This is a genomic window from Micrococcus sp. NPDC078436, assembly GCF_040702705.1.
In the GTDB taxonomy this organism is placed as follows: domain Bacteria; phylum Actinomycetota; class Actinomycetes; order Actinomycetales; family Micrococcaceae; genus Micrococcus.
In genome coordinates this window covers 115,344-173,014 of the sequence record NZ_JBFBLX010000002.1, presented here as the reverse complement: position 1 = coordinate 173,014, position 57,671 = coordinate 115,344, and the positions used below count along the sequence as shown (strand labels likewise).

At 73.9% G+C, this 57,671-nt stretch carries 46 protein-coding genes (2 of these 46 cut by a window edge); 29 read left to right on the top strand and 17 right to left on the bottom strand.

Features of this window, described 5'->3' with window-relative positions; translation table 11 throughout:
• The 19 genes from AB0302_RS02385 to nrdR all read left to right on the top strand — a co-directional run.
• Positions 1–481: the 3' portion of a penicillin-binding protein 2 gene (locus AB0302_RS02385; protein WP_366370413.1), read on the top strand. 1,343 nt of this gene lie to the left of the window's left edge; only the last 481 of its 1,824 coding nucleotides appear in the window; the start codon falls outside the window, past its left edge; the stop codon is at positions 479–481.
• A gap of 38 nt (positions 482–519) precedes the next feature.
• The gene (locus AB0302_RS02380; RefSeq protein WP_366370412.1) at positions 520–2,262 is read left to right on the top strand and encodes a UDP-N-acetylmuramoyl-L-alanyl-D-glutamate--2,6-diaminopimelate ligase; all 1,743 of its coding nucleotides are present in this window, start codon (positions 520–522) and stop codon (positions 2,260–2,262) included.
• Complete coding sequence (murF, locus tag AB0302_RS02375) at positions 2,259–3,782, top strand: UDP-N-acetylmuramoyl-tripeptide--D-alanyl-D-alanine ligase (protein WP_366370411.1); 1,524 nt, start codon at positions 2,259–2,261, stop codon at positions 3,780–3,782. Before AB0302_RS02380 ends, murF begins: the two co-directional genes overlap by 4 nt.
• Positions 3,779–4,906 carry a phospho-N-acetylmuramoyl-pentapeptide-transferase gene (gene mraY, locus AB0302_RS02370; RefSeq protein WP_298711296.1) on the top strand — a complete coding sequence of 376 codons (1,128 nt, stop codon included), beginning with the start codon at positions 3,779–3,781 and terminating at the stop codon, positions 4,904–4,906. The genes murF and mraY overlap by 4 nt, the downstream gene beginning before the upstream one ends.
• A 14-nt stretch (positions 4,907–4,920) precedes the next feature.
• Positions 4,921–6,501, top strand: coding sequence for a UDP-N-acetylmuramoyl-L-alanine--D-glutamate ligase (gene murD, locus AB0302_RS02365; protein WP_366370441.1), 1,581 nt, complete (start codon positions 4,921–4,923; stop codon positions 6,499–6,501).
• 32 nt (positions 6,502–6,533) lie between these two features.
• Complete coding sequence (gene ftsW, locus AB0302_RS02360; RefSeq protein WP_366370410.1) at positions 6,534–7,928, top strand: putative lipid II flippase FtsW; 1,395 nt, start codon at positions 6,534–6,536, stop codon at positions 7,926–7,928.
• The gene (gene murG, locus AB0302_RS02355) at positions 7,928–9,061 is read left to right on the top strand and encodes an undecaprenyldiphospho-muramoylpentapeptide beta-N-acetylglucosaminyltransferase (RefSeq protein WP_298711290.1); all 1,134 of its coding nucleotides are present in this window, start codon (positions 7,928–7,930) and stop codon (positions 9,059–9,061) included. Before ftsW ends, murG begins: the two co-directional genes overlap by 1 nt.
• The gene (gene murC, locus AB0302_RS02350) at positions 9,058–10,542 is read left to right on the top strand and encodes a UDP-N-acetylmuramate--L-alanine ligase (protein ID WP_366370409.1); all 1,485 of its coding nucleotides are present in this window, start codon (positions 9,058–9,060) and stop codon (positions 10,540–10,542) included. The genes murG and murC overlap by 4 nt, the downstream gene beginning before the upstream one ends.
• Positions 10,543–10,571: 29 nt before the next feature.
• Entirely contained in the window at positions 10,572–11,321 is a 750-nt protein-coding gene (locus AB0302_RS02345) for an FtsQ-type POTRA domain-containing protein (RefSeq protein ID WP_319076125.1), read from the top strand.
• Positions 11,322–11,632: 311 nt separating this feature from the next.
• Complete coding sequence (gene ftsZ, locus AB0302_RS02340; protein WP_298711282.1) at positions 11,633–12,892, top strand: cell division protein FtsZ; 1,260 nt, start codon at positions 11,633–11,635, stop codon at positions 12,890–12,892.
• Positions 12,889–13,719, top strand: a complete 831-nt coding sequence (locus AB0302_RS02335; RefSeq protein WP_366370408.1) for a polyphenol oxidase family protein — start codon at positions 12,889–12,891, stop codon at positions 13,717–13,719. Before ftsZ ends, AB0302_RS02335 begins: the two co-directional genes overlap by 4 nt.
• A gap of 49 nt (positions 13,720–13,768) precedes the next feature.
• Positions 13,769–14,548 (top strand): YggS family pyridoxal phosphate-dependent enzyme, encoded by a 780-nt coding sequence (locus AB0302_RS02330; RefSeq protein WP_366370440.1) that lies wholly within the window; start codon positions 13,769–13,771, stop codon positions 14,546–14,548.
• A 111-nt stretch (positions 14,549–14,659) separates the two neighbouring features.
• A complete protein-coding gene (sepF, locus tag AB0302_RS02325) occupies positions 14,660–15,280 on the top strand; it encodes a cell division protein SepF (RefSeq protein WP_366370407.1) in 621 nt (206 codons plus the stop codon).
• A 7-nt stretch (positions 15,281–15,287) separates the two neighbouring features.
• Complete coding sequence (locus AB0302_RS02320; protein WP_366370439.1) at positions 15,288–15,578, top strand: YggT family protein; 291 nt, start codon at positions 15,288–15,290, stop codon at positions 15,576–15,578.
• Between the two features lie 125 nt (positions 15,579–15,703).
• Positions 15,704–16,333, top strand: a complete 630-nt coding sequence (locus tag AB0302_RS02315) for a DivIVA domain-containing protein (protein ID WP_298711271.1) — start codon at positions 15,704–15,706, stop codon at positions 16,331–16,333.
• Positions 16,334–16,407: 74 nt separating this feature from the next.
• Positions 16,408–16,866, top strand: coding sequence for a signal peptidase II (gene lspA, locus AB0302_RS02310; protein ID WP_366370438.1), 459 nt, complete (start codon positions 16,408–16,410; stop codon positions 16,864–16,866).
• Between the two features lie 5 nt (positions 16,867–16,871).
• A complete protein-coding gene (locus tag AB0302_RS02305; RefSeq protein ID WP_298711268.1) occupies positions 16,872–17,849 on the top strand; it encodes an RluA family pseudouridine synthase in 978 nt (325 codons plus the stop codon).
• A 121-nt stretch (positions 17,850–17,970) separates the two neighbouring features.
• On the top strand, positions 17,971–21,573 hold the full coding sequence (gene dnaE / locus AB0302_RS02300) for a DNA polymerase III subunit alpha (RefSeq protein WP_366370406.1): 3,603 nt from the start codon (positions 17,971–17,973) through the stop codon (positions 21,571–21,573).
• Positions 21,574–21,640: 67 nt separating this feature from the next.
• Positions 21,641–22,135 carry a transcriptional regulator NrdR gene (gene nrdR, locus AB0302_RS02295; protein WP_298711262.1) on the top strand — a complete coding sequence of 165 codons (495 nt, stop codon included), beginning with the start codon at positions 21,641–21,643 and terminating at the stop codon, positions 22,133–22,135.
• A 132-nt stretch (positions 22,136–22,267) separates the two neighbouring features.
• Here nrdR and ppgK read toward each other — a convergent pair whose 3' ends face one another.
• Positions 22,268–23,077: a polyphosphate--glucose phosphotransferase gene (gene ppgK, locus AB0302_RS02290; protein WP_366370437.1), complete on the bottom strand. Its 810-nt coding sequence runs from the start codon at positions 23,075–23,077 to the stop codon at positions 22,268–22,270.
• 74 nt (positions 23,078–23,151) lie between these two features.
• Positions 23,152–24,096: a type I methionyl aminopeptidase gene (map, locus tag AB0302_RS02285; protein ID WP_319076134.1), complete on the bottom strand. Its 945-nt coding sequence runs from the start codon at positions 24,094–24,096 to the stop codon at positions 23,152–23,154.
• Between the two features lie 36 nt (positions 24,097–24,132).
• On the opposite strand from map, the gene AB0302_RS02280 reads away from it, so the two are divergent.
• A complete protein-coding gene (locus AB0302_RS02280; protein WP_248115681.1) occupies positions 24,133–24,357 on the top strand; it encodes an SPOR domain-containing protein in 225 nt (74 codons plus the stop codon).
• Positions 24,358–24,417: 60 nt separating this feature from the next.
• Here AB0302_RS02280 and panB read toward each other — a convergent pair whose 3' ends face one another.
• Positions 24,418–25,302 (bottom strand): 3-methyl-2-oxobutanoate hydroxymethyltransferase, encoded by an 885-nt coding sequence (panB, locus tag AB0302_RS02275; protein ID WP_319076137.1) that lies wholly within the window; start codon positions 25,300–25,302, stop codon positions 24,418–24,420.
• A 39-nt stretch (positions 25,303–25,341) separates the two neighbouring features.
• Here panB and glnA (AB0302_RS02270) point away from each other — a divergent pair, with 39 nt between their 5' ends.
• Together glnA (AB0302_RS02270) and AB0302_RS02265 are read left to right on the top strand one after the other, a co-directional pair.
• Complete coding sequence (glnA, locus tag AB0302_RS02270; protein ID WP_319076139.1) at positions 25,342–26,682, top strand: type I glutamate--ammonia ligase; 1,341 nt, start codon at positions 25,342–25,344, stop codon at positions 26,680–26,682.
• Positions 26,683–26,690: 8 nt separating this feature from the next.
• Positions 26,691–29,780, top strand: a complete 3,090-nt coding sequence (locus AB0302_RS02265; RefSeq protein ID WP_366370405.1) for a bifunctional [glutamine synthetase] adenylyltransferase/[glutamine synthetase]-adenylyl-L-tyrosine phosphorylase — start codon at positions 26,691–26,693, stop codon at positions 29,778–29,780.
• Positions 29,781–29,795: 15 nt separating this feature from the next.
• Here AB0302_RS02265 and AB0302_RS02260 read toward each other — a convergent pair whose 3' ends face one another.
• Both AB0302_RS02260 and glnA (AB0302_RS02255) read right to left on the bottom strand, forming a co-directional pair.
• Complete coding sequence (locus AB0302_RS02260) at positions 29,796–30,800, bottom strand: LLM class flavin-dependent oxidoreductase (RefSeq protein ID WP_319076143.1); 1,005 nt, start codon at positions 30,798–30,800, stop codon at positions 29,796–29,798.
• A gap of 207 nt (positions 30,801–31,007) precedes the next feature.
• Entirely contained in the window at positions 31,008–32,432 is a 1,425-nt protein-coding gene (gene glnA / locus AB0302_RS02255) for a type I glutamate--ammonia ligase (protein WP_366370404.1), read from the bottom strand.
• 158 nt (positions 32,433–32,590) lie between these two features.
• Between glnA (AB0302_RS02255) and AB0302_RS02250 the strand changes: the two genes are divergently transcribed.
• On the top strand, positions 32,591–33,106 hold the full coding sequence (locus AB0302_RS02250; protein WP_366370403.1) for an RDD family protein: 516 nt from the start codon (positions 32,591–32,593) through the stop codon (positions 33,104–33,106).
• 85 nt (positions 33,107–33,191) lie between these two features.
• On the opposite strand, the gene AB0302_RS02245 is transcribed toward AB0302_RS02250, so the two are convergent.
• From AB0302_RS02245 to lipB, 3 genes are read right to left on the bottom strand one after another with little or no spacing between them, the layout of a single operon-like run.
• Entirely contained in the window at positions 33,192–33,998 is an 807-nt protein-coding gene (locus AB0302_RS02245; protein ID WP_248115674.1) for a DUF4191 domain-containing protein, read from the bottom strand.
• Positions 33,999–34,025: 27 nt separating this feature from the next.
• The gene (lipA, locus tag AB0302_RS02240) at positions 34,026–35,033 is read right to left on the bottom strand and encodes a lipoyl synthase (protein WP_319076146.1); all 1,008 of its coding nucleotides are present in this window, start codon (positions 35,031–35,033) and stop codon (positions 34,026–34,028) included.
• Positions 35,030–35,731: a lipoyl(octanoyl) transferase LipB gene (lipB, locus tag AB0302_RS02235; protein ID WP_366370402.1), complete on the bottom strand. Its 702-nt coding sequence runs from the start codon at positions 35,729–35,731 to the stop codon at positions 35,030–35,032. The genes lipA and lipB overlap by 4 nt, the downstream gene beginning before the upstream one ends.
• Before the next feature lie 176 nt (positions 35,732–35,907).
• On the opposite strand from lipB, the gene AB0302_RS02230 reads away from it, so the two are divergent.
• A complete protein-coding gene (locus tag AB0302_RS02230; protein ID WP_366370401.1) occupies positions 35,908–37,638 on the top strand; it encodes a serine/threonine-protein kinase in 1,731 nt (576 codons plus the stop codon).
• Between the two features lie 86 nt (positions 37,639–37,724).
• Here the strand turns inward: AB0302_RS02230 and AB0302_RS02225 are convergent, their stop codons facing one another.
• The 4 genes from AB0302_RS02225 to AB0302_RS02210 all read right to left on the bottom strand — a co-directional run bounded on the left by AB0302_RS02225 (position 37,725) and on the right by AB0302_RS02210 (position 43,089).
• Positions 37,725–38,075 carry a hypothetical protein gene (locus AB0302_RS02225; protein WP_248115670.1) on the bottom strand — a complete coding sequence of 117 codons (351 nt, stop codon included), beginning with the start codon at positions 38,073–38,075 and terminating at the stop codon, positions 37,725–37,727.
• Between the two features lie 10 nt (positions 38,076–38,085).
• Entirely contained in the window at positions 38,086–39,948 is a 1,863-nt protein-coding gene (gene sucB, locus AB0302_RS02220) for a 2-oxoglutarate dehydrogenase, E2 component, dihydrolipoamide succinyltransferase (RefSeq protein ID WP_366370400.1), read from the bottom strand.
• A 108-nt stretch (positions 39,949–40,056) separates the two neighbouring features.
• Positions 40,057–41,436, bottom strand: coding sequence for a dihydrolipoyl dehydrogenase (gene lpdA / locus AB0302_RS02215; protein ID WP_319076153.1), 1,380 nt, complete (start codon positions 41,434–41,436; stop codon positions 40,057–40,059).
• A gap of 117 nt (positions 41,437–41,553) precedes the next feature.
• Positions 41,554–43,089, bottom strand: a complete 1,536-nt coding sequence (locus AB0302_RS02210; RefSeq protein ID WP_319076155.1) for a leucyl aminopeptidase — start codon at positions 43,087–43,089, stop codon at positions 41,554–41,556.
• Positions 43,090–43,332: 243 nt separating this feature from the next.
• Between AB0302_RS02210 and AB0302_RS02205 the strand changes: the two genes are divergently transcribed.
• The 3 genes from AB0302_RS02205 (at position 43,333) to AB0302_RS02195 (ending at position 47,282) form a co-directional block, all read left to right on the top strand.
• The gene (locus AB0302_RS02205; protein ID WP_366370399.1) at positions 43,333–44,322 is read left to right on the top strand and encodes a PAC2 family protein; all 990 of its coding nucleotides are present in this window, start codon (positions 43,333–43,335) and stop codon (positions 44,320–44,322) included.
• Positions 44,323–44,359: 37 nt separating this feature from the next.
• The gene (locus AB0302_RS02200; RefSeq protein WP_366370398.1) at positions 44,360–45,424 is read left to right on the top strand and encodes a DUF4192 family protein; all 1,065 of its coding nucleotides are present in this window, start codon (positions 44,360–44,362) and stop codon (positions 45,422–45,424) included.
• A gap of 208 nt (positions 45,425–45,632) precedes the next feature.
• Positions 45,633–47,282 (top strand): RNA polymerase sigma factor, encoded by a 1,650-nt coding sequence (locus AB0302_RS02195; RefSeq protein WP_366370397.1) that lies wholly within the window; start codon positions 45,633–45,635, stop codon positions 47,280–47,282.
• A gap of 118 nt (positions 47,283–47,400) precedes the next feature.
• Here the strand turns inward: AB0302_RS02195 and AB0302_RS02190 are convergent, their stop codons facing one another.
• On the bottom strand, positions 47,401–47,601 hold the full coding sequence (locus tag AB0302_RS02190) for a hypothetical protein (protein ID WP_366370396.1): 201 nt from the start codon (positions 47,599–47,601) through the stop codon (positions 47,401–47,403).
• Positions 47,602–47,882: 281 nt separating this feature from the next.
• Between AB0302_RS02190 and AB0302_RS02185 the strand changes: the two genes are divergently transcribed.
• The gene (locus AB0302_RS02185; protein WP_366370395.1) at positions 47,883–49,979 is read left to right on the top strand and encodes a DNA topoisomerase IV subunit B; all 2,097 of its coding nucleotides are present in this window, start codon (positions 47,883–47,885) and stop codon (positions 49,977–49,979) included.
• 80 nt (positions 49,980–50,059) lie between these two features.
• Positions 50,060–50,488, top strand: a complete 429-nt coding sequence (locus AB0302_RS02180) for a hypothetical protein (RefSeq protein ID WP_366370394.1) — start codon at positions 50,060–50,062, stop codon at positions 50,486–50,488.
• Positions 50,489–50,508: 20 nt separating this feature from the next.
• Here the strand turns inward: AB0302_RS02180 and AB0302_RS02175 are convergent, their stop codons facing one another.
• The 4 genes from AB0302_RS02175 to AB0302_RS02160 all read right to left on the bottom strand — a co-directional run.
• The gene (locus AB0302_RS02175) at positions 50,509–51,582 is read right to left on the bottom strand and encodes an NAD-dependent epimerase/dehydratase family protein (protein ID WP_319076166.1); all 1,074 of its coding nucleotides are present in this window, start codon (positions 51,580–51,582) and stop codon (positions 50,509–50,511) included.
• On the bottom strand, positions 51,579–54,467 hold the full coding sequence (locus AB0302_RS02170) for an alpha/beta fold hydrolase (RefSeq protein ID WP_366370393.1): 2,889 nt from the start codon (positions 54,465–54,467) through the stop codon (positions 51,579–51,581). The genes AB0302_RS02175 and AB0302_RS02170 overlap by 4 nt, the downstream gene beginning before the upstream one ends.
• Before the next feature lie 15 nt (positions 54,468–54,482).
• On the bottom strand, positions 54,483–55,514 hold the full coding sequence (locus AB0302_RS02165; RefSeq protein ID WP_248115659.1) for a 3-oxoacyl-ACP synthase III: 1,032 nt from the start codon (positions 55,512–55,514) through the stop codon (positions 54,483–54,485).
• A gap of 118 nt (positions 55,515–55,632) precedes the next feature.
• Positions 55,633–57,671: the 3' portion of a DNA topoisomerase (ATP-hydrolyzing) gene (locus AB0302_RS02160; RefSeq protein ID WP_319076170.1), read on the bottom strand. 577 nt of this gene lie beyond the right edge of the window; 2,039 of the gene's 2,616 nt are visible here — the last part of the coding sequence; its start codon lies off the right edge, out of view; it ends in the stop codon at positions 55,633–55,635.

Below are 57,671 nucleotides of genomic sequence, written 5' to 3'. Positions count from 1 at the left end.
GGCCCTCGCCAACGGCGGCATGCTCATGCCCGCGCGGCTGATCGACGCGGCCGTCGACGCGGACGGGGCGGAGCGGCGCTGGGAGGACGGGCGCACGCCGCGCCGCGTGGTCTCCGAGGACACCGCGGCAGAGATGCTGCGCATGATGGAGACGGTGATCACCCAGGGGACGAGCGAGGCCGCCGCGATCCCCGGGTACCGCGTGGGCGGCAAGTCCTCCACCGCCGAGGCCGCCGGACAGACCGGGCGCTACGACGGGTACAACTACGGCTTCACGGCGGTGGCGCCGCTGGACGACCCGCGCTTCGTGGTCTCGGTGTCCCTGCACCGCCCCACGGCAGGCGGCAGCTCGAAGGTGGCCGCGGAGGCCGCCGCGCGGATCATGGAGCACATGCTGCGCCAGGCCAACGTCCCCGCCACCGGGGCGGACCCCCACGACTACCGTGTGTTCGTGGACGACCCGCAGGAGCGCCCGTGGTGACGCGAGGACAGACAGTGACGAGCACGGAGGAGCACCCCATGACGCAGACGCCCGGACCCGAGGCGCCGCTGAGCCCGGCGGAGCAGGACGGGGCGTTCCGACCCGCGCACGTGGACCCGCTGCCGTGGGACGCCCTCCTGAGCGCTCTCGAGACCGCCGGGCAGCCTGCCCGCGTGCACGGCGAGGCGCCCGCCGCGGGCCTCACGGGGGCGGCCCTCGACTCACGGGTCGTCCGCCCCGGCGACCTCTACATCGCCCTGCCCGGTGCGCGTGCCCACGGCGCCGCGTTCGCGGGGGCCGCCCTCGACGCGGGCGCCCGCGCCGTTCTCACCGACGCCGCCGGCGTGCGGCTGCTGGCCGAGGCCGGTCGCGACGCCGTGCCCGTCCTGGACGTGGAGTCAGTGCGCACCGCCGCCGGCGTGGCGGCGGCGGCGGTCTACGGCCGGGGCCTGGATGCGGGGCCCCGACTGGTGGGCGTGACGGGCACGAACGGCAAGACCACCACGAGCTTCCTCGCCGCCGCGCTGCTCGAGGCGCTCGGGCGCCGCAGCGGGATCATCGGCACCATCCTCACCCGCGCGGGGGAGCGCACGGTGCCCTCCACCCTCACCACCCCGGAGTCCACCCAGCTGCACGCCCTCATGGCGCTCATGCGTGAGGAGGGCGTGGACACCACGGTCATGGAGGTCTCCTCGCACGCCGTCTCCTACCGGCGCATCGCGGGGCTGCGGTACGCCGTGGCCGGCTTCACGAACCTCACGCAGGACCACCTGGACCTGCACGGCTCCATGGACGAGTACTTCGCGGCCAAGGCCGGGCTCTTCGACGCCGACCGCACGGACCGCGCCGTCATCACCGTCGACGGCGGCGAGGGCCCGCGCTGGGGCCTGGCCATGGCACGGGCCGCGCAGGCGCCTGTGACCACGCTCGCGCTCGGCCCCGCGGCCCCCGTGCCCGGCGCGCTCGCCGAGGAGGACCCGGACTTCCGCGCGGACTGGGCGATCACGGAGCTGACGCCGGACGGCCTCGGCCACCGGTTCACCTTGCACCACGCCGCGTCGGGGCGGGTCCTGCGGGCCTCCGTGGGCCTGCCCGGGCGCTTCAACGCGGCCAACGCGGCGCTCGCAGCCCTCCTGGTGCTGCACGCCGTCGGAGAGGACCAGCTGGACGCGCTCGAGGCCGTGCTGGACGTCCCGGCGGGGGAGGGCCCGTTCGCCGCGGCCGTCCCCGGCCGCATGGAGGTCGTGGGGCGCGAGCCGGACGCCGTGGTGGACTTCGCCCACAACCCCGACGGCATGGTCCAGGCGCTCACCTCCCTCTCGGACGCCCGCGCGGCCGGCGGCCGGACGGGGCGCACGCTCATCGTCTTCGGCGCCACGGGCGACCGCGACGTCACGAAGCGTCCGCTCATGGGGCGGATCGCCGTCGACCACGCCGACGTCGTGATCGTCACGGACGACACGCCCCACTCGGAGGACCCCGCGCCCATCCGCGGCGACGTGCTCGCGGGTGCCCGCGAGCAGGCCGCCCGTGCGGCGGCCGAGGGCCGCACGGTGCTCGTGGAGGAGGTCGTCCCGCGCGCCGCGGCGATTCGGCGGGCCGTGGAGCTCGCGGGGGACGCGGACGGCATCCTCGTGGCCGGCCGCGGCCACGAGACGGAGCAGGACTTCGACGGCGTGGCCGTGCCGCTGGACGACCGCGTCGAGCTGCGCTCCGCGCTGGCCGAGCGCACGAGGGGCCGGTCGCAGGCGTCCTCCGGGGGTAAGGTCGACCCGTCATGATCGCTCTCACCGCCGCCCAGATCGCCGACGCCGTCTCCGGCGCGCTCACCGCCGCCCTCGACCCCGAGACCGTGCTCGTGCACGCCACCCCGGACTCCCGGCAGGTGGAGGGGGCCGGCACGCTCTACATCGCGAAGCCGGGGGAGAGCGCCGACGGCCACGACTTCATCGACGCGGCCCTCGCCGCCGGCGCCTCCGCGGTGCTGGCCGAGCGCGTCACCCGCGCCCCCGACGGCGCGGAGCATCCCGCGATCGTCGTGCCGGATGCGGTGCTCGCGATGGGCGCCCTCGCCCGCGAGGTGATCCGCCGCATCCGCGCGCACTCCGAGACCACCGTCGTCGGGATCACCGGCTCGGCCGGCAAGACCACGACGAAGGACCTGCTGGCGGCCCTGCTGTCCACGCAGGGCCCCACCGTCGCCCCCGTCGGATCCTTCAACGGCGAGGTCGGCGTGCCGCTGACGGCCTTCCGCGCCGAGCTGGACACGCGCTTCCTGATCGTGGAGATGGGGGCCGACCACGTCGGCAACATCGCCTACCTGTGCGACATCGTGCAGCCGGACGTCGGCGTGGTGCTCATGGTGGGCACCGCCCACGCGGGCAGCTTCGGCGGGGTGGAGAACATCGCCACGACGAAGGGCGAGCTCGTCGAGGCGCTGGCCGCCGACGGCGTCGCGATCCTCAACCGGGACGACCCGAAGGTCGCCGCGATGGCCTCCCGCACCCAGGCCCCCGTCACCTGGTTCTCCGCCGACGAGGACGCCCTCGCCTCCGTGGCCGAGGACGTCGCCGCGGGCCGCGCCGCCGCCCTCGTGGCCGCCCGCGACCTGCGCATGGACGCGGAGGAGCGTCCCGAGTTCGACCTCCAGGTCGGCGCCGACCTCGACGCGCCCCGCCACCCGGTCCGCTCGGGCCTGACGGGCGCCCACCACGCCTCCAACGCGCTCGCGGCGGCCGCGGCCGCCCACGCCGCGGGCATGGAGCCCGCCGAGATCGCCCGCGTCCTCGACGGGCTCGGCCCCACGAGCCGCTTCCGCATGGAGCGCACGGACCGCGCGGACGGCGTCACGGTCATCAACGACGCGTACAACGCCAACCCCGAGTCCATGCGCGCGGCCCTGCGGACCCTGGCCACGCTCGGCCGCTCCACGGGGCGCCGCACGTGGGCCGTCCTCGGCGAGATGCTCGAGCTGGGCGACGCCCGCGTGCGCGAGCACACCCTCGTGGGCGAGTCCGTCGTGCGCCTGAACATCGCCCAGCTGCTCGTGGTCGGCGCCGGCGCGCGCCCCCTCTACCTCGCCGCCCTCAACGAGGGCAGCTGGGGCGAGGAGGCCCACTTCGTGGACGACGCCGCGCAGGCCGAGGCGTTCCTCGCCGCGCGCCTCGAGCCCGGCGACATCGTGCTCGTGAAGTCCTCGAACGGGGTCGGTCTAGCCGCCCTCGGCGAGCGGCTCGCGACCGCGGACGTCGACCCCTCCGCCTCCCCCTCCGTCCCGTCTCTCAAGGAGCCCCGCCCGTGATCGGCCTTCTCGTCGGTGGCCTCCTCGGCCTGATCCTCTCGATCGTCGGCACCCCCCTGTTCATCCGGTTCCTCGTGCGGAAGGGGTACGGCCAGTTCATCCGTGACGACGGTCCCACCACGCACAAGACCAAGCGCGGCACGCCCACCATGGGCGGCGCCGTGATCATCGGGGCGCTCGTGCTCGGCTACCTCCTCACGCACGCGGTGCTCGCCCTGATCGGCAGCCCCATGGCCGGCCCCACGGCGTCGGGCCTGATCCTGCTGTTCCTGACCGTCGGCATGGCGTTCGTGGGCTTCGTGGACGACTTCACGAAGATCACGAAGCAGCAGTCCCTCGGCCTCACGGCGCGCGGCAAGATCATCCTGCAGGCGCTGATCGGCACCGCGTTCGCGCTGCTGGCCCTGAACTTCCGCGACGAGCGGGGCCTCACCCCCGCCTCCACCGCGGTCTCCTTCGTGCGCGACGTGCCGTGGCTCGACCTCGCCTTCGCCGGCCCCGTGCTGGCCGTGGTGCTGTTCGTGATCTGGTCCAACCTCATCACCACCGCCACCACGAACGCGGTGAACCTCACGGACGGCCTGGACGGCCTGGCCACGGGCGCGACCGCCATGGCGACCGGCGCGTACGTGCTCATGTCCCTGTTCCAGGCGAGCCAGCACTGCGGGCTCGGCGGAGCGCCCGGGTGCTACGAGGTCCGCGACCCCATGGACCTCGCCCTGCTGGCCGCCGTGCTCACCGGCGCGCTGCTCGGCTTCCTGTGGTGGAACACCTCGCCGGCCAAGATCTTCATGGGCGACACCGGCTCCCTCGGCCTCGGCGGCGCCCTCGCCGGCTTCGCGATCTTCACGCGCACCGAGATCCTCGTGGTGCTGCTCGCCGGCCTCATGGTGGCCATCACCCTCTCCGTGATCATCCAGGTGGGCTGGTTCAAGATCTCCGGCGGCAAGCGCGTGTTCCTCATGGCGCCGCTGCAGCACCACTTCGAGCTGAAGGGCTGGGCCGAGGTCACCGTGGTGGTCCGGTTCTGGCTCGTGGCGCTGATGTGCGTCATCGCCGCCCTCGCCGTCTTCTACGGCGAGTGGCTGCTCGCCCAGGGCGGCCTCGCCGGGGTGACCCCGTGAGCGCCGTCGAGGGGATGGGCCCCGTGCTGAGCCCCCGTGCGGACACCCCCCGCACGGAGTCCCTGCACGGGTGGGACGCGCCGGGCTGGCGCGGCCTGCGCGTCGTGGTCACCGGGCTGGGCGTCAGCGGATTCTCCGTGGCGGACACGCTGGCCGAGCTCGGCGCCGTCGTGACGGTGGTGGACGGCAACGACGGCCCGGAGAACCAGGCCCGCGCGGAGACCCTGCGCATCGTCGGCGTCTCCGAGGTGCTCCTCGACGCCGAGGCGACCCGCTCCCTGCCCGCCGTGGCCGGGGAGCCGGCGGACCTCGTCGTGACCTCCCCGGGCTGGCGCCCGGACCAGCCGCTGCTCATGGAGGCGCACGCCGCCGGCCTGCCGATCTGGTCGGACATCGAGCTGGCGTGGCGCGCGCGGGAGCGGCCCGGCCGCCCGACCGCCGAGTGGGTCTGCCTCACGGGCACCAACGGCAAGACGACCACCGTGACGATGGTCGAGGCCATCCTGCGCGCCGACGGGCGCCGCGCGATCGCGTGCGGCAACGTGGGCACGCCCGTGCTCGACGCCGTCCGCGACCCCGAGGGCTTCGACGTCCTCGCCCTCGAGCTCTCGAGCTTCCAGCTGCACTGGACGCACAGCCTCGCCCCGGCCGCCGCCGCCGTGCTCAACCTCGCCGAGGACCACGTCGACTGGCACGGCTCCCTGGAGGCCTACGCCGCGGACAAGGGCAAGGTCTATCAGAACGCTCGCGTGGCCTGTGTCTACAACGAGGCCGACGCCCTGACGCGCACCCTCGTGGAGCGCGCGGACGTGCAGGAGGGCTGCCGCGCAATCGCCTTCACCACGGGCACCCCCGGGCTGTCCACGGTGGGCATGGTGGACGGCATCCTCGTGGACCGCGCCTTCACCGAGAACCGCCGGCACGAGGCCGTCGCCCTCGCCGCGCGCTCCGACCTGGGCACCGTCGCCCCGAAGCACACGGTGGCGAACGCCGCGGCCGCCGCCGCGCTCACCCGTGCCGTGGGCGTGAGCCCCGAGGCCGTCGCGGAGGGCCTGCGCGGATACGACCGCGGCGAGCACCGCATCCAGCTCGTGGCCACCTCCCGCGACGTGATGTGGGTGAACGACTCCAAGGCCACGAACCCCCACGCCGCCGACGCCTCCCTGGCCGCGTTCACCTCGATCGTCTGGCTCGCGGGCGGACTGCCCAAGGGCGTGACCTTCGACGAGCTCGTGAGCACGCACGCGAGGCGGCTGCGCGCCGTGGTCCTGCTCGGCACGGACACCTCCGTGCTGCGCGCGGCCCTCGCGGCCCACGCCCCGGACGTGCCCGTCCACGCGCCGCTGGCGGCTGCCGACGGCGCCGGATCGCCGGACGGCCCGGCCGTCATGGCCGAGGCCGTGCGGCTCGCGGACAGGCTCGCCCGGCCGGGGGACACCGTCCTCATGGCGCCGGCCGCGGCGTCCATGGACCAGTTCCGCTCGTACGCCGAGCGCGGAGACAGCTTCATCGCCTCCGTCGCGGCCCTGATGCAGGAGCACGGCTGGGACGTGGACGGCGAGGGCCCCGGCCCCGACGCCCCGGACCCGTCCTGACCACCCGACCGACCGCCACCCCGAGGAGCACCATGCCGCACACCGCACCGAGCCGCCCGGCGGCGACGCGCGGAGCGCACGGCGCCCCGGGCCGTCCCGCCCGCCCCGGCAGTCCGATGACCCGGGTCTGGGCGGGCCTGGAGGGCGCCCGCGCCCTGGACCTCTCCGCGTTCCTGATCGGGACCAGCGCGGCCCTCCTGACCGTGCTGGGCCTCGTGATGGTCCTCTCCTCGTCCTCGGTCGAGGCCATCGGCACCGGCGGAGGCTCCTACGACCTGTTCCTGCGCCAGCTCATGTGGGCCGGCGTGGGCGTGGCCGTGCTCATCGGGTTCTCCCTCACGCCCCTGCGGGTGCTGAAGGCGCTGGCGTGGCCGGCGATCGGCATGGCGATCCTGCTCCTGGTGCTCGTGGCCTTCACCCCGCTGGGCGTGGAGGTCGGCGGCAACCGCAACTGGCTCGGCATCGGCGGCTTCCGGATGCAGCCCTCGGAGGCGGCCAAGCTCGCCCTCGCGCTGTGGAGCGGGGCCGTGCTGGAACGCAAGGCCCGCCTCATCTCCCACGTCAAGCACGCGCTGCTGCCGGTGCTCCCCATGGCCGCGCTCCTGATCGGCCTCGTGCTCGCCGGCCGGGACCTCGGCACCGCCCTCATCCTCGCCCTCGTCCTCATGACCGTCCTCTTCGTGGCCGGCACCCACCGGGGGGTGTTCCTCGTCTCCGGAGCCGTGGTGACGGTGGGGGCGATCCTGATGACCGTGTTCGCCCAGCACCGCATGGTGCGCGTGCAGGCGTGGCGCGGGATCTGCGACTTCCCCACGGACCCGTGCTTCCAGCCGGACCACGGCATGTTCGCGCTCGCCTCTGGCGGCTGGTGGGGGGTGGGCCTCGGCCAGTCCCGCCAGAAGTGGAGCTACATCCCGGAGGCGGAGAACGACTTCATCTTCACCATCCTGGGCGAGGAGCTCGGCCTCGTCGGCACCCTCGCCGTGATCCTGGCGTTCGCCGCCCTGGCCGTCGGCATGTACCGCGTGGCCGCCCGCACCACGTCCACGTTCATCCGCCTGACCACGTGGGGGATCCTCGCGTGGCTCGTGGGACAGGCCTTCGTGAACATCGCCATGGTCTCCGGGATGATCCCCGTGGTGGGCGTGCCCCTGCCGTTCATCTCCTACGGCGGCTCGGCGCTCACGCTGTCCCTGGCCGCGGTGGGCGTGGTCCTCTCCTTCGCCCGCCACGAGCGCCAGCGCGCCGCAGAGCTGCGGGCACTGGCCCACGACGACGACGGCGCCGCCGGCCTCGACGACGGGCCGGCGGCCGACGCCGTGCCGGACGCCCGGCCCGCCTCCCGGGCGCACACCGACTCGGCGGAGCCGGAGACCGATCCCATCCCGCTCGTCCGTTCCCCCACCCGTGCACCGCAGGAGTCCTGATGCCGCAGATCCCCGAGACCGACCGTCCGCTCCGCGTCGTCCTGGCCGGCGGCGGCACCGCCGGCCACATCTCGCCCATGCTCGCCATCGCCCGTGCCCTGGGGGCGGACCAGGGGCAGGCCCCCGCCGTGTGCACCATGGTGGGCACCGCCTCCGGCATGGAGACCCGCCTGGTTCCCGAGGCCGGCTTCGAGCTGGACCTCATCGACCGCGTCCCCATGCCCCGACGCCCCTCGATGGACGTCGTCCGCTTTCCGGGGCGCTTCCGCGCGGCCATCGGCGCGGCGAGCCGCATCCTCGCCGAGCGGGAGGCGGACGTGCTCGTGGGCGTGGGCGGCTACGTCGCCACGCCGATGTACCTCGCCGCCCAGCGGGCCGGCATCCCGTACGTGGTCCACGAGGCCAACGCGAAGCCGGGGCTGGCCAACCGCCTCGGCGCCCGCCGGGCCTCGCGCGTCGGCACCGCCCTGCCCCAGACCCGCCTGCCGCGCGCGGAGTGGGTCGGGATGCCCATGCGCCCGGAGATCTCAGGCCTCGACCGCAGCGCCGCACGGGCCGCCGCCCGCGCCGAGCTCGACCTGGACCCGGAGCGCACCACCGTGGTGGTGACCGGAGGCAGCTCCGGTGCGCTGGCCGTGAACCGCACCGTGCGCGAGTCGCTGGACGACCTCCTCGGAGCGGGCCTGCAGGTCTTCCACCTCACGGGCCGAGGCAAGGAGCTCACCGACGACGCCGGCCACCGGGTCCAGCGCGACGGCTACGTCCAGCGCGAGTTCCTGAGCGGCATGGAGCAGGCCTACGCCGCCGCCGACCTCATGGTCGCCCGCTCCGGCGCCGGCACGGTGTGCGAGGTCTCGGCGGTGGGGCTGCCCGCCGTGTTCGTCCCGCTGCCCGTGGGCAACGGCGAGCAGGCGCTCAACGCTGGGCCCGTGGTGGAGGCCGGCGGCGCCCTCCTCGTGCGCGACGACATGTTCCGCGCGGACTGGGTCCGACGCGAGCTGATCCCCCTGGCCACCGACCCCGCGCGCCTGTCCGCGATGGCGGAGGCCTCCGCGCGCCTGGGCGTGCGGGACGCGGACGTGACGATGGCCGGCCTCGTGCGCGCGGCGGCCCAGGAAGGAGCACGGCGATGAGCCACCAGACCACCCCCGCATCCGAGGGGCGCTTCGCCGACCTTGGCCGCGTCCACCTGCTCGGGATCGGCGGCGTCGGCGTCTCCGGCGTCGCGCGCATCCTCCAGGACCAGGGCGTCGCGATCTCCGGGTCGGACGCCAAGGACCTGCCCGTCATGCGCGAGCTCGCCGCGGGCGGGGCCCGCATCACGGTGGGCTACGCGGCCGAGCACGTGGGGGAGGACGTCACCACCGTGATCGCCTCCTCGATCGCCGGCCCGGGCAACCCGGAGCACGACGCCGCCGTGGAGCGCGGCCTGCGCGTGCTGCACCGCTCGGAGGGCCTCGCCCTCGCCATGGCGGGGCACCGGGTGCTCGCCGTCGCCGGCACCCACGGCAAGACCACGACCTCGTCCATGGCGGCGATGGCCTTCTCCTCCGCGGGCTGGGACCCGACGTTCGCCGTCGGCGCCGCCGTCGCCGGGCTCGGCACGAACGCCCAGGCCGGCCGGGGCGAGTGGTTCATCGCGGAGGCCGACGAGTCCGACGGCACGCTCGTGAACTACCCCAGCACGATCGCCGTGGTCACCACCGTGGAGGCCGACCACCTGGACCACTACGGCACGGAGGAGGCGGTGCACCAGGTGTTCCGCGACTTCGCGGCCGGGCTGCCGGCCGCCGCGGACGGCGGAGCACTCGTGGCGTGCCTGGACGACGACGGCGCGGCCGCCCTGGCCGCGTGGGTGCGGGTCCACACCGCGGCGCGGGTCCTCACCTACGGCTCCGCCGAGCGCGACGGAGTGCGTCCGGACCTGCTGGTCTCGGACCTCACGGTGGAGCCGGGGGAGTCGGGGGTGGGCCAGCGCGCCCGCTTCACGCTCGCCGACGGGACCTCCGCGGAGGTCCGGCTGCTGGTGCCGGGACGCCACAACGCCCTGAACGCGGCGGCCGTGGCGCTCGCCGCCGTCGAGGCCGGCATGGCGTTCGAGGACGCCGTACGCGGCCTCGAGGCCTTCCGAGGCACCGCCCGGCGCTTCGAGTTCCGCGGCGCCGGCCGCGGCGTGCGCGTCTTCGACGACTATGCGCACCACCCCACCGAGGTGGCGGCCGCCGTCTCGGCGGCCCGTGCGGTGGCGGACGGGCACCGCGTGCACGTGCTCTTCCAGCCGCACCTGTTCTCCCGGACGCGCGAGTTCGCCGCCGAGTTCGCCTCGGCGCTCTCCGAAGCGGACGTCGTGCGCGTGCTGCCCGTGTACGCGGCCCGCGAGCAGCCGATGGAGGGGGTGGACTCCTCGCTCATCGCGTCCCGCCTGACCACCGCCGACCCGGCAGACCGGGCCGTGGCGGAGGACCGCGCCGCCGCCGTGGCCCAGCTGGCCCGCGGTGCGGCGGACGGCGACGTGATCCTCACGATGGGCGCGGGCGACGTCACCGCCCACGGCGCCGACCTCGTGGCGGCCCTGGCCGACGACGCGGGCACGGCGTCCTCCCCCGCCTCGTGAGCGAGCGGCCGGGCCGTCCGCTGCCTCCCGTGGGGGACGCCGGGTCCACGGTGGTCCGCTTCCCCGGGCGCAGCGCCCGCCAGCGCCGGGCCGCCCGCTGGGCGATCGGCGCCGGCGTTGCCGCGCTCCTGGCCCTCGTCGCCTGGATCCTGTTCTTCTCTCCCGTCCTCGCGGTCGACCGCGTGTCGGTGACCGGCACGCGGCTGGTGGACCGGGCCGACGTCGAGCGCCGTCTCGAGCCGCTGCGGGGCGAGCCGCTGCCGCGCATCGGGACGGGCCGGGTGGAGGGCCTGCTCGCGGACGTCCCGGGCATCGCCGAGGTGCGCTCCGTGGCCCAGCCGCCCACCGGTGTGGAGGTGGTCGTGCGCGAGGAGACCCCCGTGGCGCGGAAGGAGGCGGGGGACGGGGTCGACGTGCTGCTCGCGGACGGCTCCGTCCTGTCCGGCATCGCGGACGAGGCGCCCGGCGTCGGCGCGCTGCCCTCCATGGCGGATCCCCTGCCCGGCGGGGACGAGGCGGTGCGCGCCGAGGCGGCCCGCGTCCTCACCACGCTGCCGGACGCGGTCCGCTCCCGCGTGGAGACGGTGGGCGCGGGCACGCCCGGGCAGGTGAGGCTCGGGCTCGACGGCGGCACGGTCCTCGTGTGGGGAGACGACTCGCACGCCGACCTCAAGGGGGACGTCGTCGAGGCCTTCCTGGACGAGGACGGCGGCGGCCCGGACCTGCGCCGTGTGAAGGAGCTGGACGTCACGGTCCCGGAGCGGCCGATCACCCGCTGACGCGGCTTCCCGAGGGCGACGGGGTCTCAAGGTGAAAGTGAAGATGAAGGTTGTGCGCGACGGACCGGCGCCCCCGCTCGACCTGCTCCGACGAGGGCCTAAAGTTCGACTCTCACGTGAAGGTTGAACAACGACACGCGCGAGCCCCGCCGTGATGCGGATTTCTTTGCGCTGGCCGCGCCCGTGCCAGTACGGTGGTCCTGAACGCGCGTGAGCGGCATCATTCAAGCTGAGCTTGAAGGCGGCTCGTCAAGGGGTCCGTACCCCGTCGGGCGTGGACATCGCGATTCCGAGCAAAGGGACTGAACACCGTGGCTGCACCCCAGAACTACCTGGCCGTCATCAAGGTCGTCGGCATCGGCGGCGGCGGCGTCAACGCCGTGAACCGCATGATCGAGGTGGGGCTCCGCGGCGTGGAGTTCATCGCGATCAACACGGACGCACAGGCGCTCCTGATGTCCGACGCGGACGTGAAGCTGGACGTGGGCCGCGAGCTCACCCGCGGCCTCGGTGCCGGCGCGAACCCCGAGGTGGGCCGCCAGGCCGCCGAGGACCACGCCGATGAGATCGAGGAGGTCCTGCGCGGGGCGGACATGGTCTTCGTGACCGCCGGAGAGGGCGGCGGCACCGGCACCGGCGGCGCCCCCGTGGTGGCCCGCATCGCCCGCTCGCTCGGGGCGCTGACCATCGGCGTCGTGACCCGCCCGTTCACCTTCGAGGGCCGCCGCCGCGCGGGCTCCGCGGAGAACGGCATCGACGCGCTGCGGGACGAGGTCGACACCCTGATCGTCATCCCGAACGACCGCCTGCTCTCCATCTCGGACCGCAACGTCTCCGTCATGGACGCGTTCCGTCAGGCGGACCAGGTCCTGCTCTCCGGCGTGCAGGGCATCACCGACCTCATCACCACCCCCGGCCTGATCAACCTCGACTTCGCGGACGTGAAGTCCGTGATGCAGGGCGCGGGCTCGGCGCTCATGGGCATCGGCCACGCGCAGGGCGAGGACCGTGCCGTCAAGGCCGCCGAGCTCGCCATCGCCTCCCCGCTGCTCGAGGCCTCGATCGACGGCGCCTACGGCGTGCTGCTCTCCATCCAGGGCGGCTCCGATCTCGGCCTGTTCGAGATCAACGAGGCCGCGCGCCTCGTCCAGGAGGTCGCGCACCCCGAGGCCAACATCATCTTCGGCGCCGTGATCGACGACGCCCTGGGCGACGAGGTCCGCGTCACCGTGATCGCCGCCGGGTTCGACCAGGTGGACGCCACCTCCGCCCCGCAGGCCTACCAGCAGCCCGCCCCGCAGGCGCAGTCCTCCTCCTACCAGCAGGCGCAGCAGCTGCCGCAGCAGCGCGAGGCCCCGTCCACGCAGCAGCAGCAGGCCCCGCAGCAGTCGGCTCCGCAGGGATACACCCAGCAGCAGCCGCAGCGTGCCGCGGTGCCGGGCACGGTCCCGACGCAGTCCGGCCAGCAGGGCCAGCAGCAGTCCCGCCCGCGTCCCGAGCTGCCCACCGTCGTCGAGCCCGACCTGGGCGCCGGCTCGTCCGACCTGGACGTGCCGGACTTCCTGAAGTGACCGCCTCGAAGGGGCCGGAGGGGACCGTCGTGGGCCGCTCCGGCCCCTTCGTGCACCGTGTGGACCTCCCGGCAGACGGCCGGGGGAGCGCGGTGCACGTGGCGTGGACGTCCGTGGACGCGGGCAGCCTCGCCTTCCACGTCCTGGACTCGGACGCCCCCGCCGCACGCGCGGACGTCGCGGCGGCGCGCCGCGCCCTCGAGGCGGAGATGGGCGTGACGCCCGGGTCCACCGTCTACCTCGACCAGGTCCACTCGGCGGACGTGGTGTGGGCCGAGGGCCGCGGCTGGGAGCACGACGTCCCCGTGACCGCCGACGCCGCGGTGAGCCGCGACGGGACCCGTCCCCTCGCCGTCATGGTGGCCGACTGCCTCCCGGTGGTCCTCATGGACGAGCGCACGGGCGCCACCGCGGTCGCGCACGCGGGCCGGCGCGGCCTGCTGGGCGGCGTCCTGGAGAACACGCATGCGCGCCTCCTCTCCCTCCGCCCGGCGGAGGACCGGGAGGCCCCGGGGATCCGCGCGTGGATCGGTCCCGGCGTGTGCGGGGACTGCTACGAGGTCCCCCCGCAGATGTGCGCCGACGCGGCCGAGCGGATCCCCGTCGTCGCCTCGCGCACCTCGTGGGGCACCCCCGCGCTCGACCTGCCGGCCGGCGCCGAGGCCGTCCTCGCGTCCCTGGGTGCCGCCGTGGAGCGCGTCCGGGCGTGCACCCTCGAGGACGATCGGCTCTTCTCCCACCGGCGGGCGCCGGGCCGAGGCCGGTTCGCCGGGCTCGTGTGGCGCACCCCCGCGGACGCGTCCACCGGGGAGGCGCAGCGTGGCTGAGCGCCCCGCCGGCACCTGCACCCCCGATGCCGGCACCGGGGACGTCCCCATCGACGGCGACGGTGCCGCCGATGCCCGCACCGCTGAGCTGGCCGCCGCGCTGGACGCCGTCCGTGCGCGCATCGCGCGGGCCGCGGCCGAGGCCGGACGCGCCGACGTGCCCGAGCTGATCGTGGTGACCAAGACCCACCCGGCCGCCGACGTCGCCCGGCTGGCGCGCCTCGGCGTGCGTGACGTGGGGGAGAACCGCGACCAGGAGGCCCGGCCCAAGGCGGCCGAGGTCGCCGAGGCGCTCGGCGCCGACGCCCCGCGGTGGCACTTCATCGGCCAGCTGCAGACCAACAAGGCCAAGCTCGTCGTGCGGTACGCGAGCGCCGTGCACTCCGTGGACCGCGTCGAGCTCGCGGACGCGCTCTCCCGCGCCGTGGTGCTGCGGCGCGAGCGGGAGGACGGGGGAGCGGACGGCGTGCCCGACCTCGAGTGCCTCGTCCAGGTGGACGTGGACCCGCGGTCCGACGACGAGCGCCCGGAGGGCATCGGACCGCGCGGGGGGGCGTCCCCCGAGGACGCCTCCGCGATCGCCGAGCGGATCGCCGCCGTCGAGGGGCTCGCCCTGCGCGGGCTCATGTGCGTGGCCCCGCGCGGACTCGACGCGGAGGAGTCCTTCCGCCGCCTGGCCCGTCTCGGCCGCGACCTGCGGGCGGCCCACCCCGAGGCCGACCGGCTCTCGATGGGCATGAGCGGTGACCTCGAGGCCGCCGTGCGTGCGGGGGCGACACACGTTCGGATCGGCTCGGACGTCCTCGGCGCGCGCGGCGCCGTGGGATAACGTGGGGAGGGCATGCCCGCGAGGCGGGCGACACCCCGCGCCCCGTGCGCGGGCGACGAACGACGGCGATCCGCGCCCCGGCGGATCGCAGGACGTGGTGAAGGAAGAGTCATGGCTGGCGCACTGAAGAAGACGATGATCTACCTCGGTCTCGCCGACGGCGAGGAGTACGAGGAGCACGAGCGCACCGCCGCTCCGCGCGAGGAGGTCTCCCGCCGCGACGTGGTGGAGGCTCGCCGTGCCCCGGTGTCGGACGAGGCTCCCGCAGTTGAGGAGGCTCCCGCGCGTGTGGAGCCGCCCGCCCACGCCGCCGGCTCCACCGCCGCCCCCGTGGTGTCCGAGCCCACCGAGGTCCGGCGGGCCGCGCGGCCCGAGCCGGCGGACCAGGGCTACCGGGCTCCCGTCACCCCCATCAAGCGAGCCGCCGCCTCGTCGGCCGAAGGAGCCCCCGTGCGCACCCTCTCCACCGTCCACCCCCGCTCCTACGACGACGCCAAGGCGATCGGCGAGGCGTTCCGCACCGGCATGCCGGTGATCATGAACGTCACGGAGCTCGGGGAGAACGAGGCCAAGCGCCTCGTGGACTTCGCCGCGGGCCTCGTGTTCGGCCTGCACGGCTCGATCGCACGCATCACGAACAAGGTCTTCCTCCTGACCCCCGCCACGGTCGAGGTCGTGGGCGCGGACACCGCAGAGTCGGCCGAGGCCGACGCGCCGTATGACGCCGACTGAGGCTGCCGTGGACCTGCTGCTCGCCCTCGTCTACCTCGCGCTCACGCTCGTGATCGCGGCCCTCACGGTCCGCATCGTGTTCGACGTGACCGAGTCCTTCGCCCGCTCGTGGCGGCCCTCGGGTGCCGTCCTCGTCGTGGCGAGCGGCATCTACGCGGTCACGGATCCCCTCCTGGACACCGCGCGGCGGCGCATGCCGCCGGTGCGGCTCGGCGGCGTCAGCCTCGACGTGGCCTTCCTGGTGGTCTTCATGGCCGTGGTGCTGCTGCGCGTCCTGGTGCTCGCCCTCGCCCGCTGACCCCCGGAGTCGCCGCGGCACCCGGTGGTATCGTGCGGTGACGACCTGAGGCGCGCGCAGTCGGCCGCGCCCACCACCGCGGGCCGTGCCGGTGCTCGGCGCGCGCGAGAGAAGGGTGCCCCTCCGTGGCTCTGACCTGGGAAGACGTGCTCAACAAGCAGTTCCAGCACACCAAATTCCGGGAGGGGTACGACCAGGACGAGGTCGACGACTTCCTCGACGCGGTCGCGGAGGAGCTCAAGCGCCTGCACGCCGAGATCGAGCGGCTGCGCGCGGGCGGGGCCGTCGAGGCCCCCGAGGCGGGCGTCTCGTTCGCGCCCGGCGACGCCCCCGCGCAGGAGCGCCCGGAGCTCGTGCTGGCCGCCGGCGAGGCGGAGGCCGCGGCTCTCGAGGCCGAGGAGACGGCCGCACCCGCCGCGTCCGACGGGCCTGCTCAGGCCGGCTCCTCGGCGGCCGCCGTGCTCGCCATGGCCCAGCGGCTGCACGACGAGCACGTGGCCGACGGCGAGCAGCGCCGCGCCGCGCTCATCGCCGAGGCCGAGGCCACGGCCGCCGAGGTGCTCGGCCAGGCCGAGGAGACCAAGGCAGCGACCCTCGCGGAGCTGGCCTCCCAGCGCTCCGAGCTGGAGTCCGAGGTCGAGCGGCTGCGCGGCTTCGAGACCGACTACCGCCTCCGCCTGACCGCCTACATCGAGGGGCAGCTGCGCGAGATCCGATCCCAGGAGCGGGTGGAGCCCCGCGGGGAGACCGCGTGAGCACAGCGCTCGACGGGGCCGGGGACGGCACCCCCCGCGCGGCGGTCTCCGGCCGCCGCGCCGTCGGCGTCGCCCTGACCCTCGCCGTGCTCGCCTACGCGCTCGACCAGCTGAGCAAGCTGTGGGTCGAGCGCACCATGGAGCTCGGCGAGTCGATCGTCGTGATCCCGGGTCTGCTGCGGTGGCACTACATCCTGAACCCGGGCGCGGCCTTCTCGATCGGGGAGGGGCACACCTGGGTCTTCACCCTCATCCAGGCCGTGGTCGCCGTGGTCGCGCTCGTGCAGATCGCCCGCGTGCGCTCGCTGCCGTGGGCGCTCGCCCTGGGCGGCCTGGCCGGCGGCGTGCTCGGCAACCTCACGGACCGGCTGTTGCGGCCGCCGTCGTTCGGCCAGGGCCACGTGGTGGACATGATCTCCGTGCCCCGCTTCGCGGTCTTCAACGTGGCCGACTCCTTCATCGTGTGCTCCATGATCCTCGTGTGCCTGCTGCTGGTGACCGGCCGCCGGCTCGACGGCACCCGCGAGGCGTGAGCGGCATGGGCGCAGGCGTGCGGCGCGTGGAGGTCACGGCCGAGCAGGCGGGCAGGCGCGCCGACGCCGTCCTCACGGAGGCCCTCGGCGTGTCCCGCGCACGGCTGGCGGACTGGTTCGCGCGCGGGCTCGTCCGCGCCGAGACGCGCGGCGGGCGTCGGGACCGAGTGCTCGCCAAGTCGGCCAGGGCGGTGCCGGGGGAGACCCTGGCCGTGGACCTGCCGAACGATCCCGATCCGCTGGAAGTGAGGGCAGAGGCCGTGGACGAGATGACCGTGCTGCACGAGGACGAGCACCTGCTCGCCGTGGACAAGCCGACCGGCGTGGCGGCCCACCCCTCGCCGGGCTGGAACGGGCCCACCGTGGTCGGCGGCCTCGCGGGCCTGGGCTACGACATCACCACCTCGGGGGCGCCGGAGCGCCAGGGGATCGTGCACCGGCTCGACGTCGGCACCACCGGCGTGATGGTGGTGGCCAAGACGGAGCGCGCGTACGCCGCCCTGAAGGACCAGTTCCGCGAGCGCGTGCCGCACAAGGTCTACCACGCGGTGGTGCAGGGGATCCCGGACCCGCTTGCGGGCACGATCGACGCCCCGATCGGCCGCCACCCGGGGCACCAGTGGAAGTTCGCCGTGCTCGAGGGCGGACGGCCCTCCGTGACGCACTACGAGACCCTCGAGGTCTTCGGCCGCGCCACGCTGCTACAGGTGCACCTCGAGACCGGGCGCACGCACCAGATCCGCGTCCACACCTCCGCGCTGCGGCACCCGTGCGTGGGCGACCTCACCTATGGCGCCGACCCGCGCCTGGCCGCCGAGCTGGGGCTCACGCGGCAGTGGCTCCACGCCCACCACCTCTCCTTCCCGCACCCCGTCACGGGGGAGCCCGTGAGCATCACCTCGCCCTACCCGGACGACCTCGCCCACGCGCTGGCGGCGCTGCGCGGCGACGACGCCGCCGACGCCGCGGGCGAACGGGACTGACCGCCGGGGACCGGAGACCGCAGGCCCGACGCCCGCCGGGCCCGTCCCGCCCGCCCCCCCGTGACGCGCAGTAGGCTGGGGCGGGCCCGCCGTCGTCCTCTCCGAAGGAGCTCCACCCCGCATGACCGCGACCTCCGAGACCCGCGCCGAGGCCCTCAAGGACGGCGGCTTCGTCCACCTCCACACGCACACCGAGTACTCGATGCTCGACGGCGCGGCGAAGCTGGACGAGCTGTTCGCCGAGGCCGACCGCCTCGGCATGCAGTCCCTGGCCATCACGGACCACGGCTACCTGTTCGGCGCGTTCGACTTCTGGCGTCAGGCCACCGCGGCGGGCATCAAGCCGATCATCGGCCTCGAGGCCTACCTGACCCCGGGCACGCAGCACCGCACGGACAAGGAGAAGATCCGCTGGGGGGAGCCGCACCAGCGCGGCGACGACGTCTCCGGCGGCGGCGCCTACACGCACATGACCATGCTGGCGCAGTCCACCACGGGCATGCACAACCTCTTCCGCATGGGCTCCATCGCCTCGCTGGACTCGGTGTACGCCAAGTGGCCGCGCATCGACCGGGAGCTGCTGAGCCAGTACTCCTCGGGGCTCATCGCCACCACGGGCTGCCCCTCGGGCGAGGTGCAGACGCGCCTGCGCCTGGGCCAGTACAAGGAGGCCGTGGCGGCGGCCGCCGAGTTCCGGGACATCTTCGGGGCCGAGAACTTCTACTGCGAGATTATGCAGCACGGCCTGGACATCGAGAAGCGCGTCATCACGGACCTGCGCCGCCTGGCCAAGGACCTGGGCCTGCCGCTCGTGGCCACGAACGACCTGCACTACACGCACGAGCACGACGCCAAGGCCCACGAGGCGCTGCTGGCCCTGCAGTCCGGCTCCAAGCTCAACGAGCCCAGCTACGACCAGGGCGGCTCGCGCTTCGCGTTCTCCGGCACGGAGTACTACCTGAAGTCGCCGCGGCAGATGCGCGAGCTCTTCCGGGAGATCCCGGAGGCGTGCGACAACACCCTCGTGATCGCTGAGCGCTGCGAGTCCACGTTCGACACGGACGCCAACTACATGCCGGTGTTCCCCACGCCGGAGGGCGAGGACGAGACCAGCTGGCTCATCAAGGAGGTCACGAAGGGCCTCGACTACCGCTATCCGGACGGCGTCCCGGACCACGTGCGCAAGCAGGCGGACTACGAGCTGGACGTCATCATCTCGATGGGGTTCCCGGGGTACTTCCTCGTCGTCGCCGACTTCATCAACTGGGCCAAGGAGAACGGGATCCGCGTGGGCCCGGGCCGCGGCTCGGGAGCCGGCTCCATGGTGGCGTACGCGCTGCGCATCACCGACCTGGACCCGCTGAAGCACGGGCTGATCTTCGAGCGCTTCCTCAACCCGGACCGCGTGTCCATGCCCGACTTCGACGTGGACTTCGACGACCGGCGCCGCTCCGAGGTGATCGACTACGTCACCCGCACGTACGGCGACGAGCGCGTCACCATGATCGTCACGTACGGCACGATCAAGACGAAGCAGGCCCTGAAGGACTCGGCCCGTGTGATGGACCAGCCCTTCTCCATGGGCGAGGCGCTCACCAAGGCCCTGCCGCCGGCCGTGATGGCCAAGGACATCCCGCTCAAGGACATCGAGAACCCGGACGCCCCGCGCTACGGGGAGGCGGCGCCGTTCCGCGAGCTGATCGCGACGGACCCGGTGGCGGCGCAGGTGTTCGAGACCGCGAAGGGCATCGAGGGCCTGAAGCGGCAGTGGGGCGTGCACGCGGCCGGCGTCATCATGTCCTCCGTGCCCGTGGTGGACGTCGTGCCGATCATGCGCCGCCTCCAGGACGGCCAGGTCATCACCCAGTTCGACTACCCCATGGCGGAGTCGCTGGGCCTGATCAAGATGGACTTCCTGGGTCTGCGCAACCTCACGATCATCTCGGACGCGATCGAGAACGTGAAGGCGAACCAGGGCGTGGACCTGGACCTCGAGACCCTCGACGTCGACGACCAGGCCTCCTACGACCTGCTGGCCCGCGGCGACACCCTGGGCGTGTTCCAGCTCGACGGCGGTCCCATGCGCTCCCTGCTGAAGATGATGCGCCCGGACAACTTCGAGGACATCTCGGCGACCATCGCGCTCTACCGTCCGGGCCCCATGGGTGCGAACTCCCACACGAACTACGCGCTGCGCAAGAACGGGCAGCAGGAGATCACGCCGATCCACCCGGAGCTCGAGGAGCCGCTGCGGGAGATCCTGGACACGACCTACGGCCTGATCGTGTACCAGGAGCAGGTCATGGCGATCGCCCAGAAGGTGGCTGGGTACTCGCTCGGCCAGGCGGACATCCTGCGCCGCGCGATGGGCAAGAAGAAGAAGTCCGAGCTGGACAAGCAGTACGCCGCCTTCCACCAGGGCATGCTGGACCGCGGCTTCTCCGAGGCCGCCGTGAAGGCGCTGTGGGACATCCTCCTGCCGTTCTCGGACTACGCGTTCAACAAGGCCCACTCTGCGGCGTACGGACTGGTCTCCTACTGGACGGCGTACCTGAAGGCGCACTACCCGGCCGAGTACATGGCGGCGCTGCTCACGTCGGTGGGCGACGACAAGGACAAGCTCGCGATGTACCTGAACGAGTGCCGCCACATGGGCATCACGGTGCTCCCGCCCGACGTCAACGAGTCCCACCTGACGTTCACCCCGGTGGGCCGGGACATCCGCTTCGGCATGGGGGCGGTGCGCAACGTGGGCGCCAACGTGGTGAAGGGCATGGTGCAGGGCCGCGAGGAGAAGGGCCTCTACACCGGCTTCGGCGACTTCCTGGCCAAGGTGCCGCTCGTGGTCTGCAACAAGCGGACGATCGAGTCCATGATCAAGGCCGGCGCCTTCGACTCCCTCGGCTACGCCCGGCGTGCCCTGCTCGCGGTGCACGAGGAGGCGGTGGACGCCACGGTGGCGCAGAAGCGCAAGGAGGACCACGGCGAGTTCACGTTCGACCTCTTCGCCCTCGGCGGCGCGGCGGAGGCCGAGGACGCCTCCGACGCCTCGGACGGCGTCGCCGTGCCCGAGCTGCCGGAGTGGTCCAAGAAGGACAAGCTCGCCTACGAGCGGGAGATGCTGGGCCTCTACGTGTCCGACCACCCGCTGCAGGGCCTGGACGCCGTGCTCTCCCAGCACGCGGACACGCAGATCACCCGCGTGCTCGACGACGACGGGCCCGCCGACGGCTCCCAGGTCACCATCGCGGGGCTCATCACCACGCTCGAGCGGCGCATCGCCAAGTCCTCCGGCAACGCGTACGCGCGGTGCGAGATCGAGGACCTCGGCGGATCCATGGACGTGATGTTCTTCGGCCAGGTGTACGCCCCGATCGCCATGATGCTCGCGGAGGACCTCGTCGTCGCCGTGAAGGGGCGCGTGCAGCGCCGCGACGACGGCTCCGTGTCCCTCTCCGCGATGGAGCTGGCCATCCCCGAGCTCACGGACGGCACGTCCGGGCCCGTGCGCATCCAGATGCCCTCCTTCAAGGCCACGGAGCAGGTGATCGGCCAGCTCGCAGACGTGCTGCGCACCCACGAGGGCTCCTCCGAGGTGCGCCTGACGCTGATGGGCCAGCGCGGAGCGCAGGAGTTCGTGCTCGGCCCGCAGTTCCGCGTGAGCCCGAACCCGGCGCTCTTCGGCGATCTGAAGATCCTGCTCGGTCCGGCCTGCCTGGGCTGATCGCCGGCCGCCGCCGTAGAGTGGGCGCAGGTCAGGCCGAGGTCGTCCACGAGGAGGGAGCGAGAGAGTGCACTGCCCGTACTGCCGTCACGAGGACTCCCGCGTGGTGGACTCCCGTTCCCTCGACGACGGCTCGGCGATCCGCCGCCGCCGCCAGTGCCAGGCGTGCGGCAAGCGCTTCACCACCATGGAGACCACCGCGCTCACCGTGGTCAAGCGCTCGGGCGTGGCCGAGCCCTTCGACCGCTCCAAGGTGATCAACGGGGTCCGCAAGGCCTGCCAGGGCCGGCCGGTCACGAGCGACGACCTGGCCATGCTCGCCCAGGAGGTCGAGGAGACCGTCCGCGCCTCGGGCAACGCCGAGGTGGACGCCCACGACGTTGGCCTGGCGATCCTGGACCCCCTGCGCCGCCTCGACCAGGTCGCCTTCCTGCGCTTCGCCTCCGTCTACCGGGACTTCGAGTCGCTGAGCGACTTCGAGGACGCGATCGCGGACCTGCGCGACGCCGAGGGCGAGGCCCCCGGACGGCCCGCGGTGCAGCCCCGGCTGTTCACGCGCTAGGGGCTGGACAGGGGAGCCCGTCGAGGGGCTACAGTGGGGGCGGCGAGGCCCCCAGCGGGCGACGCACAGACTGCCGCGGGCGGTTCCGGAGGGGAAGCCGGAACCGCCCGCGGTGTCTTCACCGGCCGGGGCTCAGGTGTGGTCGGCCGCCGAGCCGTGGGCCGCGAGCGCGGCGCCCACGATGCCCGCGTTGTTCTGCAGCTGCGCCGGGATGATCGGGGTGTCCAGCCGCAGCAGGGGCAGGTAGTCGTCGGGGCGCTTGGAGATGCCGCCGCCCACGATGAACAGGTCGGGGGAGAAGATCCGCTCCACGTGGGAGAAGAAGCGCTGCAGGCGCACCGCGTACTCGGCCCAGCTCAGGCCGTCGCGCTCGCGGGCCTTCGCGGACGCCCGGGTCTCGGCTATGACGCCGTCGAGCTCCATGGAGCCGACCTCGAAGTTGGGCACGAGCACCCCGTCGTTGATCATCGCCCCTCCGATGCCGGTGCCGAGGGTGATGACGAGGACGAGCCCCTCGTGGCCGCGCCCCGCGCCGTAGCGGGCCTCGGCCAGGCCCGCGGCGTCGGCGTCGTTGACCACGGTGACGGGGCGGCCCAGCCGCTCCTCGAACATCGACCGCAGGTCCGTGCCGATCCAGGAGGGGTCGATGTTGTTGGCCGAGCGGCACACGCCGCCGCGCACGATCGAGGGGAAGCACACGCCGATCGGGGAGTCCGGCGCGGGGGCCTTCTCCCGCCGGTCCAGCTGGGCCGTGATGGCCGCGAGGGTCTCCGCCACGGGCAGCGGCATGGCCGGCTGCGGCGTGGCGATGCGGAAGCGGTCCCCGCGCAGCGTCCCGGCTTTGGGGCCCGTGCCGAGGCGCACGAGGCCGCCCTTCATGCCGGTGCCGCCGATGTCGACGCCGAGCACGGTCGGGTACTTCGACGCCCCGGGGTCCTTCACGGACTGCTCGGTGCCGGGCTGGTCAGGGGGGGAGGCTTCGAGGTTGCTCACGTGCGCCAGTGTACGGACACCCCTCACGGGAGGGTGAGGATCTCCGCGCCGTCGTCGGTGACCACGAGCGTGTGCTCGAACTGCGCGGTGCGCCGGCGGTCCCGCGTGACCACGGTCCAGCCGTCGTCCCACTGGTCCCACTCGATGGTGCCGAGGGTGATCATCGGCTCGATCGTGAACACCATGCCCGGGACCATGACGGTGTCGTGCAGGGGCGCGGCGTCGTAGTGCGGGATGACCAGGCCGGAGTGGAAGTCCGTGCCCACGCCGTGGCCGATGAAGTCGCGCACCACGCCGTAGCCGAAGCGCTTGGCGTAGGACTCGATGGCGCGGCCGATCACGTTGACCTGCCGGCCCGGCTTCACGGCCTTGATGCCGCGCCGCAGGGCCTCCTCGGTGCGCTCCACGAGCAGGCGGGACTCCTCGTCCACCTCGCCCACGAGGTAGGTGCGGTTGTGGTCGCCGTGCACGCCGTCCACGTAGGCGGTGATGTCCAGGTTGACGATGTCCCCGTCCTCCAGGACGGTGCCGTCCGGGATGCCGTGGCAGATGACCTCGTTCAGCGAGGTGCAGATGGAGCGGGGGAAGCCGCGGTAGCCCAGGCACGAGGGGTAGGCGCCGTGGGAGACGAGGAACTCGTGGGCCACGCGGTCGAGCTCGTCGGTGGTGACGCCCGGGGCGATGTGCGCGGCCGCGGCCTCCATGGCCTGCGCGGCGAGCCGTCCGGCCGTGCGGATGCGCTCGATCCCGGCGGCGTCGTACACGTCCGAGGCGTGGCCCTCGTCCGGCGTGGCCTTCCCCACGTACTCGGGGCGCGGGATCGCGGCGGGCACGGGAGGGGCGGGGGAGAGGACGCCCGGCGCGAGCGTGCCCACCGGGGCCCTCGAGCCCGGCTCCGGCGCCGGGGGCCCCGCGGGGCGGGGGCCGTTGTGGCTGGACGGGGCGGCGGGGCTCTGGCGATCGGACATGTCCTCCAGCGTATCGGCCCCGTTAGGGTGGCCCGCATGAACGATGACGTGAGCACCGCTCGGGAGTACTACTTCAACGTCCGCACCCACGAGGTGGAGGAGGGGGCCCAGTCCAACTGGAAGGAGCTCCTCGGCCCGTACGCCTCGCGTGCCGAGGCGGAGTCCGCGCTGGCCCGCGTCCAGGCCCGCAACGAGGCCTTCGACGAGGCCGAGGACCACGACGAGAAGTGGAATGCCAACCCGCTCGACGACGCGAGCTGAGCCGTCCCGGCACCCGGCCCGTCGCGGCCCACCCGGCCAGGGTGGGCCGAGAGGGGCGTCTCAGCCCTCGAACCCGTGCTCCGGCGCCGGGAACGAGCCCTCGAGCACGTCCGCGCGGAAGGCGCGCACCGCCTCGCCCATGACCGCGTGCAGCTGCGCGTACTGCTTCACGAACCGGGGCATGCGCCCCTCACGCAGGCCGAGCATGTCCTGCCACACGAGCACCTGGCCCGTGGTCCCCGGCCCCGCCCCGATGCCCACGGTGGGCACGCGCACCGCGGCGTCGACGGCGGCGGCCACGTCCGAGGGCACCATCTCCATGAGCACGGCGAAGGCGCCCGCCTCCTCGAGTGCCCGTGCTGAGGCGGTCATGCGCTCGACGGCCCCCTCGCCGCGGCCCTGCACGCGGTAGCCCCCGAGGACGTGCTCGGACTGCGGGGTGAAGCCGATGTGCGCCATCACGGGGACGCCGGCCGCGGTCAGCGCGGCGACGTGCTCGGCGAAGCGTTCGTCGCCCTCCATCTTGACGGCCGCCACACCCGCCTCCTTCATGAGGCGCACGCCCGCGGCCACCGCCTGCTGCGGGGAGGCCTCGTAGGAGCCGAACGGCAGGTCGGCGACCACGAGCGCGCGCGTCGCTCCGCGCACCACGGCCGCGGAGAAGAGCACCATCTCGTCGAGGGTCACGGGCAGGGTGGAGGGATGGCCGAGGACCGTGTTGCCCACCGAGTCGCCCACCAGGAGCACCTCGACGCCGGCCTCCTCGAAGAGCGCGGCCGTCATCGCGTCGTAGGCCGTGAGCATCGCGAAGCGCCGGCCCTCGTCCTTCGCGCGCTGCAGGTGCACCGTGCGCCAGCGCGCGGGCGGGCCGGCTGACGCGGGCGCGGCGCCGCCGTAGGGGGCCGGGGACTCGGGGGCGGGCGTGGCGGAGGGGGTGGCGGACATGCCCCGGAGTCTACGGCGGGCGTGGATAGAGTGGGCGGCATGGATCGTCAGCAGGATGTCGTGCTCCGCACCATCGAGGACCGGGACGTGCGCTTCGTGCGCCTCTGGTTCACCGACGTGGTGGGCACCCTCAAGTCCGTCGCCCTCGCCCCCGCCGAGGTGGAGTCCGCGTTCACGGAGGGCCTCGGCTTCGACGGCTCCTCGATCGACGGCTACACCCGCATCTCCGAGTCGGACATGCTCCTGCAGCCGGACCCGGCCACCTTTACCATCCTCCCGTGGCGGGGGGAGCAGGGGCAGACCTCCCGCATGTTCTGCGACGTCCTCACCCCGGACGGCGCCCCCGCACCGGCCGACCCCCGCCACGCCCTGCGGCGCGTGCTGGAGAAGGCCTCGGACATGGGCTTCAGCTGCTACACGCACCCGGAGATCGAGTTCTACCTGCTCAAGAGCTCGGAGCTCGGCCCGGACGGCCAGCCCCAGCCGGTGGACACCGCCGGGTACTTCGACCACGTGCCCGGGGGAGAGGCGCAGGACTTCCGGCGCGACGCCGTCACCATGCTCGAGGAGATGGGCATCTCGGTGGAGTTCAGCCACCACGAGAACGGGCCGGGCCAGAACGAGATCGACCTGCGCGCCGCGGACGCCCTGACCACCGCGGACAACATCATGACCTTCCGCACCGTGGTCAAGGAGGTGGCCGCGCAGCAGGGCAGCTATGCCACGTTCATGCCGAAGCCGTTCGCGCTGCACCCGGGCTCGGGCATGCACACCCACTTCTCCCTGTTCGAGGGGGACGCCAACGCGTTCTACGACCCGGCGGACGAGTTCCGGCTCTCCAGGACGGGCCGCAGCTTCATCGCGGGCCTGCTGCGGCACTCCGAGGAGATCAGCGCCGTCACCCACCAGTTCGTGAACTCGTACAAGCGCCTGTGGGGCGGGGGCGAGGCCCCCTCGTACGTGTCCTGGGGCCACAACAACCGCTCGGCGCTCGTCCGCGTGCCCCTCTACAAGCCGGACAAGGCCGGTTCGGCCCGCATCGAGTACCGCGGGATCGACGCCTCCGCCAACCCCTACCTCACCTACGCGCTGCTGCTCGCGGCCGGGCTGAAGGGCATCGAGGAGGGCTACGAGCTGCCGGAGCCGGCCTCGGACGACGTGAGCGCCCTGAGCCCCCACGAGCGCCGCGTGCTGGGCCACACCCCGCTGCCCGGCACGCTCCACGACGCCCTGCGGCTGGCCGAGGACTCCGAGTTCGTGGCCTCCGTGCTCGGCGAGCACGTGTTCGACGCGTTCCTGCGCCACAAGCGCCAGGAGTGGGACGACTACCGCGTCGAGGTCACCCCCTACGAGCTGCGCCGCTACCTCAGCGCCCTCTGAGGCCGACGATGCCGACCCTGCCCCCGTCCGGCAGCCCCCACCGCCGCGCCCTGACGCGCGCGGGTGTGCAGGCCGTGCCCCGCGCCGTCGGCCTCCTCGAGTCCCCCGAGCTCCAGGGGGTCGACGTGGGGCCGCTCGTGGACGTGCTCTGCCACGCCGCGGACCCGGACCGGGCCCTGCTGCTCTGGGTGCGCCTGGCCGATCGCGAGCCCCGCGTCCACACCGCGCTGGCCGACCCGGACCACGCGACGCGCCTCGTCCGCCTGCTCGGCGCCTCCGACGCCCTGGGCGAGTTCCTCATCCGGTGCCCCGAGCACCTCGACCTCGTGCTGGACCCGGAGGCCGCGGCCGCCACGGCCCCCGCCCTCACCGGCCTCGAGCACGGGGACGGGCCGGACACCGCCCCGGGCGAGGACCTGCGCCGCCTGCTGCTCGCGGCCGTCGAGGCGGACCCGGACGCCGAGCGGCCCTGCGCCGGGCTCACGGGGGCGGACGCCGCCGTCGCGCTGCGCCGGGCGTACCGCCGCCAGCTCACCGCGATCGCGCTCGCGGACCTCGCCGCGCCCGACCCGTCCGCCGTGATGCCGGCCGTCGGCGCGTGGCTGGCCGACCTGGCCGGTGCGGCGATCGACGCCGCCCTCGCCGTCTCCCGCGCCGAGGTGGTCGCTCGCGACGGGGATGCCGCCCGCGGGGTCGAGCTCGCCGTCATCGGGATGGGCAAGTGCGGGGCGCGCGAGCTGAACTACGTGTCCGACGTCGACGTGGTGTTCGTGCACGACGTGGCCGAGGACGCCGCGCCCGTCGGCGGCGCCGCCTCCGTGGCGGCCGAGCTGGCCGCAGGGATCTCGCGCGTCATCACCGGCGCCGCCCCCGAGCCGGGCCTGTGGGAGGTGGACGCGAACCTCCGCCCCGAGGGCAAGGACGGCGCGCTCAGCCGCACCGTGGACTCCCACGTGGAGTACTACCGCCGCTGGGCGCACGGCTGGGAGTTCCAGGCCCTGCTCAAGGCACGCCCGATCGCCGGCTCCCGCGCCCTCGGCGAGCGCTACGTGGAGGCCGTGTGGCCGCGCGTGTGGGAGTCCTCCGCGCGGGAGGGGTTCGTGGACGCCGTCCGCGCGATGCGCCGGCGCGTGCTGGACACGATCGCGCCCGCCGAGCGGGACCGGGAGATCAAGCTCGGCGCCGGCGGGCTGCGCGACGTCGAGTTCACCGCCCAGCTGCTGCAGCTGGTGCACGGCCGCGCGGACGAGTCCGTGCGGGTGCGGGGCACCCTCGACGCCGTGGCGGCCCTCCACGCCGCCTCCTACATGAGCACGGCGGACGCCGCCGCGTTCGAGGAGCACTACCGCTGGCTGCGTGCCCTCGAGCACCGCATCCAGCTCGTGCACCTGCGCCGCACCCACCTTCTGCCGGCCAAGGACGACGCCCTACGCGTGATCGCCCGCTCGCTGCGCGGCGCGGGGCGCACGGAGCCCGCCGCGGCCGAGGGCCTGAGGGAGCGCTTCGGAGCCGTCCGCCGCCACGTGCGCTCGCTCCACGAGACGGTGTTCTACCGTCCCCTGCTCTCCACCACGGCGGCGCTCTCCGACGACGAGGTGCGCCTCTCCGCGGACGCGGTGCGCGAACGTCTCGCCGCCCTCGGCTACCGCGACCCGAAGGGCGCCCTGCGCCACATCGAGGCGCTCACGCAGGGCGTCTCCCGACGCGCGGCCATCCAGCGCCAGCTGCTGCCGGCCATGCTGGGCTGGTTCGCCGACGGGCCCGACCCCGACGCGGGGCTGCTCGCCTTCCGGCGCCTCTCCGAGGCCCTCGGCACCTCGCCGTGGTTCCTGCGCATGCTGCGGGACTCGGGGGAGGCTGCCCGGCGCGTGTGCCTCGTGCTGGCCGGCTCGCGGTTCGTCGGCGACCTCCTCGAGCACGCCCCCGAGTCGGTGGCGTGGGTCGGGGAGGACCGTGAGCTGGAGCCCCGCGGCTCCGCGACGCTGTGGCGTCAGGTCGCCGCCCGCCTGGACCGGCACGGCGACGACGGGTCCCCCGCCCAGTCGATCCGCCACGTCCGGCAGATCCGCCAGCGCGAGATCCTGCGGGTGGCGCTCGCGGACATGTCCGGGCAGCTCGGCCTCGAGACGATCGGGGCGGCACTCGCCGACATCGACCAGGTGGCCGTCGCCGGGGCGCTGCGCGTGGCCGTGCACGCCGCCACGCAGGGGCAGGAGCCCCTCACCGACGTCGTGGTGGTGGCCATGGGCCGCCAGGGCGGACGCGAGATCATGTACGGCTCCGACCTCGACGCGATGTTCGTGCACCGCCCGCGGCCGGGAGCCGACGACGAGGCCGCCGGCGCCCAGGCGGAGGCGGTGGCCCGCCACGTGGTCTCCCTGCTGAAGCAGCCGGCGGCGCCGCCCCTGCCGGGGGAGAGGCCGCTCGAGGTGGACTCGGACCTGCGCCCCGAGGGGCGGCAGGGCCCGCTCGTGCGCACCCTGGACTCGTACCGGGAGTACTACCGGCGCTGGGCGGAGGTGTGGGAGCGGCAGGCGCTGCTGCGCGCCCGGCCCGTGGCCGGGGACGACGGGCTGGCCGACGAGTTCCGCCGCTGGGCGGACTCCGTGCGCCACGCCCAGGGTCTCACCGACGCCGACGCCCGCGAGATCCGCCGCATCAAGGCGCGCGTGGAGGCCGAGCGCCTGCCCCGCGGCGCCGACCCGGCCCGGCACGTCAAGCTCGGCCGCGGAGGGCTCTCCGACGTGGAGTGGCTCGTGCAGTCCCTGCAGCTGCGCCACGCTCCCGAGGTCGAGGACCTGCGTGTGACCTCGACCCTGCCCGCCCTGCGGGCCCTCGCCCGGCACGGCCTGCTCCCCGACGCCGAGGCCGGCGTGCTCGAGGAGGCCTGGCTCCTGGCCAGCCGCATCCGCGCCGCCACGGTGCTGTGGAGCGGCAAGCCCGGGGACGTGCTGCCCACGAACGCGCGCGACCTGGCCGCGATCGCCCGCCTCAGCGGGGCGGACGGCAACGCGGGCCCCGCGGCGTTCGAGGAGCGCTACCTGCGGGTCACCCGGCAGGCCCGCTCCGTGTTCGAGACGCGGTTCTACGGGCTCTGACCGGAGCGCCCGGGCTTAGCCGCGGACCACGTGCTCGCCCAGGATCCGCAGCGTGCGCTCGCGCACGGCTGGGTCCGGGGCCGCCGTCGTGACGATCACCTCGTCGGCCTGCACACCGGCGGCGAAGTCCCGCAGCCAGGCGGCCACGGTCTCGCCCGTGCCCACGGCGGTGCGCGCGAGCATGCCGAGCACCTGCTCGCCGGCGGGGGAGTCGAGCAGCATCTCGACCTCGTCGTCGCCGAGTGTGCGGCCGCGGCCGAGCATCATGCGGATGCGGTCGCGCTTGGCCCGCTCCCACTGCGCCTGCGCCTGCTCCTCGGTGTCTGCCGCGATCACGTTCGCGGCGGCGATGAAGTGGGGCTCGGCCAGGTCGGCCGAGGGCTGGAAGTGCTCGCGGTAGACCCGAGCGGCGTGCTCGAGCATCTGCGGGGCGAAGTGGCTCGCGAACGCGTACCCCAGGCCGAGGCGAGCGGCCAGCTGGGCGCCGAACGCAGAGGAGCCCAGGATGTACAGCGGCACGTCGGTGCCCTTGCCCGGGTACGCGTCGATCCCGGGGATCCGGCTCTCGCCCTTCAGGTAGCCCTGCAGCTCCAGGACGTCCTGCGGGAAGTGCTCGGCGGCATCGGGCGAGCGCCGCAGGGCCTGGAGCGTGCGCTGGTCGGTGCCGGGGGCGCGGCCGAGGCCGAGGTCGATGCGGCCCGGGTGGAGCTCGGCCAGCGTGCCGAACTGCTCCGCGATCACCAGCGGGGAGTGGTTGGGCAGCATGACGCCGCCGCTGCCCAGGCGGATGGTGCTCGTCCGGGCGGCCACGTGGGCGATCAGCACGGACGTCGCCGACGAGGCGATCGCGGGCATGTTGTGGTGCTCTGCGTACCAGACACGGCGGAAGCCCTCCTCCTCGGCCACGCTCGCCAGGCGCACCGACTGCGCGATGGCCTCGCCGGCCCCCTCGCCGGGGCGGGCCACGGCGAGGTCCAGGAGGGACAGCGGGAGGGGTGTGGGGTCAGGCGTCTCGGTCATGGTGCTCCTCGGGCGGTAGGCGGGCAGTGCTCTCCCCTCGTGGAGCGTCCGCGGGGGCTTGGCTATTCCAGCGCTGCCCCGCCCCGTGCTCCACGTCTCAGGCCGAGTGCTGCACGCCCGGTGCCGCCCTCCCCGGGCACGACGCCGGCCGGCCGCCTCCCTGGGGGAGACGACCGGCCGGCGTCGTGGACCGCGCGGAGGCGCGGGTCAGCAGGAGTAGTACAGCTCGAACTCGTAGGGGTTCGGCCGCAGCGAGAGCGGGGTGAGCTCCTTCTCCCGCTTGTAGTCGATCCAGGTGCGGATGATCTCCTCGGTGAACACGTCACCGGCGAGGAGGAACTCGTGGTCCTCCTCGAGCGCGGCGAGCGCCTCCTCGAGGCTCGTGGGCGCCTTCTGGATGTCCGCGGCCTCCTCCGGGGGCAGCTCGTAGAGGTCCTTGTCGATCGGCTCGGCCGGCTCGATGCGGTTGCGGATGCCGTCCAGGCCGGCCATCAGCTGCGCGGCGAACGCGAGGTAGGGGTTGCCCGAGGCGTCCGGGGCGCGGAACTCGAGGCGCTTGGCCTTCGGGTTGGAGCCGGTGATCGGGATGCGGATGCCCGCGGAGCGGTTGCCCTGCGAGTAGACCATCGAGACCGGGGCCTCGTAGCCGGGCACGAGGCGGCGGTAGGAGTTCACCGTCGGGTTGGTGAACGCCAGCACGGCGGAGGCGTGGTGCAGCAGGCCGCCGATGTACCAGCGCGCGGTGTCCGAGAGGTTGGCGTAGCCCTTCTCGTCGTAGAACAGCGGCTCGCCGCCCATCCACAGCGACTGGTGGCAGTGCATGCCCGAGCCGGCCTCGCCGAAGACCGGCTTCGGCATGAAGGTGGCGGACTTGCCGAACATGTCGGCGACGTTCTTCACGACGTACTTGAACTTCAGCAGGTCGTCCGCGGAGTGGGTGAGGGTGTTGAACCGGTAGTTGATCTCCGCCTGGCCGGCCGAGCCCACCTCGTGGTGGGAGCGCTCCACCGTCAGGCCCACCTCGGTGAGCATCGTGCAGATCTCGTCCCGCAGGTCGGCCTGCTTGTCCGTGGGGGAGACGGGGAAGTAGCCGCCCTGCTTGGGCGTCTTGTAGCCGAGGTTGCCGCCCTCCTCCACACGGTTGGTGTTCCAGTAGGCCTCCTCGGAGTCCACGGCGTAGGAGGCGCCGCGCGCGGAGGACTCCCAGCGCACGTCGTCGAACACGTGGAACTCGGCCTCGGGGGCGAAGAACGCGGTGTCCGCGATGCCCGTGGAGGTGAGGTAGGCCTCGGCGCGCTGGGCCACGCCGCGGGGGTCGCGGCGGTAGGGCTCGCCGGTGCGGGGGTTCACGATGGAGAAGTTCATGGCGAGCGTCTTGCGCACGCGGAACGGGTCCAGGTAGGCGGTCTCCACATCCGGGATGAGCTGCATGTCGGACTCGGCCAGGCCGGCGAAGCCGCGGATGGAGGAGCCGTCGAACAGCTGGCCCGTGACGAAGAAGTCCTCGTCCACGGAGGAGGCGGGGACGTTGAAGTGGTGCTGCATGCCCGGCAGATCGGTGAAGCGGATGTCGACGAACTCGACACCCTCCTGCTCGATGTACGCGAGGACTTCTGCGGGGGAGGTGAACACGGTTCTCTCCTGGCCTTCCTGGGACGGAACGGGGGCGCCGGCAGACACCCGGGCCCGCCGGCCGACGCCCTCCAGACTACTCAGGGGGCGACGTTCCAGCGTAGCCAGAGACTCTTCGTGACTGCTGTGGCGCGCCGGGCGACGACTACGCTGGAGGGGTGGCACACCGAGCGACCGACCCCCCTGACCGGCCCGACGAGTCCCGGCGCGGCGCCGGAGACCGCGCCGAGCCGCTCATCACGCGCGCGGACCTCGCGGGGTGGGTGGACGGTCCGGGCGGCGGCCGCGCGGCGGGGCGGTGGCCCGGCGACCTCCTCGGCCTCCCCCAGCGCGGTCCGGCCTCCATGGCGACGGCGGCCCGCCGACTCGGGGCGCTGTGCATCGACTGGGCGCTCGCCCTCGTCGTCTCGAACCTCGTGTTCGGCGGTGAGGCGATCGCCACGCTGCTCGTCTTCGCGGTGATGCACGTCGTCGGGATCTCCCTGCTGGCCACCACCGTGGGCAAGGCCCTGCTGCGCACCCAGGTGGTGCGCGTGGGCGGCCGCACCGCGCCCGTCCACCGCGTCCTCGTCCGGACGGTCCTGCTGTGCCTCGTGCTGCCCGCCGTCGTGGTGGACCCCGATGGGCGCGGCATGCATGACCGCGTGGCGGGCACCGTCGAGATCCGCATGTGAGCGCGCCGAGACGCAACAGGGGCGGCCCACCGTGCTGGTGGGCCGCCCCTGTCGCGTCCGGTCCGGACGTGGCACCGAGCGGGCCTCAGCGGCCGCGCATGCCTCGGCGGTCGGCGCGGGCGCGCATCGGGTCGATCCCCTTGGGGATCGGAGGGCGGGAGGTGTTCAGGGCGGACAGGCGCTTGTCGATCGCGCTGACCTCCTGGTCGGTGAGCGTCTTCTTCATGGACTTCAGCGTCTTGGGCACGAGGTGCAGGGGCGTCTGGCCCTCCCCGTTGCCGGCCTGCACCACGTGCACGGGCACGTTGGGCAGGAAGCGCTCGAGGCTGCGCTCCTCCTTGGCCAGCAGCTTCGCCAGGCGCGGGGCGGGGCCCTCGGTGACGAGCACGACGCCGGGGCGGCCGATCGCGCGGTACACGACGTCCTGGGTCTTCGGGTTCACGGCCACGGGCTGCTCGGGCACGATCCAGCCGCGGCGCAGCGTGGACAGGGCGGCGCCGACGGATCCGGGACGTCCCTCGAGCTGGGCGAACATGGCCCGCTCCGCGAGGCGGTTCATCACGATCACCGCGGCGAGCACGCCGAAGGGGATGGCGATCAGCAGCCACGTGATCCAGTTGTGCAGCAGCAGGCCGATGACCAGGCCCACCACCAGCGCGGCCGAGAAGGCCAGCGCCATCCACAGCACGACCTTCGGGTTGTGCTGGCGGGTCATGGCGAAGACCTGCTTGAGCTGCGTGAGGATGCCGGGGCCGCCGGAGGAGCGCTTGCGCCGGCGGTCCGCCTTCGCGTCCACCTTCATCTGGCGGCGCCGCTCGCGCTGCATGGCCTTGACCTCCTTGAGGGAGGTGGATCCGGCGGAGGGCGAGGGGGTCTGCGTGTTCTTGGCCATAGCGGGGTCCAGTCTACCGGGGCCGGATCAGGACATCCGCGCGACGACGGCCGAGGCCTCCTGGCGCGCGGTCCGCTCGCCGGCGAGGTGGGTGAGGTTCGCGGGCAGCGTGCGGCCGAGGCGCTCCATGGCCTGCGCGTAGAGCTTCCCGGCGCGGTAGGAGGAGCGCACGAGGGGGCCGGCCATGACGCCCGTGAAGCCGATCTGCTCGGCGCGCTCCGACCACTGCACGAACTCGGTGGGCTTCACCCAGCGGTCGATCGGGTGGTGGAGCTTGGACGGGCGCACGTACTGCGTGATCGTGATGATGTCGCAGCCGGCCTCGTGGAGGTCCACGAGCGCCTGGTCGATCTCCTCGTCCGTCTCGCCCATGCCCAGGATGAGGTTGGACTTCGTCACCAGCTCGTCCGCCTTGGCCATCGTCAGGACGCGGAGGGACTTCTCGTACGTGAAGGCGGGACGGATGCGCTTGAAGATGCGCGGCACGGTCTCCAGGTTGTGGGCGAAGACCTCCGGGCGGGCGTCGAAGACCTGCTGCACGAGCTCGGGGACCGCTCCGAAGTCCGGGGGCAGGATCTCGACGCCGGTCCCGGGGTTCAGCTCGTGGATGCGCCGGATGGTCTCCGCGTAGAGCCACGCGGCGCCGTCCTTCTGGTCGTCGCGGGCCACGCCCGTGACGGTGGCATAGCGCAGGTCCATCTCCCGGATGTTCTCGGCGACCTTGAGCGGCTCGTCCATGTCCAGGGGGAGAGGACGGCCCGAGGCGATGTCGCAGAAGTCGCAGCGCCGGGTGCAGATGTCGCCGCCGATGAGGAACGTGGCCTCGCGGTCCTCCCAGCACTCGAAGATGTTGGGGCAGCCGGCCTCCTCGCACACGGTGTGCAGGCCGGAGCCCTTCACCTTGTTCTTCAGGGAGATGTACTCCGGGCCCATGTGCACCTTGGCCTTGGTCCACTCGGGCTTGCGCTCCACGGGGACCTCGGCGTTGCGGGCCTCGACGCGCAGCAGGCGGCGTCCTTCGGGTGCGGTGCTCATGCGGTGGGTCCTTCCGTGGGGGTGACGGCGATGTACCGGGGACCGAGCTCCTCCAGGTGGCGGGTGAGCACGGGGACGACGTCGGCCGGCGTGATGGTCCGGCCCGTCTCCTCGGTGAGCGTGGTGGTGGCGGCGTCGGCGATGCCGCACGCGATGATGCCCGCGTAGGGGGCGAGGGAGTTGGAGCAGTTCAGGGCGAAGCCGTGGGTGGACACGCCGTCGTGGATGGCCAGGCCGATGGCGCCGAGCTTGCGGTCCGGGCGCGCCGCGCCGTCGGCGTCCGTGTCGCTGAGGACCCAGATGCCGGCCCGGCCGTCCACGCGGACGGCGGTGACGCCGTACTCGGCGGCCGTGCGGATCAGCAGCTCCTCCAGGAACCACACGTAGTCCTTCACGTGCGCGCGGTCCTTCAGGCGCACCACGGGGTAGCCGACCAGCTGGCCGGGGCCGTGCCACGTGATCTTCCCGCCGCGGTCCACGTCCACCACGGGGGCGCCGTCGGCGGGACGCTCGTGGTCCTCGGTGCGGCGGCCCGCGGTGTACACCGGGGCGTGCTCGAGGAGCAGGAACTCGCCCTCGGAGCGGCCGGCGACGACGTCGTCGTGGAGCGACTTCTGGCGGTCCCATGCCGCGTGGTAGTCGACGAGGTCAGGGGCCAGGCCGAGCACGCGCAGGGGAGGGAGGAGGGGGTCGGACATGCCGTCCACTGTATCCCTCGGGCCCCGGGAGCCGGACGCGGAGGGGCGGGTCCGCCTCGGCCTGTGGACAACCCGGATCGCGGGTCCTGGAGGAGGCACGATGGTGGCGGGGGCCGGAGGAGGCCCTCCCGGGCGCCTGTCGGAGGCGGTCGGAGGGATCGGGAGGGGAGCGCGCGATGGGGGCGCACGGAGGGGGCGAGGGGCCCGAGGCTCGGCACGGGCGCCTGGTTACCGCGGGAGCGGAGCCGGGGACGGCGCCGGAGGACGCGGCCGAGGGCGGCGCTCCCCGGGTCCCCGGCTGGGAGGCCGTGCGGCTGCTGGGCGAGGGGTCCCAGGCTCGCGTGTGGCTGGTCCGGGACGCCGCCGGGGGCGAGGCCGCCCTCAAGGTGCCCCGCTCCCCGGCCGCGGGGGTTTCGCTCTCGGCGGAGGCGGCTGCTCTCGCGCACGTGCGGCATCCGCACCTCGTCGCCGTGCTGGGAACCGTGCCGACGGACCGGGGCACGGGCATGCTGAGCGAGCATCGGCCTGCGGGCTCGCTCGCGGACCTCGTGCGCGAGGCCGGACCGCTCACCCCGGGCCAGGCGGTGACCGTCCTCGTGCCCCTGGCCCAGGCCCTGGCCCGGCTGCACGAGCACGGGATCGTCCACGGGGACGTCTCCCCGGGCAACGTGCTCTTCGGCGTGGACGGCAGCCCGGCCCTCGCGGACCTCGGGGTGGCGCGCGTCGTCGGGGGAGCCCAGGGTGTCGGCGGCACGCCGGGGTTCGCGGCGCCCGAGGTGCTGCGGGCGCTGCAGGAGGCGGAGGCGCCGGCGGACGGGGAGCGGGCCGCTGCGCCGGACCCGCTCACCGCCGCGTCGGACGTGTTCTCGTGGGCGGCCCTCGGGTGGTTCGCGCTGACCGGCCGGGCGCCCGGGCCCCACGGCAGCCGGGCGCCGCTGCCCGTGCTCGTGCCGGAGGTCCCCCCGGAGCTCGCGATCCTGCTGGACGCGGCGCTCGACCCCGACCCCGCGGGCAGGCCGAGCGCCCTGGAGGGCGCCTCCGCCGCCTACGCGGCCGCCGCTCCGGAGCCCGTTCCCCTCCACGAGGCGGCTCCGATCGAGGTGGCCCACCTGCTGCCCACGCTCCTGCCCGGCGGCGGAGGGCCGGGCACGAGGCACGGACGGCGGAGGCGGACCGGGGGCCGAGGTGCGGTGGGCCGGCGAGGCCGACGGGCGCCTGGACCGGCCGTGGGACTCGCGGCGGGGGCCGTCGCGCTCCTGGCGGGGCTGGCCGTGGCGGGCGCCGTGCTGCACCGGACCGCGGACGGCCCCGCGGCCGGGGAGGGACAGGGACCGACGGCGCCGTCGGCGCCGGCGAGTGCCGCCCCCGCGTCGGGCACCCCGCCCTCGTCGAGTACGCCCGGCCGGCCGCCGGACGCTGCGGCGTCGTCCACCCGGCACGGGGTGTCGGGGGAGGCCTCCGGGGAGGCGCCCGGGGACCCGTCCACCGGCACCGAGGCCTCGGCCCGCCCGGAGGAGCTGTCGGAGGACGCCGTCGCGCTCGAGGAGGTCCTGGCGGGTGTGGGCCGCGCGCGGACGGCCGCGCTCGAGGACCCGCGGGCGGAGCGGCTGGAGGCCTACGCCGTGCCGGGCAGTCCCGCGTGGCGCAGGGACGCCGCGGTGCAGCGGGACTTAGCCGGCGGCGGCTACGCGTTCGCCGGGCTCACGGTGTCCGTGGAGCCGGACGGGGCCGCCGAGGTCGAGGGGGATGCGCTGCGGGTGCCGGCCCGGATCGTCACGAGTGCGCACGCGGTGCAGGACGGCGCCGGCGCCGTCGTCGGGGACGTGGAGGAGCGAGACGAGGCCGTGGAGCTGACCCTGCGCGCGGACGGGACGCGGTGGCGCGTGGAACGGGTGGACCCTCGCTGAGCCGTCCGGGGACGGGGAACGCCGTGTGCCCCGAGGATCTCTCCTCGGGGCACACGGCGTGAACGCGGCTCAGCCGCAGAGGCGGATCAGTGCCAGAGCAGCGCGATCAGCATGTTGACCAGGCCCAGGCCGCCCACGGCGTGGGCCAGGCCGGTGGGCACGGCCTCGCCGCGGTTGAGGCGGCGCCGACCCAGCAGGGCGGCCACGAACACGATGACGCCGATCAGGAACTTGATCCCCAGCTTCATGTGGTTCGGGTCCTCCCACGTGGCCATGGCCACGCCGAAGAGCGCGATGCCCGTGAGGATCATGCCGATCGAGCCGATCCACTGCGAGGCGGTCACGGTGGGGTTGCGGAAGTGGGCGAACCAGCCGCCCACGATCGCCGCGGCCGAGACCACGTGGATCGTCACTAGGATGGTGGTCAGGACGTCCATGACGGTCCCCTCAGAGGCCGAGCTCGGGAGCGAACTCGCCGGCCTCGAGGCGCTGCTTGAGCGTCTGGAGGAAGCGTCCGGCGTCCGCGCCGTCCACGAGGCGGTGATCGTAGGTCAGGGACAGGTACATCATGTGGCGGATGGCGATGGTGTCGTTGCCGTCGGCGTCGGCCACCACCATCGGGCGCTTCACGATCGCACCGGTGCCCAGGATGCCCACCTGCGGCTGGTTGATGATCGGCGTGTCGAACAGGGCGCCCACGGAGCCGATGTTGGTGATGGAGAAGGTGCCGCCCGAGAGCTCGTCCGCGGAGATCTTGTTGGTCCGGGTGCGCTCGGCCACGTCCGCGATCTTCTGCGCGATGCCCGTCAGGTTCAGCGAGCCGGTGTCCTTGATGACGGGCACCAGGAGGCCCTTCTCGGTGTCCACCGCGATCGCGATGTCCTCCGAGGAGTGGTAGGTGATCTCCTTGTTGTCCTCGGAGAAGGACGCGTTCAGCTTGGGGTGCTGCTTGAGCGCCTCGGCCACGGCCTTCGTGATGAACGGCAGGTAGGTGAGCTTGACGCCCGACTGCTGCTGGAAGGAGGACTTCGCCTTGGCGCGCAGCTGCACGATGCGGGTCATGTCCACCTCGTGCACCTGGGTCAGCTGCGTCGAGAGGTCCAGGGACTCGCGCATGCGCTGGGCGATGACCTGGCGGATGCGCGGGGCCTTCTCGGTCTCGCCGCGGACCGAGGGGTCCACGGAGGACGCGGCGGCCTGCGGGGCCGAGGAGGCGGCCGGGGCGGCGGACTCGGCGGGGGCAGTGGCCTCGTCACCGGAGGACTTCTTGGCGAGCGAGGCCGCCAGGACGTCCTGCTTGCGGATGCGTCCGCCCACGCCGGTGCCGCGCACCGTGGAGAGGTTGACGTCGTTCTGGTGCGCCAGGCGGCGGACCAGCGGGGTGACGTAGCCCTGGCCGGGCTCGGTCGCGGAGGGCTCGGCCTTCGCCTCGCCGGACTCCTTCGCGGAGGACTCCTGCTCGATCGCCTTCTCGGAGGCGGACTCCTCGGGGGCCTCGGCGGCGGGCTCGGTGCCGGCGTCCTCGGCGGCCTCCTCGGTCTCGGTCGGGACCGCGGCCTCGGTGGCGGCGTCCTCGATCTCCTCCGGGGTGGCCTCGTCCCCGGCGGGGGAGGCGTCCGACGAGGCGTCTGACGAGGGCTGCGAGCCGCCGGCGGAGCCGGAGCCGGAGCCCACGAGCGCCAGCACGGCGCCGACCTCGACGGTCTCGTCCTCCTGGGCCTTGATCTCCACCAGGGTGCCGGCCACGGGGGATGGGATCTCGGTGTCGACCTTGTCCGTGGAGACCTCGAGCAGCGGCTCGTCGACCTCCACGTCGTCGCCGACCTCCTTGAGCCAGCGGGTGACGGTGCCCTCGGTGACGGACTCGCCCAGGGCGGGAAGGGTCACCTCGGTGGCCTCGCCGGCCTGGTCGCCGGAGGACTGCTGGTCCGCCTCGGTGCTGGCGCGCTCCTCGGGAGCGGGCTCACCGGCGGGCTCCTGCTGCTGCTCGTCCTCCTGGGCCTCCTCGGCGGCCGGCTCCTCGGCCTCGGCGGGCTCCTCGGACGGGGCGTCGTCGGACTGCGCGGAGCCGGAGCCGTCGCCGATGGTCGCCAGCGGGGCGCCGACCTCGACGGTCTCGTCCTCGTCGGCCAGGATCTCCTCGAGCACGCCGGCCACGGGGGACGGGATCTCGGTGTCGACCTTGTCGGTGGAGATCTCCACCAGGGGCTCGTCGACGGCGACCTCGTCGCCGACGGCCTTCAGCCAGCGGGTCACGGTTCCTTCGGTGACGGACTCACCGAGGGCGGGCAGGTTCACGGTTTCGGACATGGGACCGTCTCTCCTCACGGGGGTGGCGCGGCGGCTGCGGATCGCCGCCGCGCCGGGGTGGGTGGGTGGGACCGTCGGACGGCCCCGTCAAGGGTCTGGCTCGGTCGGTCAGCCGTGCAGCGGGTGGCCGAACAGGGCCATCGCGGCCTCGCCGAGCGACTCGTTCTGCGTCGGGTGGGCGTGCACGAACTGGGCGACGTCCTCCGGGTAGGCCTCCCAGTTCACGATGAGCTGCGCCTCGCCGATCTGCTCGCTGATGCGCTTGCCCACGCCGTGGACGCCGACGATGGGGCCGTTCTTCTGGCGCACCAGCTTGATGATGCCGCCGGTGCCGAGGATGGAGGACTTGCCGTTGCCGGCCAGGTTGTACTCCGCGACCTCGACGTTGTCCTTGCCGAACTTCTCCTCGGCCTTGGGCTGGGAGTAGCCCACGGACATGATCTCGGGATCGGTGAAGGTGACCTTCGGGATGTTGATGTCCTCGACGACCATCGGGTTGTTGCCCGCGATCTCCTCGGCGACGAAGATGCCCTGCTGGTAGCCGCGGTGCGCGAGCTGCAGGCCGGGCACGATGTCGCCGACGGCGTAGATGTTGCCCACGCCGGTGTGGAGGCGCTCGTTCGTGATGACGAAGCCGCGGTCCAGGGTGATGCCCTGCTCCTCGAAGCCGAGGCCTTCGGTGTTCGGGCCGCGGCCCACGGCGACGAGGCACACCTCGGCCTCGAACTCCTTGCCGTCGGCCAGGGTCACCTTGACGCCGGACTCGGTCTCCTCGACCTTGTCGAAGAAGGTGCCGAGGCTGCTCTTGATGCCGCGCTTCTTGAACTCGCGCTCCACGATCTTGATGATCGCGGGGTCCTCGTTGGCCACGAGGTTCTTCAGGCCCTCGATGATGGTGACCTCCACGCCGAACGAGTTCCACAGGGAGGCGAACTCGGACCCGATGACGCCGCCGCCGAGCACGATGGCGGACTTGGGGGTGTAGTCCAGCTCCAGGGCCTCGGTGGAGGTCATGATCTTCTTGGAGATCGGCAGGCCCATCGTCTTCGAGACGGACCCGGAGGCCAGCACGATGTTCTTGGCCTTGTAGCGGGTGCCGTCGACCTCGATCTCGTCCTGGGAGACGAGCTTGCCCTCACCCTCGATGACCTGGACCTTGCGCATCTTCATGAGGCCGGTGAGGCCCTTGTGCTTGCCGGCGACGATGCCGTCCTTGTAGTCGCGCACCTTCGCCATGTCCACGGACTCGAGCGTGGCGTTGACGCCGAACTTCTCGGCGTGGCGGGTCTCGTCGGCCACCTCGGCGGCGTGGAGGTAGGCCTTCGTGGGGATGCAGCCCCAGTGGAGGCAGGTGCCGCCGAGCTTGGCCTTCTCGACCAGGCCGACGGTCATGCCGTACTGGACGGCCCGGAGGGCTGCCGCGTACCCGGCGGAGCCACCGCCGAGGACGAGGACGTCGAATTCCTGAGCGGTTGCCGAATCGGCCACTTGTCATGCTCCTTGTGCTGGGAGTGGGTGGAGCAGGGGATCCCTGCTGGTCACCGCCTCCCCGCCGGCCCGGCACAGAGCCGGGACCGGGACGGGGGACGGACGTCGGAGCCCACCTTACCCGGCGCGTCCTGCGATGAGACCAACCAGGGTGCGCACCATCACGCCGGTCGCGTCGCGGGGGGTGTAGCCGTGGGCCGCGGCGTCGTTGAAGGAGGGTCCGGCGATGTCGAGGTGGGCCCACGGGGTCGGGCTCTCGGCGCGCTCGGCGGCGTCGCGGCCGGCGTCGACGAACTCGCGCAGGAAGGCGGCGGCGGTCATCATCCCGCCGAACTTGTCGCCCATGTTCGAGAGGTCCGCCACGCGCGAGTCCAGCGAGGCGCGCTGGTTCTCCGGGATGGGCATGGCCCACGCCAGCTCGCCCACGCGGTCGGCCGCCGCCACGACCTCCGCGCGCAGGGCCTCGTCCCCCATCACGCCGGTGTAGCGCGTGCCGAGGGCGACGAGCTGGGCGCCGGTCAGGGTGGCGATGTCCAGCACGGCGTCGGGGCGCTCGTCCGTGGCGGCGACGAGCGCGTCGGCCATCACGACGCGTCCCTCGGCGTCCGTGTTCATGATCTCCACGGTCTTGCCGCCGTACATGGTCACGACGTCGGAGGGGCGGATGGCGGTGTCCGAGGGCATGTTCTCCGCGAGGGCCAGCCAGCCCGTGACCTTCACGGGCAGCTGGAGGGCGGCCGCGGCGCGGACGACGGCGAACACGGTGGCGGCGCCGGCCATGTCCGACTTCATGGTCATCATGGAGGCGGCCGGCTTGAGGGAGATGCCGCCGGTGTCGAAGGTGATGCCCTTGCCCACGAGGGCGATGTGGGCGGCGGCGCCCTCCGGGGCGTGCTCGAGGCGCACGAGGCGCGGCGGACGGGAGGAGCCCTGGCCGATCGCCAGGATGCCGCCGAAGCCCTCGGCGGCCAGCCTCCCCTCGTCCCACACGGTGACGTCCACGGACGTCCCGGCCAGGTCCTGCTCCACCGCGTCCGCGAAGGTGGAGGGGTAGAGGTGTGAGGGGGCCGTGTTCACGAGGTCGCGCACGGCGCACACGGCGTCGCCCACGACGGCGGCGCGGCGCAGGGCGGGGCCGGCGACGTCCTCGCCCAGGTCGGTGACGACCTCGAGGGACCGCACCGGGCGGGAGCGGCGGGACTCCTCGCGGACGGCCTCGGACTTCAGGGCCGTGAACGCGTAGGCGCCCATGGCGGCGCCCTCCGCGACGGCGGCGAGGCGCTCCGCGGAGTCGGAGGGCAGGGCGAGGGCCACGGCGTCGGTGCCGGCCAGGGAGCGCACGGCGGCGCCGGCCGCGCGGCGCAGCGCCTCGGAGCTCACGCCGCCCTCCTCGTCCAGCGGGCCCACGCCCACGAGCACGAGCAGGGGCACGGGGGAGCCGCCGACACCGGGGAGGCGGTGGACCTCGTCCGCGCCGCCGCGCACGCCCAGCAGCTCGAGCGAGGCCTCGAGCGCGGTGGCCGCCTCGGCCGGCAGGGCATCCGTGAGCAGCAGCGGCCCGTCCGGTCCGGAGCCCACCCCCACCACCAGGGCGGACGCGGTCACGTCCTCGAGGGTGCGGGCGGTCAGGGACGGACGGTCCTGTGCGATCACGGTGGTGCCTCTTTCTCTTCTCGGCGGGGACTGCGGGACGGGTGGGCCGGCGACACCCGTGTGACGCGGCCCTCATCGGTCATCCTAGTCACGGCCCCCGGCGGCCCCCTGGCCGCGCCGCGGTGGAATAGGGGAGGCCGTCGGGGAGGTTGACCCTGGCGGAGGCGGGGCCCGGGACCACGGGCGTCCGCCGCAGACCATCAGCAGGACGAGATCGAGCAGGACGAACCGGGAGGGCGCGCGGTGCAGGATCCCACGCAGCTGTACACACGTCACGACGGCGGGCCTGAGGGCGCCGCAGACCTGGCCGTCCCCCCGGGGCTGGGCATGCTGGTCGTGCTCACGGGCCACATGGACGCGGGTCGGGTGGCCCTCCAGGTGCGCTCGGCGCTGCGCGAGCACCTCACGCACCGGCTCGTCGCCGACTTCGACCTGGACCAGATGTTCGACTATCGGGCCCGCCGCCCGCGGCTGCGGTTCGAGCGGGACCGATACAGAGACCTGCGCATGCCCTCGCTGCGGGTCGAGGTGGTGGAGGACCTGATCGGCCACCCGTTCCTGCTGGTGGCCGGCCCCGAGCCGGACTTCCAGTGGGAGCGCTTCACCGCCGCGCTGCTCGGGCTCGCCGAGGAGTGGCAGGTGGACTCCCTCACGTTCCTCGACGCCGCCCCCATGCCGGTCCCGCACACCCGCCGCCTCGGGGTGACCACCCACGGCTCCCGCCAGGACGCCGTCGGCGGGCTCTCCACGTGGAGCCCTGAGGCGGACATCGTCTCCGGGGCGCTGCAGATGCTGGAGGTCCGCGCGGAGGAGGCCGGCATCCCCACGGCCGGGTACACCCTGCACGTGCCGCACTACCTCGGCGAGGCGGCCTTCCCCCAGGCGGCGGTGGCCGCACTCGAGTACTCGGGCGCCGCGCTGGGCCTCATGCTGCCCACGGACGAGCTGCGGGACGCCTCCCGGGAGATCGAGGCGGAGATCGAGCGGCAGGTGGCGGACTCGGAGGAGGTCCGGTCCATGATCACGGGGCTCGAGAAGAACTTCGACCAGAACGCCGAGGACCAGGAGCGCTCCCTCCTGGAGACCGACGGGGGACTGCCCGACGGCGACGCGCTCGCCTCCGCCGTCGAGGCCTACCTCGCGGAGCGGGACGGGGCGGTGCACCCCTGGACGCGGACGGATCCTGCACAGGAGGACCGGCCCGGTCCGCCCTCCACCGATCCGAGCGACTGACCCCCGGCGGCGGGGGCGCCCGACCCAGGATCGGGCCATGGACCCTTGCACCCCCACCCCCACCCCCACCCTCGCCCCCGGCACCCTCTCCGCCCGCGGGGTGGACGACCTCCTCGGCTACGTGGGCCACGCCCTCGGCACCCTTCCCCGGCAGAGCCTCGTCCTCGTGACCCTCGAGCACCGCCTCCTGCGCGCCGTCGTGCGGGTGGACCTGCCGGGGCATGCCGACGCGCAGGGGCGCTGGGCGCGCACCGTGGCCGGCGTCTGCCGGCGGGACGCCCGGGCGACCGCCGTCCTGGCCCTGGTGCTCGACGCCTCGGCCGAGCCCGGCGCGGCCGCCGCGCCTCCATGGTGGCCGGCCCTCGAGGACGCCCTGTGCCGTGCGGACATCCCGGTGGCCGAGGCGTGGTGCAGCGCGGGTGAGCGGGCCTGGCCGTGGCCTCCCGGGCGGGGCACGGCGTCGCAGGCGCGCGCGGTCAGCCCTGAGTCCAGCGTCCTCTCCCTTCACCAGCTCGCCCAGGGTTCCGTGTGGGGCCTGCGGGACCGCGACGTCCTCGTGCCGCCGCCGCGACGGGCGGTGCCCGCCGACGCCCGGCGGTGGCCGGCGCCGGACCCACAGGACGCCGCCGGCCGGGCCGCCTGGCAGGACGCGTGGCGCACCGTGCTGCGCGGCGGGTGCGCGCAGGACCACGAGCTCCTCGGCGGGCCGCTCGTCCTCCCTGCCTGGCGCGACGCCCTCGTGGTCCTGGCGGCGTGCGGCCCGGACGCCGCCGCCGCCGACGGTGCCGCGCGGGAGCCGATCCTCACGGCCTCGACGCCGGAGCCGCCGGACTGGCGCTCCCTCGACCGCCTGTGGGAGGCGTGCCGGGGCATCGCGGGCACCGCCCCGGCACGCCACGCGGCCCAGGCGCTCGCGGTGGCGGCATGGGTCTCCTGGGCACGGGGCCACGGCTCCGCGGCGAGCGCGCACCTGGAGGCCGCCGAGGCGCTGGACCCGAGGGACCGCTTCGGCTCGGTGCTGCGGGCCGTCACGGGAGCGGGCCTGGTCGCGGGGTGGGCGACGTCCCCGGAGACCGCATGGCGGGCCGGTCCGCGGCGGTGACGCCCCGCGGGGCGTGGCCGGGGTGGGGGCCTGCCGCACCGTGCGACAATGGATCGGTTCAGCGCCGGTCGAGCCGCGCGGTCCGCCTCGGTGCGATCCGCGTGGAATAGACCCGGCCGCCTCGGTGTTGAGCACTCCAGGACCCTGCAGTCTGCGGGCCCGGGCGACGTCGTCGCCCGCGGCCGGGACTTGACAGGGTCACGTGTATATGGACTGCAGGGGATCCGCGCGCAGGCGCGGACCGACGGAAAGGCCACGAGTGACCACTTCGACGACCAGCGGAGCGCAGGACGGCCCGGAGACGACCGGCACCGGTGCGGCCAAGAAGGCCACCACCCGCACCCGGGCGAGCGGGACCGCCGCGAAGAAGACCACCGCCACGGCGAAGAAGACGGCCACGGCCCGAACGAGCACGGCAGCCACGAAGGCCGCCGCGACGAAGACGACCGCGGCGAAGTCCGCTGCCGGCACGAAGTCGGCGGCAGGCGCGAAGTCCGCGACCGGCACCGCCAAGAGCGCCGCCGCCAAGAAGGCGACGACCCGGTCCACCGCGGCGAAGACCGCCGGTGCGTCCAAGGCCACGGCCCCCACGGCGGCTGCGAAGGCCGCCTCCACGAAGGCGACGGCCGCCAAGGCCGCCGCCGCGAAGGCCGCCGACGCGGACGCCGAGGCGGAGACGGACGAGGCGGCCGTCGACGCCCGCGAGGAGACCGCCAAGGCCGACGCGGTGGGCCCGGAGGACGAGGCGCTGGCCGCCAAGGACGACACCACCGCCGACGAGGACTCGGACGATGAGGACGCCGACGGCTCGGACGCGAACCAGGCGCCGGCCATGGCCCCCGAGTCCGTCACCGGCACCAAGGCGAGCGGCCCCGCCGTCGTCCGGGGCGCCTTCGTGGTGGACAACTCCGAGGACGACGCCCCGGTGCAGCAGGTCGTCGTGGCCGGCGCCACCGCCGACCCGGTGAAGGACTACCTGAAGCAGATCGGCAAGGTGGCCCTGCTGAACGCCGAGCAGGAGGTGGACCTCGCCATGCGCATCGAGGCCGGCCTGTACGCCGAGCACTGGCTCAAGGAGAACCCGGTGGACGACTACCGGGTGCGCCGCGACTACGAGCTGATCATCGCCGACGGCCGCCGCGCCAAGAACCACCTGCTCGAGGCGAACCTGCGCCTCGTCGTCTCGCTGGCCAAGCGCTACACCGGGCGCGGCATGCTCTTCCTGGACCTGATCCAGGAGGGCAACCTCGGCCTCATCCGCGCCGTGGAGAAGTTCGACTACACCAAGGGCTTCAAGTTCTCCACGTACGCCACCTGGTGGATCCGCCAGGCCATCACCCGCGCCATGGCGGACCAGGCCCGCACCATCCGCATCCCCGTGCACATGGTGGAGGTCATCAACAAGCTGGCCCGCGTGCAGCGCCAGATGCTCCAGGACCTGGGCCGCGAGCCCACCCCGGAGGAGCTCGCCAAGGAGCTGGACATGACCCCGGAGAAGGTCGTGGAGGTCCAGAAGTACGGCCGCGAGCCCATCTCCCTGCACACCCCCCTCGGCGAGGACGGCGACTCCGAGTTCGGCGACCTCATCGAGGACTCCGAGGCCGTCGTGCCCGCGGACGCCGTCTCCTTCACCCTGCTCCAGGAACAGCTGCACTCCGTGCTGGACACGCTCTCCGAGCGCGAGGCCGGCGTGGTCGCCATGCGCTTCGGCCTCACCGACGGCCAGCCCAAGACCCTGGACGAGATCGGCAAGGTCTACGGCGTGACGCGCGAGCGCATCCGCCAGATCGAGTCCAAGACCATGTCGAAGCTGCGCCACCCGTCCCGCTCGCAGGTGCTGCGGGACTACCTGGACTGATCGCGGGGAGGGCGGGTCCGACGCGGCCCGTCCCCCCAGGCGGCGGAGGGCCGGGACACCGTCATGGTGCCCCGGCCCTCCGCCGTTCGGTTCGGCTGCAGCGCAGCCGGGGGTCGGCTCAGCTCAGGCTGGCCGTCTCGTCCTGCCACGCGGCGGTCTTCGGGCGCAGGGCGGCCTCCACGTCACGTGCGTGGTGAGCGCAGAAGAGCAGCTCGCCGCCGGCCTCGAGCACAGCGCGGACGTAGGCCTGGGCGCCGCAGCGGTCGCAGCGGTCGGCACGGGTGAGGGCGGCCGGCTCGGCCAGGGCGGTGATGGACACGGTGTCCTCCTCGAGTTCGGGTCTGGGGGCTGACAGCCGGCGGATGCGCCGGCTGCCCCACTCGTCCGATGGAACAGCCAGGATGGCAGGGTTATTCGCGGCGCGGGGCGCGGACCCGCCCCGTTTCGCTGGGCGCGTATCGGCGACGTCGACGTCGGTCTCCGGACGCTGCGGGCCTCCCGCAGGGCGCCCTGCCGTGTCCGGCCCCCCGAGTAGGCTGGACGGGCCGTCGCCGCGCCGCCTCGGCCCCCGCGTCATCCCCGTCGAAAGGCCCGCCTCCCGTGCCAGCGTCCTCCGAGTACACCGCGCGCCACCTCTCCGTGCTGGAGGGGCTCGAGGCCGTGCGCAAGCGGCCAGGCATGTACATCGGCTCCACGGACTCCCGCGGCCTCATGCACTGCCTGTGGGAGATCATCGACAACTCGGTGGACGAGGCCCTCGGCGGCTTCGGCCAGTCGATCGACGTCACGCTGCATCCGGACGGCTCCGTGGAGGTGGAGGACTCAGGCCGCGGCATCCCCGTGGACGTCGAGCCCAGGACGGGCCTGACCGGCGTCGAGGTGGTGTTCACCAAGCTCCACGCGGGAGGCAAGTTCGGCGGCGGCTCCTACGCCGCCTCGGGCGGCCTGCACGGCGTGGGCGCCTCCGTGGTGAACGCCCTGTCCTCCCGTCTGGACGTGCAGGTGTTCCGCGGCGGGAAGGTCCACCAGATGTCCTTCCGCCGGGGCGAGCCCGGCCGGTTCGCGGACGGTTCGAGGCCCTCCCCGGAGGCCCCGTTCGAGCCGGCGAAGGACGCCTCGCCGCTGGACGTCGTCGGCAAGGCCAAGCGCGGCCGCACCGGCACGCGGGTCCGCTACTGGGCGGACGACCAGATCTTCATCAAGGATGCGAAGTTCTCGGCGGAGGACCTGCGCGCTCGGGCCCGGCAGACCGCCTACCTGATCCCCGGGCTCCGGATCACGGTGCGGGACCTGCGCCGCGCCGCGGGGGAGGAGGTCCCCGCGGAGGAGGTCTTCCAGTACGACGGCGGCATCTCGGAGTTCGTCGAGCACCTGACCCCCGCGTCCCCCGTCACCGACGTGTGGCGCATCCAGGGCTCGGGCACGTTCAAAGAGCGCGTGCCGGTGCTCGGCGAGGACGGCCGGACGGCGATGCAGGACGTCCAGCGCACGTGCGAGGTGGACCTCGCCCTGCGGTGGGACGTCGGCTACGAGACCGTGTTCCGCTCCTTCGTGAACATCATCGCCACGCCCAAGGGCGGCACCCACCAGTCCGGCTTCGAGGCCTCGCTGCTCAAGGTGCTCCGCGCCCAGGTGGAGGCCAACGCGCGCCGCCTGAAGGCGGGCACGGACAAGGTGGAGAAGGACGACGTGCTGGCGGGCATGACCGCCGTGCTCACCGTGCGCCTCGCCGAGCCGCAGTTCGAGGGGCAGACCAAGGAGATCCTCGGCACCTCGGCCGTGCGACGCATCGTCGCACAGGTGGTGGAGAAGGAGCTTACCGCGCGCCTGGCGTCCTCGGCCCGGGCGCAGAAGCAGCAGACGGCGGTGCTGCTGGAGAAGGTCGTGGCGGAGATGAAGTCCCGCATCTCGGCGCGCACCCACAAGGAGAACCAACGGCGCAAGAACGCGCTGGAGACCTCCACCATGCCGGCCAAGCTCGCGGACTGCCGCAGCTCGGACGTCGCCTCCTCGGAGCTGTTCATCGTGGAGGGCGACTCCGCCCTCGGCACCGCCAAGCTCGCCCGGTCCTCCGACTTCCAGGCGCTGCTGCCCATCCGCGGCAAGATCCTCAACGTGCAGAAGGCCTCGGTCTCGGACATCCTCTCCAACGCCGAGTGCGCAGCCCTGATCCAGGTGGTGGGCGGCGGCGCCGGGCGCAGCTTCGACATCGACGCGGCGCGCTACGGCAAGGTCATCCTCATGACGGACGCGGACGTGGACGGTGCCCACATCCGCACCCTCCTGCTCACCCTCTTCTTCCGGTACATGCGTCCCATGGTGGAGGCGGGCCGCGTGTTTGCCGCCGTCCCGCCCCTGCACCGGATCGAGGCGGTCACCCGCGGGCAGAAGGAGCGCGAGGTCATCTACACCTACTCCGAGCAGGAGCTCCGCGAGGTCCTCGCCCGCCTGGAGGAGGAGGGGCGCTCCTACCGCGAGCCCATCCAGCGCTACAAGGGCCTCGGCGAGATGGACGCGGACCAGTTGGCGGAGACCACCATGGACCCCCGCCACCGCATGTTGCGCCGCGTGAACATCTCCGAGCTGGAGGCCGCCGAGCGCGTGTTCGACCTGCTCATGGGCTCCTCCGTCGCCCCTCGCAAGGAGTTCATCGTCTCCGGCGCGGACGACCTGGACCGCGACCGCATCGACGCCTGAGCCCGGCACCTCCGGGGAGGAGTCGGGTTCCCCTCGATCGCTGCACAGGCCTGTGAGAGCCTGGACACATGAATGCGACGATGAGCGAGCGGTCCTGGCGGTGGCGCATCGGGGTGGCCTCGGCCACCCTCGGGGCGGCGAGCGTCGTCGCCGGGCTGCGCGAGGCGCTGGGCCTCGGCTGGGCCGTCGGACTCCTGCTCGCGTGCATCGCCGTGGTCGGAATCGCGCTGCGGGGCGTCCGCCGCCGCGTCGACCAGGCCACGGCGCGCACGGACGTGGTCTACAGCGGCGAGGGCGCGACCGCGTGGCTCATGGTCGCGATGCTCGGCGTGGGCATCGTGCCCGGCCTGCTCACGGGGGCATTCGCCGACGGCACGGTCCGCACGCTCGTGGCGGGCCTGATCGCCGCCGCCGTGGCCGCGGCCTCGAGCGGCGTCCTCGCGGCCACCACCACGCCCGAGCCGCAGCCGGTGCCCGACCCCGTCCCTCTGGGGAGTCCGGCCAGGTGAGCCGCCACGCCGGGGCGGGGTCAGTGCTCCCGGTAGTACTGCGCGAGCCGGTGGAGTCCCTCGTCGATGCTGACGGACGGCGTCCACTCGAGCACCTCGCGCGTGCGGCGCTGGTCGAACCAGTGGGCCGTGGAGAGCTGCTCGGCGAGGAACTCGGTGAGCGGCGGCTCGCCGTCGTCGGAGCCGAGGCCCGCCGAGCGCACGCCGAACAGGTTCCGCTCCCAGGCCTTCTCGATGAGCGCCCCCGCGCGGCGCGCGAGCCCCGCGGGCACCGTGCGCGCCGGCTCCGCCGCGCCACCGGCCAGGGCGATCCCGCGCACGAGCTCGCCCACGGGGCGCGGCTCCCCGTTGGTGACCACGAGCGCCTCGCCGTGGGTGTGGTCCGCGGCGCTCACGGCGGCCACCGTGGCCTCCACGGCGTTGCCGGTGTAGAGCGTGTCGATCAGCGGTGCCCCGGTGCCCAGCACCGGCATGCGGCCGGCGCGGGAGCGCTGGACGATCCGGTCCGTGAGCTGCCGGTCCCCGGGTCCCCACATGAGGTGCGGGCGCAGCACGAGGACGCGGAAGTCGTCACGGTCCGCGGCCAGGGCCAGCAGCTCGCCCTTGGCCTTGGTGCGCGCGTACGGGCCGCGAGCGTGCTCGGGGCTGGCGGGCCCGGCGCCCTCGCCCACGATGGAGGAGCCGGCGTGGGCCACGGACGGGGAGGAGACGTGGATGAACCGCCGCACGCTGTGCCGCCGGGCGGCCTCCAGCATGATCCGCGTGCCCTCCACGTTCACGGCCTCGAACTCGCGCTCGGGGCCGGAGACGGACACCTTGGCGGCCACGTGGACCACGGTGTCCGCACCGGTCACGGCCTCCTCGACGGCGGCGGGATCGGTCACCGAGCCGCACACGTCCACGGCCCCCGGCACGCCCGAGGGGCGGCGCTGCAGGGTGGTCACCGCGTTGCCGGCCTCGGACAGCACGCGGGCCACCCCGGAGCCGAGCAGGCCGGACGCCCCGGTCACGAGCACGCGGCGCGACTCGAGACGCTCCATGAGCACGGGCATGCCCTGCGGGTCGATCTCGACGTCGTAGCCGAACCGGTTCACAGCGACCCCACCTTGCCGCCCGCCAGCACCCGCTCGGCCCAGCGCGCCACCCGGGGCCGGTCGATCTTGGAGTTGTGCCGGATGTCCGTGGGGATCTGATCCGCGACGAGGACCGCCGCCACGGGGAGCGGCTCGAGCGCGGAGCGCACGGCCGAGGCCACGGACGTGGGGGAGAGGCCCTGGTGGGGGCGGCCGTCCCGGTGGTGGCCGGCGCGGCGGGCGGGGCGCGTGGCGGGCACGGCGGCCTCTACCACCACGACGACGGCCTGCGTGCCCCGCGGGCCGACGCCCACCACGGCGGAGCGCTTCACGGGGCCGAGCGCGTCGACGACCTTCTCGGGGCCGCCCGGACCGATCGGCCCCTCGGGGAGCGTCAGCACGTGCTGCAGGCGCCCCTCGATCCACAGGCGGCCCTCGGCGTCGAAGTGCCCGATGTCCGCGGTGCGGTGCCACACGCGGCCGTCCTGGAACCAGAGCCCGTCCCGCTTGGACTGGTGGTCGGTGTACCAGAGCGCGTCATAGCGCTCCTTCAGGTGCGGCGCGGTGACCACGATCTCGCCGAGCACCCCGTGCCCGGTCTGCGCGTCGAGCACGACGTCGTCCGCGGTCCCGTCCTCGAGCAGGGGCGCGATGCCCAGCGTCACGGTGGGGACGGCGGTGCCCACGCACACGCCCTCGTCCGCAGCGCGGCGCAGGTCCTGCACGGTCTCCCCGTCCACGTCGGTGAGCAGCAGCCCCTCGGTCATGCCGTAGGGCGTGTGCACGCGGGCGTTGGGCAGAAGGGCGCCCACCTGGCGCAGGAGGTTCGGGTGCACGGGCGCGCCCGCGGAGAGCGCGAGCCGCACCTGCCCGAGCGCCCGCCGCTGCTCCCGGTTCAGCTTCCCCGCGGTCGCCACGATGTTCTCCAGCGCCGCGGGGGAGGCGAAGAGCACGGTGGACTGGCCGGCGATCGCCGCGTCCGCCAGCGCCGTCGCGGTCAGGGTGGCCGGCTTGGTGACGTCCATCTCGGGGGAGACGGAGGCGGCCCCGAGGGCGGGGCCCAGGAGGGCGAAGGGGGCGAAGGCCGCCAGCAGCGAGGATCCCGGGCGCACGTCCAGGGTGTCCCGGACCAGGGCGACCAGGCGGCCGAGCCGCTCGTGGGTGTAGACCACGCCCTTCGCCGGACCGGTGGAGCCGGAGGTGAAGAGGATGGCGGCGTCGGCGGACGTCTCCGGCTCCGGGAGCACGGCGCCGGCGGCGTCCCGGGCGTCCCCGGCCTCGGCGTCCCGATGGCGGTCGATCATCTCGTAGAGCGAGCCCTCCACTCCCAGCAGCGCCCGCTGTCCCGCGCCGAGCGGCGCGACGGAGAGGCGGGTGCCCGGCCAGGACTGTGCACGGGCGAGCGTGAGGCCCGGGATCTTCCCGATCACCCAGCGCGGCCGCGCGGACTTCATGGCGCGGGTCATGCCGGAGATCCCCAGGCCCTGGTCCGCCACCACGGCGACCCCGCCGACGCGCAGCACGGCGTAGAGCGCGGCGGAGAGGTCGCGGCCGGGCGGGACGAGCATGGCCACGCGGTCGCCCGGCCGCATGCCCGCGGCCCACAGGCCGGAGGCGATCGCGGACACCATCTCCTGCAGCTCGCCCCAGCTCACGGCCACGGGGCGGCGCGAGCCGCCGAGGATCGAACGGCCGGTGTCGGCGCCGGCCATGTCCACGAGCGCGGTGTAGTCGCGGTACGCGGAGTCCGGAGCGCCCCAGTCGCGCAGGTGGTCCCACAGCAGGGCGACCCCCGGCTCGGGTCCGGCGAGGGCGGCGCGCGGGTCCGGTCCCGGCAGGCCGGAGGCCGGATCCTCCAGGAGCCCGGTGTGCAGCAGCTGCGCCCACGCGAGGATCGGGAGGGTGAGGTCCCGGTCGTCGACGAGCAGGTGGCCGGCCTCCTCGTAGCGGTGGACGCGGGCCTGCGGGAGGCGCTCGCGCAGGTCGTCGAGGTAGCGGTCCAGGAACACCGGGTCCTCGGCGCCCCACAGGATGAGGGCGGGCGTGCCCGCCGCGCCCAGGGCGCTGACGCCGTCGGACACCGCGGTCAGGGCGGCGTGGCTGGCGTGCTCCTCGTCCACGGGGATGTCGGCGACGAAGCCGCCGATGCCGCCGCGGCGGTCCGCGCCCTCGTAGGGCAGGTGGTACGCGGCGCGGACGTCGTCCGGCAGGGACGGGTTCGCGAGCGAGGTGGTGACGGCCAGGAAGGCGTCGGTGGTCACCGTGGAGCCGGGGAGCAGCGGGCCGGCCAGCGCGGCCTGCAGCGGGGCGGGGATCGCCGCCTCCGGCGGCTGGTGCACGGCGGTGTTCAGCGTGGCCACGCCCGAGACCACGTCCCGGTGGCGGCCCGCCCAGCCCAGCGAGACGACGCCGCCCCAGTCGTGGCCGAGCGTGATCAGCGGGTGGCCGGTGCGGGCCAGGTCCGTCAGGCCGAGGGCCTGCACGAGGGCGTCGAGGTCGTCGATCCGCGCGCCGAGCGTGCGGTACGTGCCGCCCGGGGCCCCGAGGTCGTCGGGCCTGGGCAGCCGGGGATGGGCGAGGCGCTCGGAGAAGCCCATGTCCAGCTGGTCCGGGGCGACCACCCGCCAGGCCGGCTGGCCCTGACGTGCGCGGCGCACCGTGGCCTCCATCAGGGAGCGCCACAGGTAGGACCACGTGGGGTTGCCGTGCACGGCCACGACGGTGCCGGCGATCTCCACGCCGAGCGAGGCCAGGACGGGCCCGGTGTCCGCCACGTGCAGGGTGCGGACGGTGCCCTCGGGGTCGGCGGCGGAGCGGATCTCCACCAGGCGGGACCATGCGGCGTCCCATCCGGGGAGCCGGTCGGCGGGGGGCAGCACGGCGGGGGCGGAGGGGATCTGCGGCATGGGGGCTCCTTCAGCTCACCACTGGATCTCGAGCATGGCGGTGTTCAGGCCCGAGCCGACGCCCAGGCACAGGACATGGTCCCCGGCGGAGAGGCGCTCCTGCTCGCGCACCAGCGTGATGGGCAGCGAGGCCGGCCCCACGTTGCCCAGGGTGGGGAACGTGCGGGGGATGCGCTCGGGGTCGAGGCCGGCGGCCTCGGAGATGGCGTTCGTGTGCAGCTGGGAGACCTGGTGGGTGATGTAGCGGTCCATGTCCCGCCAGCCCCACTCCTGCGGCGTGTCGTTCCACGCGTCCATGACGAGCTCGAGGCCGTCGGTCAGCAGCGCCGTGGAGTCCGTGAACATGCCGTTGTGGTCGCCCACGCACAGGCCGTGGTGGTCCGTGCCGGCGCGGGTGACCCCGCGCAGGATGCGGTGCGCGTCCGGGTGGTCCTCGATGCTCCCCACGACGGCGGCGGCCGCTCCGCAGCCCAGGGTGAGGGAGGCGAACTGCTCCATGAAGTTGCCGCGATTGGTGGTCTGCGCGTGCAGGTTCCGCACGGTGGCCTCCTGCACCCTGCCGGAGTCCTCGCCGGCGACCACCACGGCGTAGTCGATCTGGCCGGCGTCCACGAGGGTGGAGGCGATCATCAGGCCGTTGACGAACCCGAGGCACGCGTTCGTGATGTCGAAGTTCGTGGCGGAGGTCGGCAGGCCCATGAGGTCGTGGATGCGCACGGCCACGGAGGGCTCGAGGGTGGCGCGCGTGACGGAGGTGTTGATCAGCAGGCCCACGCGCGAGGCGTCGACGCCCGCGGCCGAGAGCGCGGCGGTGCCGGCGTCCGCGGCGGCCTCCTGGAAGTCGCGCGTCTCGTCCCAGAAGCGGCGGGCCCGCACCCCGGCGACGCGCTGCAGCAGGGAGGCGGGCAGCTTCAGCCGGGCGAGCACGTCCTTCAGCTTCTCGTCGAGGTCATCCGAGGTCACCTCGAGGGGTGCCTCCACCTCGGTCACCGCCAGGAGGGCGGCGCGGGAGTATTCGAAGCTGGCGTTGCCGGACACGTGGGGCACCTGGACCGTTCTTGTTGGCGGTGGGGATCCGGCCCGTGGCTGGCACGGGCCGGGCTGTCACTCTAGCCGAGCCCCCCGGAGGCCCTGACGGGATCACGGCGTCCGGGGGGAGGGGTTCTCACTCAGCGGACACCGTCACGGCGTCGTCCTCGGGCGGTGCCGCGGCGACGAGCGTGGGGGAGGCCCCGGCGCCGAGCGCCTCGATCCGCTGGTCCACCGGCACGCCCGAGCCGTCCCGGCGCCCGAACTCCACGGGCAGCGAGCGGGCCACGCCGGCCCGGGAGGCCGCCAGGGCGGGGGCGGGGCCGACCCAGGCGAGCGCGAGCCCGGACTCCCCGCGCAGCAGGCGATGGGCCCGCACGCCCGCGGTGCCGCGGCCCTTGGCCGGGTACTCGGCCAGCGGCGTGACCTTCACGGAGCCCGGGGCCGAGCCCAGCAGGTCGCCCTCGCCCTCGCCGTCGGCCACGGTCACCACGACGGCGGCCCGCGCCGCGGCGGCGTCGCCCTCGCCCGCACCCTCGGCCACGGACGAGGCGGGGGCGACGCCGAAGCCGATCACCGCGTCCTCGTCGGCCACGCGCATGCCGGCCACGCCGCCCCCCGCCGGCCCCTGGGGCCGCACGGCCGAGGCCGGGTAGCGCAGCAGCTGCCCGGAGCGCGTGAGGAACACGAGGTGGTCCTCGTCGTCGGCGGCCGGCGCCGCGCCCACCACGGCGTCGGCGTCCTTGAGGGCGATCGCGTCCATCGCGTCCCGGTTCAGGGGCCACTCAGGGCGCACCCGCTTCACCACGCCGCGGGCGGTGCCGAGCGCGAGGACGGCGTCGAGCGGGACGAGGGCGACGAGGGACTCCCCGCGCTCGAGGGGGATGAGCGTCTTCGCGTCCGCCGCGGCGGCCATGGCCGGCGCCTCCGAGGACTCGGGCGCGGCCGGGAGGTCCACCACCTGCAGCCGGTGCACGCGCCCCGCGGAGGTCAGCGCGCCCACCTCGCCGCGGGCCGTGGCCGGGACCACGGAGACGAAGGCGTCGTGCTTGCGGCGGCGGCCCTGCGCCGTGATCGGGGTGCGGTCCGCGGTGCGCAGCACCTTGCCCGCCGTGCTCAGGAGCACCCAGCAGGCGGTGTCCGGGACCATGAGGTCTGCTCCGGCCTGCGCGGCGCCGGCGGCCGAAGGCCCCCGGCGGGAGCCGGCCGGGGCGGCCGCGGCGGCGAGCGTCTCGGCCTCCAGGAGCTGGGTGCGCCGCTCGTCCCCGAACTCGTCGGCGACGGCCTGCAGCTCGGAGGAGACCGCGTCCCGCAGCCGGGCCTCGGAGCCCAGGATGGCCTCGAGCTCGGCGATCGCGTCGGCCAGTTCGTCCCGCTCGGCCTCCAGCTCGATGCGGGAGAACCGGGTCAGCTGGCGCAGCCGCAGCTCGAGGATGTGCGAGGCCTGCGCCTCCGAGAGGTCGAAGACCTGCTCGAGGCGGGCGCGTGCCGAGGCCGTGTCGTCCGAGGTGCGGATGATCTGGATGACCTCGTCGATGTCCACCAGGGCCAGCAGCAGGCCCTCCACGAGGTGGAGGCGGTCCCGCCGTCGCCCCAGGCGGTGCGCGGTGCGCCGACGCACCACGTCCAGGCGGTGGTCCACGTACACCTGCAGCAGCGGCTTCAGCCCCAGGGTCTGCGGCTGCCCCTCCACGAGGGCCACGTTGTTGATGCCGAAGGACTCCTCCAGCGGCGTGTGCTTGTAGAGGGCGGCGAGCACGGCCTGGGGGTTGAAGCCGGACTTCAGCTCGATCACCAGCTTCAGCCCGTTCTTGCGGTCGGTGAGGTCCACGACGTCGGCGATGCCCGCGAGCTTCTTGGCGTTGACGCCGTCCTTGATGCGCTCGATGACCTTCTCCGGGCCCACCCCGTACGGCAGCTCCGTGACCACGAGGCCCGTGCGGCGCGGGGAGACCTGCTCGACGGCGACGGCGGCCCGCATGCGGAACGAGCCGCGGCCCGTGGCGTAGGCGTCCCGCACGCCCTCGAGCCCCACGATCCGTCCGCCCGAGGGCAGGTCCGGGCCGGGGATGTGCGCCATGAGCGCGTCGAGGTCCGCGTCCGGGTGGGCCAGCAGGTGCCGGGCTCCGGCCACGACCTCGCGCAGGTTGTGCGGGGCCATGTTGGTGGCCATGC

Bases quoted from the DNA above. Each gene is read 5' to 3' on its own strand.
- AB0302_RS02380 (WP_366370412.1), top strand. From the start codon at position 520: ATGACGCAGACGCCCGGACCCGAGGCGCCGCTGAGCCCGGCGGAGCAG.
- murF (WP_366370411.1), top strand. From the start codon at position 2,259: ATGATCGCTCTCACCGCCGCCCAGATCGCCGACGCCGTCTCCGGCGCG.
- murD (WP_366370441.1), top strand. From the start codon at position 4,921: ATGGGCCCCGTGCTGAGCCCCCGTGCGGACACCCCCCGCACGGAGTCC.
- ftsW (WP_366370410.1), top strand. From the start codon at position 6,534: ATGCCGCACACCGCACCGAGCCGCCCGGCGGCGACGCGCGGAGCGCAC.
- murG (WP_298711290.1), top strand. From the start codon at position 7,928: ATGCCGCAGATCCCCGAGACCGACCGTCCGCTCCGCGTCGTCCTGGCC.
- murC (WP_366370409.1), top strand. From the start codon at position 9,058: ATGAGCCACCAGACCACCCCCGCATCCGAGGGGCGCTTCGCCGACCTT.
- sepF (WP_366370407.1), top strand. From the start codon at position 14,660: ATGGCTGGCGCACTGAAGAAGACGATGATCTACCTCGGTCTCGCCGAC.
- AB0302_RS02305 (WP_298711268.1), top strand. From the start codon at position 16,872: ATGGGCGCAGGCGTGCGGCGCGTGGAGGTCACGGCCGAGCAGGCGGGC.
- dnaE (WP_366370406.1), top strand. From the start codon at position 17,971: ATGACCGCGACCTCCGAGACCCGCGCCGAGGCCCTCAAGGACGGCGGC.
- map (WP_319076134.1), bottom strand. From the start codon at position 24,096: ATGTCCGATCGCCAGAGCCCCGCCGCCCCGTCCAGCCACAACGGCCCC.
- AB0302_RS02280 (WP_248115681.1), top strand. From the start codon at position 24,133: ATGAACGATGACGTGAGCACCGCTCGGGAGTACTACTTCAACGTCCGC.
- panB (WP_319076137.1), bottom strand. From the start codon at position 25,302: ATGTCCGCCACCCCCTCCGCCACGCCCGCCCCCGAGTCCCCGGCCCCC.
- glnA (WP_319076139.1), top strand. From the start codon at position 25,342: ATGGATCGTCAGCAGGATGTCGTGCTCCGCACCATCGAGGACCGGGAC.
- AB0302_RS02265 (WP_366370405.1), top strand. From the start codon at position 26,691: ATGCCGACCCTGCCCCCGTCCGGCAGCCCCCACCGCCGCGCCCTGACG.
- AB0302_RS02260 (WP_319076143.1), bottom strand. From the start codon at position 30,800: ATGACCGAGACGCCTGACCCCACACCCCTCCCGCTGTCCCTCCTGGAC.
- AB0302_RS02245 (WP_248115674.1), bottom strand. From the start codon at position 33,998: ATGGCCAAGAACACGCAGACCCCCTCGCCCTCCGCCGGATCCACCTCC.
- lipA (WP_319076146.1), bottom strand. From the start codon at position 35,033: ATGAGCACCGCACCCGAAGGACGCCGCCTGCTGCGCGTCGAGGCCCGC.
- lipB (WP_366370402.1), bottom strand. From the start codon at position 35,731: ATGTCCGACCCCCTCCTCCCTCCCCTGCGCGTGCTCGGCCTGGCCCCT.
- AB0302_RS02230 (WP_366370401.1), top strand. From the start codon at position 35,908: ATGGGGGCGCACGGAGGGGGCGAGGGGCCCGAGGCTCGGCACGGGCGC.
- AB0302_RS02225 (WP_248115670.1), bottom strand. From the start codon at position 38,075: ATGGACGTCCTGACCACCATCCTAGTGACGATCCACGTGGTCTCGGCC.
- sucB (WP_366370400.1), bottom strand. From the start codon at position 39,948: ATGTCCGAAACCGTGAACCTGCCCGCCCTCGGTGAGTCCGTCACCGAA.
- AB0302_RS02200 (WP_366370398.1), top strand. From the start codon at position 44,360: ATGGACCCTTGCACCCCCACCCCCACCCCCACCCTCGCCCCCGGCACC.
- AB0302_RS02195 (WP_366370397.1), top strand. From the start codon at position 45,633: ATGGACTGCAGGGGATCCGCGCGCAGGCGCGGACCGACGGAAAGGCCA.
- AB0302_RS02180 (WP_366370394.1), top strand. From the start codon at position 50,060: ATGAGCGAGCGGTCCTGGCGGTGGCGCATCGGGGTGGCCTCGGCCACC.
- AB0302_RS02170 (WP_366370393.1), bottom strand. From the start codon at position 54,467: ATGCCGCAGATCCCCTCCGCCCCCGCCGTGCTGCCCCCCGCCGACCGG.